Genomic DNA, 57,671 nt, shown 5'->3' with positions numbered 1-57,671 from the left:
AACCAATCTGCATAATTCTTAATCCTATCTGTTTCCACAGGCTTTTGAAAACCCCTTCTTATTTTCCAGCAGAGCAGTAAAGAATGGTGATGCTCTCTACTTAAAAACTGTAGGGATTTATCTCTCTTTATGGGTTTGTTAATTTCCATTTTGAAGGTTTAATGAACAAGTTGCTTTTCCATTTTAATGGCTTGTGGAAATAGAATATTATTTTCTAAATGAATATGCAGATGAAGGTCTTCCTCAAATTCTTTTAACAGTGCATAGGTTACTTTGAAAGTGCTGCAAGCATCAGATGGTGGTGTATAGTTATTAGAAAGTTTGGCTATTTTTACAAATCTCTCACCTTCGGTTTCATGTTCATGTTTCATCATATCAATAGGGTTTTCTACCGAACCAAAATTAGGTGCGTTCATTTCTTCTGAACCCTGCTTTTGTTGTACCATTTTCCTTACAAAAGGAAACAGGATAAACTCTTCTTTTTTCATATGGGCTGTTAACTCGCCGGCAGAGGCTACGAAGAGCTCTTTTATTTCTAAAAGCTCAGGGTGGTTTTGACCATGTACCTCACAGATTTTTTCAAGAAGAGGTTTTATTTCAAGTATCTTTTCTTCCACATATCTATGGTGTTTTTTCTCTATATAATCTGCCAATAAATCGGCCGGCCATGATTTATAGTCAATGTTTTGACTGGATGTTGTGTTTAGAGTGTTTTCTAATTTATCTATAAGGTCTGCCGCATTAAGGTCTTGCGTTTGACATACGTCTGCAATCGTTCTGTTGCCATTGCAGCAGTAGTCTATTTTGTGGTTTTTGAAAACGGATGCTGCTTTATAGTTTTCTGCCACTAAAGCTCCAATGTTTTGTTGTTCTGTAATTTTCATTGTACTAGTTTTTAATTTGTTTTTCGAATTGTGTAATGCCAAAAAATGCTAAGGAAAGAACCTTGCAGACCTCAAAGCCCACATAGTAAAAGTGTATGTTTGATGGTGGTATGTTACGATTATGAATATGCATTTCTGCCCTATGGTCTAATGCGGGAAGCAGCCAGTTGGTTTGAATAATTAAAAGAACCAAGGGTATAAAATAAGCGATAGTTGATAGCCTGAAGTTAAGTCGGGCTTGCATCAGGAGGTTCATTAAGATAGCCCGGCAAATACCCATTCTACCTTGTTTAGTGTATTAAAAACTAACCTCCCTATACCCAAACCCAGCGAAAGTGTTATTCCTGGTGCTTGAAATTTTAGCCAAGCCTCTAAAAAACTGATGGCACATATAAAACCTATCCAAAGGAAGGCGGACATCACAATAATAGGACTCTTAACCGTACTCATAAGATCGTTTGAGAAGTATGCTTTTTATAATATTCTATTTTAGAATGAAACATCTCAGCCATTCTTTCTCCCTGCCATTTAGCCCTTTCCGCTTTCTCACCTTGAAAAAGCGAATCAACGGTTTCGTAAAAGAGTTTTATCCATTGGTCAAAGTGTTCTTTATCCACCGGTAGTTTTGCATGTGGCACAAAAGGACTTCCATGATAGGTATGTTCTTCCAACAATATGGTTTGCCAAAAACGATACATTTTGTCTAAATGTTCTGGCCATTTATCTTTAATTCGGGCATTGAATATTGGTCCAAGTAAACCGTCCTGCCTTATCTTGTCATAAAATGTATCAACCAAAACTTTAATGTCTGGCAGGTTAAGAATGTCTTTTTCAATTGCTTTCATAATTAGTAGTGGATAAAAATATCCAATATTTGTTCAAATTTTTACCTTTTCAAAAACGTCAAACCCTCCGATAATTCAAAAGCCAAGGACTTTAAAGTGGTGGTTTCTAGCATTAGTCTAAGTTCGTCCCTTACTTTCTTAAATTGCTCATGTACCGGGCAGGGTTTTTTTTCATTGCAAAGCTCCAAACCTAATCCACAACCCGTATAAATTTGGTCACCATCTATGGAAGCCACTACATGGCTTAATGTTACGGTTTGAAGCGTATCTTGTGCTATTGAGAAACCACCATTTGGTCCCTTTTCAGAGATGAGAATTTTACTTCTAGTAAGCTGTTGTAATATTTTAGAAGTAAATGCTTCAGGCGAATTAATGGATTTAGCCACTTCTTTTAAACCTACTTTTCTGCTTAAATGAGATTGTTCAGCTATATAAATAGAGGCTTTGATACCGTATTCGCAAGATTTTGAAAACATCTATAATTCGTTTTTTTGTTGCACAAAGATAAGCATAAATTTTAATACTGGACATATATGTCCAGTATTATTTAGTCTGTTTCACTTCGTTTTTTATTTCTTTCCCTGAAGCAAAATCAGAGATGTTTTTTAGTGTGGTTATCGCTATCTGGTCTAAAGCTTCTTTCGTGAAGAAACCTTGATGAGCAGTAATCAAAACATTAGGGAAGCTAATAAGACGCTGAATTTCATCGTCCTGAATCACACTTTCCGACAGATCTTGGAAGAAAAGTTTATCCTCTTGTTCATATACATCAATTCCTAAATAACCCAAACGCCTATTTTTTAAGGCTTCAATGGCTGCTGAGGTGTCAATGACGCCTCCACGACTAGTGTTAATCAGCATGGCTCCTTTTTTCATGATACCAAAGGCTTTCTGGTCTAGCAAATGAAAGGTCTTGGGATTAAGTGGGCAGTGAAGTGATATAATGTCTGATTCGGATAAAATACTTTCAATAGGTTTAAAATTGACACCTGCAGCTTTTAATTCCTCAGATTCGTTAATGTCAAAAGCCAGTACTTTACAGCCAAAACCGAGCATGATTTTACAAAATATAGCTCCAATTTCGCCAGTGCCAACAACCCCTACGGTTTTATTAAAAAGGTCAAATCCCGTTAAATTTTGTAAAGAGAAATTCCCTTCTCTTACTCTATTATAAGCTTTGTGGGTTTTCCTGTTTAAGGTTAAAATAAGGGCAACGGCATGCTCTGCTATGGCATGTGGGGAGTAAGCAGGCACATTCATGATTTTTAGCTTATGCTTTTCGGCTGCCGCTAAGTCCACATTATTATAACCAGCACATCTCATAGCGATGGCTTTTACGCCATTTTGAGCAAGTATCTCAATGGTTGCTTTATCTAGCTTGTCGTTGACAAAGGCACAGACGATGTCGTATCCTTTGGTCAGAGAAACCGTGGAGGTATCTAAGGAAGCCTCAAAATAAGTCAAGTCAAGGCTTTCTTTAAACTTGTCTAAATATTCTTTGTCGTATGACTGTGTGCTAAAAACGGCTGTTTTCATGTATGGTGTTTATTGAAATAACTAGACGTGAATTTAGCTATTTGAAATTTTATTCGCCACGAAAATTGCTGAAAGTATGCTCAATATGAGGACAGTCATTTAAGGTTTTACAAGAATATGATAAGTTGCAGAATCTACTTTTTGATTTTGATAATAGCTCCAAAAACGATGTTGCCTTGGCCAAAAAAGAAATCTTGACTGGCTTTGTCTGCAGAAGACATGGTAGTGGTAATGTCTGGCATGTTAATATAACCACCCTTTAACTCCGACTGGATAAAGAAACCGTCAAAGAATGTGACGTTCAAGCCTACACTGCCATCTAGTCCAAATCCAGAAAGGTGAAATTCATCGTTTCTCGCTCTACTCAGTAAAGTGGTATTGGTTCGTGGATATAAAATACCTACACCAGCTCCCAAAACGCCGTTCACCGTGATTTTGTTGAAATCTAATAGCTCTTGAGAACGTCTTACAGCTGTATTGACGTAGTTAAGGCCATCCGTATGTTCAAATTTTAGAAAGTCATCCGTTAGTTTGATGTCATTATTATGATAGACTCCATCGTATGGCGTACCTGAATTGGCTATTTCTCCAGTGATTTTGACGGTCTGATTAGCCTCCATCACATATTTCATGTGATCTATTCCAAATGAAACATCCCAGTTTTTCTTTATAAAGTAGCCAATTCTAAAGTTATACTGCGGAATGGTCACATTTTTAGGATTGATATATTGATCTACACTAAAAGGTGTTTGCCTGTCTTTGGCCACCACTTTTTTCAATAAGAAGTCGTAATCTACTCCTGAAAAAGTGATATCAGATTTGGTGAATCTACCGCTGTTCCAGCCGCCATAAAAATAGAATCTGTGAAAATCTTGTTTCTGGTTAAGATGATGGGGTGTCTGGGCAATGCTGAGAAAAGAAATCGTACTTAAAAAAGCTAAAACTAATGTGAATCTCATGACTATTTAAACACGGTGACCTCTGTGAAAGACTATGAATTTATGCTACTACAAAATTAATGATTATGTAGTTTCCAATTGCACTTTTTTTATAAAACGACGTATGCTTCTCTAAAGGTATTTTTCAACCTTCAGGGGTTCAGAATTTGAAATTCGAGGATTATTAAAGTCTCTGTATAAACTAGTTATCCTTAGCATAAGATCATAGATTTAAAGACAAGCTTGATAGAGACTTATTTCTGCCTAGTAATAATCAATTTCTACACAAGCACATTTCTTAAAATTAATAAAGAGATAGCGAGCGTTATTTCAACTCACTTATTCTTACTTTTTTAGTTTTAAGTTTTGTATTATTCAAAGAGGCTATGAGTTTCTCAACTTTGTTACTCGGTACGGCCACAAAGGCACAATCTTGCTTTAGTTCTATATTGCCCAATTCTTCTTTTTGAAGTTCTCCCTGTTTGAAAAATAGACCAGCAATATCACCTTTTGAGATTTTATCTTTTCTTCCGCCAGAAATAAATAGCGTGGTCCACCCTATGCCTTCTACTTCGTTATCCGGCTCTCCTAAGTATATTTCTTCTGAGTCTTTAATGAACTCGGGTAGTTTTTCATCCTTACCTCTTATGATGTAAGCGGTTCCTTCGCTGTGCATTCTGGCTGTTCGCCCGTTTCTATGTGTAAATTCTTCTTTCTTAAATGGAAGTTGAAAATGAATAATGAAATCTATTTCTGGCACATCTATGCCTCTAGCAGCCAAATCTGTTGCTACTAATATTTTACTACTGCCATTTCTGAATTTTATCAATGCTCTTTCTCTGTCAAGCTGCTCCATACCTCCAAAAAAACATTCGTGTCCAATCTTTTTCCTCTCGAGAAAGCTTGTGACAACCTGGATGGTGTCTTTCAGATTACAGAAGATGATTCCGTTACCACTTCCTATATGAGCAATCAGATTGCCCAATGCATCCAGTTTGTTTTTGGTAGTGGCAACCACCGTTTTAAGCTTAAGCTTACTTTCGGATTCCGATAAGAAGTTGATAAACTTAGGAGATTTCAATCTTAAGAATTCTGGTATTTGGGCTTTTTGTGTAGCAGATGTTAATATTTTCCGGTCTAAAACAGGAAGAGACTCCACTATCTCCTTCATTTCTTTTTCAAAACCAGTTTCCAGAGATTTGTCAAACTCATCGAGCACCAATGTTTTGATAAACTGTGTAGCGATGTTTTCTCTTCTAATGTGGTCAGCTATTCTTCCTGGTGTACCTATTAGAATCGCCGGGGAATGCTTGAGCTCCATTTTGTCTTTTGAGCCTGAGCGACCTCCATAAACGGCATTGATTTTATAACCGCTTCCCATTTCTCTGGTTACTTGCTCTATTTGAATGGCAAGTTCTCTTGACGGGACCAAGATCAAGGCTTGTATCTCTTCAGATTCAGGGTCAAGGTTAGCAACTAATGGCAGTAAAAATGCCAAGGTTTTACCTGAACCAGTAGGGGAGAGCAGCACCACTTCATTATTATTGGCGATAGCCTTAATAGATTCTATCTGCATGGCATTGAGTTCTGCTATACCCAATTTGTCTAAGATTTCTTGCTGCTCTTTTTTCATGGTGCAAATCTATCCATTTTATACAGTCCTACCACCTTAATTTATCGGATGCTATAACAATCATTTTTGTTGTCGGAATTACTGATTTTGTAGAATCATGTGCCGTTCATTATGAAAAATTAACAATTATAAAAGACAGAAGTGGCTTGATTGTCTTCGTTATTTTCTAATTTGTCGCCTTCTAAAACAAACTAAAGGCAAGAATGAGAGGAGAAGGAGTGAAGTTTAACATCCGGAGTCAACCGGAATTTTTTAGAGAAGTGGTGAAAAGGGTCAATGCCCATTTTAAAAACAATAACATTTCTAAGCAAGGAAATGCCAGCATGGTTTTCAAAACTATTTTCATGTGTGGCCTTTATTTTATTCCTTATGGCTTTATACTTAGTGGCATGGTGAGCTCTGTGGCAGGAAATATGGGTCTTTGGGCATTGATGGGTTTTGGTATGTCAGGTATAGGATTGTCTGTGATGCATGATGCTAATCATGGTTCTTACTCAAAGAATAAAAACGTCAATAGTTTCGTAGGACTCATCATTAATTTTGTAGGTGGGTATCACATAAATTGGAGGATTCAGCATAATGTGCTTCATCATACTTTTACAAATATTCAGGGTTTAGATGATGATATCTCAAAAAACAACTCGTTGAGGCTTTCCCCTCATCAGGTGCAGAAATCGTTTCATAAATATCAAATATTTTATGCTCCGTTTTTATACAGCCTACTGTCACTCTACTGGTTTATAGGTAAAGATATTGAGCAAACTGTCAAATATGGGAAAGAAAACTTAGTGCAGGAGCAAGGTATTTCCATATTAAGAGCTTCTATTGAGATATTCTTCGCTAAGCTGCTTTATGTCATCATATTTATAGTTTTGCCACTCACGCTATCTAGTTTAGTTTGGTGGCAAACGCTTTTAGGCTTTTTATTAATGCACGCTATCTGCGGTCAAGCTTTAGCTTTGATTTTTCAATGTGCACATGTATTAGAAGAAACGGATTTCTTTATGCCTGATGAATCGGGTACTTTAGAAAATAGTTTTGCTATTCACCAAATGAGAACTACGTCAAATTTCGCCAACGGCAGCACTTTCTTTTCGTGGTTTATTGGAGGCCTTAATTATCAGATTGAACATCATTTGTTTCCAAACATTTGCCATGTGCATTATAAAGATATTTCCAAAATTGTAAAGGCTACGGCTTTAGAATATAATGTGCCTTATAACCATCATAAGACATTTTATGGTGCACTGAAAAGCCATTTTTCAGTCCTAAATAAGCTTGGTATGGGAGCCGCTTAGGTTCGTCTGAAATATTCGTATTATGCAAAAGGAGGCTGTCTCAAAAATAAGAGACAGCCTCTTTTTCCCAAGTTTGACAGCAAAAAGTAAAAATCACATGCAAATCGGCTTTCTAATTAAATCTGGGAGGTTTTTTTGTTCCTCAAGCCAAAAGTGTGGTGCGAAAACTTTAGGTTAACTTACTTGTTTTATGATGATTATGTGCTATAATTTTACATTATGGCACATTTAAGACTTGACAATAAAGGCGGCGAAAAATACTTACGGATCGTGAGGTCTGTTCGTAAAGATGGCAAGGTTGTCAAGGAAACACTTTATAGCCTTGGTAAGGTGAGCGATTATAGTGCTGAGCAGCTAAAGCGAATAGGTTCAAGGTTTTTTGAACTAGGTGGTGGCGACCCTCGTGAATTGTTTAATTCTAATGTTGAAGAGTTAGGTCGTTTTAACTACGGTTTTTATCAAGTATTCAGGAAAGTCATTGGCCATTATGGTCTTGAGAGGGTATTTCAATCTATTGGGCGTAAGCATAAACTTCAATATGATTTATATAACGCTGTGATGTTAATGACTTTGGAGCGTCTTCATGAACCTTCCAGTAAACGCAGTAATTATTATCATCAAGAGGACTATTTGGGCTTGCAGCCTGTTGAACTTCATCATCTATATCGTTCATTGGACTACCTGGCAGACAATCAATCACATATTCAAAAAGTGATTTACCAAAAAGGGCGTGATCTATTTAATCAATCGCTCGATGTCGTTTTCTATGATGTGACCACTTTTTACTTTGACAGTGAGGTAGAAAAGGAAGGTGAGTTACGTCAAAAAGGCTTCTCAAAAGATGGTAAAATAGGAAATACTCAGGTGCTATTCGGGATGTTAATAGACAAAGACAAACAACCCATTGCTTATCGAGTTTACAAAGGCGACACCTTCGAGGGGCATACTTTTAAAGAAGCATTACTTCAATTAAAGGAGGAATATTTAATAAAGGATATTATTGTGGTAGCTGACAGAGGCATGCTTAGCAAGGCAAATCTAGAGCTGACAACTGGACATGGCTATGATTTTATCATCGGTGAGCGATTGAAAGTTTTGCCAGAAAAGATAAAGACTTTTTTGACTAACCTTGAGAATTACGAAAAGCTCTGGGTTTATACCCAAGATGGGCAAGAGGTACAAATCAGGTACACGAGTATGGAGTATCAAGACCGAAAGATAATCTGTACTTACAGCGAAAAACGTGCTCAAAAAGACGCAAAAGACAGAGAAGAAAAACTTCAAACGGCCGAACAATTGCTTAAAAACCCAAGTTTACTCAAAAAGAAAGCACAGCATTATTACCTGAAAGAAACCGAGGCAAGCAAGTTTGAATTAAACCAACAAAAGATACTTGAAAGTAAACGATTCGATGGCTTTCTGGCCATTGCCACCAGTGCAAAAGAGCTAAATATTGAAGCCGCCTTAGATCATTATCGACACCTTTTTCAAATCGAGCATAGCTTTAGAACCTACAAGAGTTATCTGGAAACCAGACCGATGTTTCACTGGACAGACAAAAGAATAGAAGGGCATATCGGCCTCTGTTACCTCACCTACACTTTATTGACCTACATCCAAAATAAACTCAAAAAAGTAAATCAAAAACTAAGTGAAAATCAAATAAGAGAAGCTATAAGTCAAATGCAGATAAGTTTGATAAAAGCCCACGACACTCAGTTTTACCTAAGGTCTGCAAGCAAACCCCATGTCGACCAACTCTCCAACCTATTGGGCCTTAAAAAGCTCCCCAACATGCTACCAAAATCGGAAATTCATAACTATCTATAGTAGAGCATATTAAAAGAAAAGTGTGGTGCGAAGCCATTTTTGCATATACCTGTATATCAGATATTTAACTCATTTAGCTGTCAAACTCAGGACGGATTTCTTTATGCCTGATGAATCGGGTACTTTAGAAAATAGTTTTGCTATTCACCAAATGAGAACTACGTCAAATTTCGCCAACGGCAGCACTTTCTTTTCGTGGTTTATTGGAGGCCTTAATTATCAGATTGAACATCATTTGTTTCCAAACATTTGCCATGTGCATTATAAAGATATTTCCAAAATTGTAAAGGCTACGGCTTTAGAATATAATGTGCCTTATAACCATCATAAGACATTTTATGGTGCACTGAAAAGCCATTTTTCAGTCCTAAATAAGCTTGGTATGGGAGCCGCTTAGGTTCGTCTGAAATATTCGTATTATGCAAAAGGAGGCTGTCTCAAAAATAAGAGACAGCCTCTTTTTATGCGTAATTTGTCTAGTCTTTTATGATGTTTAACCCATCTCAATATATGCCTTCACCAAAGAAGATAAAACAAAATATGTGGATTGTTCCGAATAGCAGAGATGTCATTCAAATAAGGATTTATGACCATTTCTGGAGATAATCAATTTTTAGATAAACCAGATCTTATATAAGCATTGGAGGTTTATCTATGGTTTGTAAGACTTTTTAGGTAAGATTAATCTCTTAACCATGCCATTCTCTGTGCCCAATCGTCCAAAAATTGTTTCCGATATTTATTGACCGTTTTGGCTCCAGCTCTGTTTTTTTCATGAAGAGAATCTGCAGGGTTATCGGTCCAAAAATGAGCCCCATGCTTGGTAGGAACAAAGACACCACCCCAACTTTCGGCTTCGGGATTTTCTATATCGCCATTTAGAAAGTATAAGACACTAGGCGTATCACCCATTTTGATGTCTTTCTTTTTCTGGTAAAACAGGTTTCCTAAAGCTCCATGGTCTTTAATATGAGCTTCGGTAAAAGCGGTGTTTTCGTAGCTGTCTTCTTGATATCCTCCCATATACATGCCTCTAAAAGTGGTGTTGTTTTCTATCCACCATAAATCCGGATGTGTTTGGAAGATATAATTTCGTGAGCTGCTATCTTGAACGGTATTCCATGAGCCAATAGAATAAACCCTTAGGTTTTCTTTTATTTCCGGTTTCTGATGAAGAGCCTCAGCCACATCGGTCATAGAGCCCCAAACCAAGACATAGAGCGGTTTGGGTTTTATCTCATCTGCTTTTTGTATCATCCAGCTGGCTCCTTCACTTAGATGTTCTGGCTTTTCATGGGCTTGAGGTTCCGTAGCCCCTTGCTTGGTTATGCTCATCAGATATTCAGGCGTAGGGAAATCTGAACCATGTTTTTTTAGGTACTTATAATCTTTTTGGTACGCTTTAATTACCTCTTCTATATGTTCCTTTCGTCCTTGATGTGGCGGAGAACTAATGATGCCTTTTAGATTAAATCGGTCTGCATAAACCAATAAATGTACCATAGACTGATAATCGTCAGGGTCGCTGCCGCCAATATCCGTACTGATAATAATATTCGGTCTGTCTTCTGCCATTTTGCAGCCTAAAATGAAGAGCATAAAGAAAAGGCTATAGATACATTTCATGGTTCTGATATAAGCTTATGGATAGGTTTGAGCTATTTTTTCTAAGAACAGCATTTCTGCATAAAACTGCCAGTCGAAATTGACCGACTGATTGGCCAAATGTGAATGATGATCTTGATCTAAGATATAATTGGCTGGTTTATTCAAAACCCTGGTTTTACTATATACGGTCTCAAGTTTGCTTCTCTTTTTACTAAAATCATCACTTAAGGTTTTAATGCTTGCTAAGGCCGTTGCGGTTTCCGCTTCTGTTTTGGCTTTGTCCAGCCTTTCTAGACTTAAAAGAGCATTGGAGGTGAAACCAATCATTTCATTGACCTGCTCATAAACTTCCAGCGTATAAATATTTCTATTGGCTTTGGATTTCATATCTGCTATGATGGCCGCCGTTTTTTGATAGCTATCCAAAGCCGTTTTTGCTTTTGCCAGTCGCTCTTCGTTTTCTGCACTCCAAATTCCTTTTTTATCCAAAAGAGGTAAATCTATGACACCGTCGGTCAATGCATTCTCCATCTTCATAAGATAATTTCTTTTGTTTTCTTTCAAAAGAGCATTTTTCCAAAAAGCGACTTGTACTTCCAAGTCATCAATAAAACCGTATGCTGCTGGAGCCAATTCAGATGCGAATTCTCGCTGTCTGTGTGCTGCTTTAATTTCTTCTTTTGATCTTTGTTCTCCAGCCCAAGAATATTCCGCAAAAGCCAGAATACCACGCATGTAAAGCTCAAAATGAGGGGAGTCGTCATCCCAAAGTGTCAGAAATAACCTATTCAGTTTATTGTCAATAGAAGCTTTAACAAAAGACCTGATATTGTTCATGTTGCTTTCTTCTTGTGGCATTAATACCCATCTGGTTTGTCCTGCTGTGGCACCCATTACTTGCAAGTCGTTATCCAGAAACCATTTCATGGCTTTGCCATTTCCAAGGGCGTCGGAGTTGCTATAGTTCCATCGCATGTAAATACAGTTTTTAGGAAGCTGGTCAAGAAAGGCTAATAGTTTATGCTCATTCTCTTTCCATATTTTATCTACTTCTTCTTGACTCTGTTTAGAGTCAAACATCGATTCGTAAACGCCCGAATCTTTCAAAGGCATGTCGTCCCAGAAAATAGGTGTTCTTCCATGCTCTTCGGCAAATTTGCAGACTTTGTTGAGCCAAATCAATTGAAGTTCCAAAGAACTTTTACCACTGTTTCTTCCCGTGGTATGCACCTCATCTCCGCCAATATGCAGGTATTTGCCATCTGGAAGGGCCTCAATGGCGTCTTTGTATAGGTCAAATTGTACCTCATAAGTTTTAGGATTAAGTGGATTAAAGGCCCAGTCGCTTTCTGGATCGTCTCTAAGCACTTTGTATTTATCGTGCTTTAGAATAAAGGAAGCATGCCCAAGCCCCTGTACTAATGGACTAATTTCTATGTGTCTTTCTTTGGCATAATTATTCAGTTTTTGGAATTCTTCTTTACTGAGGGCATCTGCAGAAGCGACTTCTGGCTGTAGGCTAAATTGTAATTTGTCTTCTATTTCGATAATGATGCCATTGATTTTGTATAAGGCCAGTTTGTCAATCAGGTTGTAGTAGTAGTTCAATTGCTCCATATGATGTTTCATGTCCAAGTGAATGGAACGATAAGACAATAAAGGATAATCCTCTATATGGCATATAGGCAAGGTTACTTTTTGGTCGTAAGCATCAGTAAGGAGTTGTTCTAGCGTTTTAAAGGCATAAAATAAACCCGATTGGTCTTTGCCTATAATTTGAACTTTATCCTCAGAAATGTCCATAGAATAGCCTTCTGCTTCCACGTTTATGGTACTATCTATACTATAGATGATTTGAGCATCAGATTCCTTATCACTAGTTTGTAAGTTCTCAAATACTTGGCTTAATAATGGTAGCGAATCGCTTTTGGGAGAGAAAGCTGTTTTTAGACTGTTATGCTCCAAAGAACTCGCACCCGAAATTTCAAATTTTTGAGGCTGTGGTAAAACTTTGAATTCTCCTACTTTTTTGGAACCACAAGACAAGAATGTAAAGAAGGAAGCGAATAGAATAAGGGATTTTAGTTTGTTCATTTTAGTTAGGGTTGGTCATGATTGTAAATCTTTGTGTCTTTAAAAAATGCTGGTTTCTAACCATTTGAAAATAGAAGGCATCCATTCATTGGTGGGAATAGAAAGCACAAATCCATGATTCCCTTTTGGGTAAAGATGCATTTCTGCAGACACTTTGTTTTCGAGTAAAGTCTGATAAAACAAGATGCTATTTTCTACAGGAACCACGGTGTCGTCTCCGGTATGTGTTATCCACGTAGGAGGGGTGTTTGAGCTAACGTGCAGCTCATTAGAAAAAAGACTTTTCAGTTCTTCGTTTGGCTTTTCGCCTAAAAGGTTTCTTCTGGAGCCCGCATGAGCCAGTTCATCTTTCATGCTGATAACAGGATATACCAAAATCATAAAGTCTGGTCTGAGGTTGGCATTATTGGGGTTTGGAATATATGATTTGTCGAAATGAGTGCCTGCCGTACTCGCCAAATGTCCACCAGCAGAAAATCCCATTATGCCAACTAAATCAATATTGACATTCCATTCTTTGGCATTTTCTCTTACCAGCTTTAGAGCTTGCTGAGCATCTTGTAAAGGACCGATGGAAGTATTGGACATGATTTCATTACTCGGAAGCCTGTATTTGAGAAGAAATGCAGAGATGCCATTGGCATTGAATTCTTTCGCAATGGCGGTACCTTCTTTTATATAGCTTTCCATGGCATAACCACCTCCAGGACAAATCACGACTGCAGCACCGTTTGCCAAAGGTTTTTCGGATAAGAAAATTTCTAAGGTGGGTAGGGATATTTTATTGTAACCGAATAGAAGACCATCTTTTTCTAGTCTATTTTCTTTCATTTCATTCGGAATACTATTCGGTATTTCAGTATCGTAGAGTGGAATGATTTGTTGAGCATTCAGTCCTGTAGTTAGGAGAATAAAAGAGAATACGAGCGTAAATTTCATGAATAGGTTTTGTTTTATAATAGGGTTTTATTCATATATGGGTTGAACTCGCTTTATGCATTAGGCAATCTCCCGATAGCTATCGGGACCGTAGCTAAATTGCGTCCCATCGGCAAGCTCAGGGTAACACAAATCAGTATACTTCGTCTAGCTCAGCACAGGCTACACCCATTTAAACTCAATCAACATATCCCTTCGACATTAACTCAGGGAAAACGCTATGCTAATTTCCTTTTATTGTCTGATTTATTGCAACTTAATACGATTCCCCAAGGCATAATCCAGGTTGAACGAATAAGACCACTAAGATATCTACATAATTTGAATTAGCGTATTTGATACATCTGCTTTTTAAGGTGTAGTGACCCCAAAATCACTAAACCTATCAGAATGAAGATAATTGAAGCGGTCATGGTGGGCTCATTGTCATAAAAAGAAAAAGCTTCCGAAGATTCGGAAGCTCTTGTCTAACCCCTAAAATAAACCACTATTTTAAGCTTTTATAAGTATTGGTCTTATGACCCATGTATAATCTGTGTTTAGAATTATGCCTTTATAACGTAGGAGGGGTACTCGGAAATTGTCCAGTCTTCGAGAAATTTATTTAGAGGTAATTTCTCATTAACAATCGTTAACAACAGGCAAAATAAACCTTCATGATTCAGCCTGCATCTAAGAGGTATAATTCAACAAAAAGCCTTTGGAGAGTTATTCAAATTTCAATTCTTAAACATTTACAATTATGAAAAAGCTAATAGCACTATTGACCGTAATGACCATGATAGTAGGAACTTCCATGGCACAGTATTCAAATAATGGCCAGAATAAATCTTATGCCTATAATGGGAATTCGCATCACACACCATCTAAATCGAGGGCTTCCAGTATCAATTCTTATCAAAAACAGGCACGTGAAAGAATAGCAGATGGAATAGTTTCTGGAGCCATTACATCTCATGAAGCCAAGAGGTTATTAGAGTATGCAGAAAGAATAGAAATGAAGGAAAACAAATTCATGAGAAATGGTAGAATAACCGGAAGAGAAACTCAGGAATTGAAGGAAGATTTGAATGATTTGAACAGGATGATCATGAAAGAAACCAGAGACCGCGAACGCTCAAAGGTGGATGATTTCAAAAGGTATGATCGCAGTAAAAGACCTAATCATTAAGAGCGTGCTCCTATAAAAAATTGAGTAATAGTTTTGAGTAATGTTAAACGGGCAGCCTTCTGGGTTGCCTGTTTTTTATTTATATCGCCTAAGAAAATAGCTCTGGCAATCCCAAAAGAGAAGCAATTTTCACAGCTGCGATATTAAATTTTTCCTCCTCAAATTCTTCTTTGGCAGGAACCGCTACCACCAGAGCCCCAGAAGCAACAGCTCCTTTTACACCATTGCCCGAATCCTCTAAAATCAAGCAGTTTTCTATGGGAGTCTGAAGTCTCTTGGCTACGGTTAAATAAACCGCAGGGTCTGGTTTGTTGAACTTTTCCAATTCTGCAGAATGATAAAATTCAAATTTGTTGAAAAGGTTGAATTTCTCTAAAACCATTTCAATCATGGCCATGGGCGAAGCCGAAGCCAAACCTATACTGAAATTTTTATTTTGTGCCCATTCTAATGTTTCTAGTACACCAGGCATTAATGGTGCAGTTTCTTTGATGGCTCTTGTGGCCTCCGCAAAAAGCTCTGTTTCCATGCCTTCAAAATCTGGATTTGGCCAAGGTTGTTTTGCAAACCAAAATTGAATAACGTCTCTCACAGGCTTGCCAGTGGTTTCAATGCATTGAGCAGTGGTCAAGGTTATACCTACTTTACCAAAAACGACTTTCTCTGCGATATGCCAGCAGGGTTCTGAGTTTACCAGTAGGCCGTCCATATCAAATATTATGGCTTTAACTTTTGAAGTGTCTAGCGTTTTCATAGTCATAATTATAAGTCAGTATTTTTGAAGAAGGATTTCTTTAAAGTTTGATACTAGGCTTCTTCGGTACTCAGTTGTTTGTCGTACAGTTCTTTATAAACACCGTTTTTTTCCATTAAGCTTTCGTGTGTACCTTCTTCCACTATCAGTCCATCGTCGAGTACGATAATTTTCTGAGCCAATTTAGCAGAACTCACTCTGTGAGAGATGATTATACTCGTTCTGTCTTGCATGATACGCTCCAAGTTACCCAAAATTATATTTTCGGTATTGGTATCAACAGCAGAAAGACAATCGTCAAGAATAAGTACTTTAGGTTCTCTAACGATGGCCCTGGCTATGGACAAGCGTTGTTTTTGACCTCCAGATAAGGTCACGCCTCTTTCGCCTATTTGTGTATCAAAACCATATTCAAAATCGATAATGTTTTGATACAAATCTGCATCTCTTGTGGCCTGAATGACGGCCTCTTCTCCAATTTCTGGACTTCCAAATCTCACATTATTTCTGATACTATCAGAGAAAAGGAAGACGTCTTGGGGCACATAGCCCATTTGAGAGCGAAGCTTCTGAATGTTATAATCTTTGATGTTTCGGTGGTCTACGTCTATTTCACCCGTAGAGGTGTCATACATTCTTAAAAGTAGATTTGCTAAGGTACTTTTTCCAGAACCTGTAGTTCCTAAAATAGCCACAGATTCTCCAGGAGCTATTTCCAGACTAAAGTTTTTCAGGGCATGAATTCCTGAATCTGGATAGGTGAAATTGACATTTTTAAAAGAGATAGCCCCTTCAATATCGACCTCCAAGTTTTTCTCCGAAACGATATCGTTTTTAAGAGCTAGATATTCGTTAATTCTTTCCTGCGAAGCCGCAGCCTGCTGAATTTGACTGGTGGTCCAACCTAAGGCTATGAGTGGCCAAGTCAGCATGAAAACATACATGATAAACTCTGTGATATTTCCTGGCGTAAGATTGCCTGCAATAATCTCCTGTCCTCCTACAAACACGCATATCACGGTACTCAAACCTATCAAAAACATTACGATAGGAAAGAAAAGTGCATCTACCTTCGTAAGGTCTAATTGCTTATCTCTGTACATGTTACTTTCTACCTTAAACCTTTCGTAAGAGCTTTTTTCCATGGCAAAAGCCTTTAAAACTCTAATACCACTAAATGCCTCTTGCACATAATTTGATAGTTTAGATAAGCTCTTTTGAATCAAAGCGGAGCGTTTATTGACTCTACTGCTCACAAAAAAGATACTCAAAGAAAGGATAGGCATAGGCAGAAGCACCCACCATGTAAGACGTGCGTTGACAGAAAACATGTAAGTCAAAATGATGACTACCAGTGTAATCATGTTTAATAAATACATAATGGAAGGTCCAATATACATTCTTACTTTTCCGACATCTTCAGAAACTCTGGTCATTAAATCTCCTGTAGAATGCTGTCTGTAAAAGCTTAATGGGAGGGTTTGGTAGTGAGCGAATATCTCATTTTTCATGTCGAACTCTATATGACGAGACATCACTATGAGGGTTTGACGAACCAAGAAAAGGAAAAATCCTTTTAAAATGGCCATGGCTAAAATAAGCACGCCATAAACGCTAAGACTATATATAAATACATCGTACATGTTATTTTGTACTTGCGTACCATTATACATGAAATAGATGTCAATGTTTTCTTTGACCAGATCTAGAGCATGCCTTACGACCTGAGCTGGAACTACACCAAAAAGATTAGAAATTAGCGTAAAAATAGTTCCGGTAATGAGATACCATTTATATTTTAAGAGGTATTTATTTAAGTGGGCTAGGTTCTTCATGTAGCTTCTTCTGTACTGCTAAAAATGTTTTTTTTGCCAAATTTCATCATTGGCCTTATGATTAAACGGAGGGACTGGTCGTAGGTAACGTAGTTCCAAACCCAGTTTATGAATATCAATAATTTGTTTTTTACGCCTAGAATAGAAAATAGATGAACAACCATCCAGACATACCAGGCAAATGTACCTTGAAAACGCCAAAACGGTAAATCCACCACGGCTAAGTTTCTTCCTACTGTGGCCATAGAGCCAAGGTCTTTGTACTTAAAGGCCTTAGTTTTCTCTCCTCTCATTATCTTCTGAATGTTTTCGGAAAGGAGCTCTCCTTGCTGAATGGCTGGCTGAGCTACCATCGGGTGTCCGTAGGGTAGATTATCGGAAGTCATTTGGGCCAAATCTCCTATGGCGAAGATGTCCTCATAACCCTGAACAAGGTTAATGTCGCTGACTTCTAGTCTGCCATTTCTGGCATAAGATTCAGGATTTATGCCTTCTATTTTATTGCTTATAATACCAGCAGCCCAAACCACGTTATTCGTTCTGATTTTATCCCCTTTGTCGGTGGTGGCGTATCTGCCATCAAAATCTGAAATTCTTTCTCCAAGTCGGAGTTGAACTCCAAGGTCCTCTAAATAATCTTTTCCTTTTGCGGCAGCTTGATCAGACATACTCGGCAAAACACCCATAGAAGACTGGAACAAGTATATTTTCATGTTCTCGAAATCTAATTCGGGGTAATCTTTGGGCAGGATTATCTTTCTCATTTCTGCCAAAGTACCAGAGATTTCAACGCCTGTTGGGCCACCGCCAACAACGACCACAGACATCATTCCTTCTTTTTCTACCTCATCGGACTCGGAAAGAGCGTCTTCGAAATTTTGTAAGACTCTATTTCTGAGATATATGGCTTCCGAAATGCACTTCATAGGCATGGCATTTTTCATGATATTCTCCATGCCATAATAATTGGTGTCGGCTCCCATGGAGAGCACCAAATAATCGTAATTTACAACGCCTATCTCAGTTTTAAGTTGCTTAATATCTGTATCTACAGCCTTAACGGTTGTGATTCTGATATGTATATTTGGATGGTTTTGAAAAACCTTTCTAAGTGGAAAAGAAATGGAGCTGGGTTCTAAACCAGCCATAGCCACCTGATAGAAAAGGGGCTGAAATTGGTGATAATTGTTTTTGTCAATAAGTACGACCTGGACATCCTTCTTGCAGAGCTTTTGGGCTAAGGCCAAACCGCCAAAACCGGCCCCAACGATGACCACTCTTTTTTGATTAGTTTCAGGAATGTTTGCGAACATCTTATTGATCTAGAATTTCTAAAAATGTGAAAAAAGTAAAATCAATTTCAGGCAGCAACAAATCCTTCTGCCTTCACTTTGTCAATTATCTTTTGGTAGTAAGCCTCATATTGTGGCACCACATTCTTAACATCAAACTCTTTTGCTTTCAATAGAGCATTTGCTTTAAATGTCGGTAAATTTTCATCTTTTAATACAAAAAGAGCATTTTTGACCATGTCATCCACATCTCCGATATCACTCATAAAACCAGTAACACCCTGAATGTTAACCTCAGGTAGTCCACCTGTGTTGGTGGTAATAATAGGCACTTCACAGGCCATAGCCTCTAAGGCCGCCAAACCAAAACTTTCTTTTTCAGAAGGCATAAAAAATAAATCAGCCACAGACAGTACTTCTTCAATGGCATCAAGTTTTCCTATAAAACGGATGTCATCGCAGAGCTCCATGTCTCTACACATTTTCTCCATTTTTACTCGCTCTGGACCATCACCAATAAGTAAAAGTTTAGATGGCACCGTATCTTTGATTTTGCCAAAGGCTATAATAATATCCCCAATTCGCTTCACTTTTCTGAAGTTGGAAACATGCACCAGTAGCTTTTCTCCAGCCGGACAGATTATCTTTTTAAAGTGATCTTTTTGTTGTTTATGGAATCTTTCCATATCCACAAAGTTCGGTATCACCTCTATTTCATTGGTAATGTCAAACGTGTTATAGGTTTCCTGTTTTAGAGAATCAGAAACCGCCGTAACGCCGTCTGACCTATTAATACTGAAGGTTACCATGGGTTTATACGTTCTGTCTCTTCCCACCACTGTAATGTCTGTACCATGAAGGGTAGTCACTACTGGGATGTTTATACCATGCGTTTTTAAAATTTCCTTCGCTAAAAATGCGGAGGTAGCATGAGGTATAGCGTAATGGACATGGAGGATGTCGAGTTTCTCATATCTTACCACATCCACCATCTTGCTGGCCAAAGCCGACTCATAAGGAGGATACTGGAATAACGGATAATCTGAGATATTTACTTCATGATAAAATAGATTTTCATTGAAAAAATCTAATCTTATTGGCTGGGTATAGGTCATGAAATGTACCTGATGACCATTTTGAGCCAATTGTTTCCCCAGTTCTGTGGCTATTACACCGCTGCCCCCAAAAGTGGGATAACAAACTATTCCTATTTTCATTTTATTTTCTTAGTGCCATTAAAGTTTGGACGTACTCATAATTTCTTACCAAAGAATGATTGTAAAACAGATAACTATCGTTCAATCATTAAATTCTGATAAAGATTTAGGCATTCAATCATTTATCAGACGACTATTTCTGGTGTACTAACATCAGAGGACATTCAATTAATTCCAACAATTGCATGATACTAGCGTTAAATTATCAAATTCGCACTTTAAATTTGGGCTTAATCCTTTCATAAATGCTTCTAGTATTAAAGTTTATCAAACTTATTCGCTGGCAAAACCTCCTTATAATCGTTCTTACGCAATATACGGCAAGAGTATTTTTAGTAGGAGAGGATGATGCTATTTGGAGCTCTTTAATGGACCAAAAGCAGCTTTTGATCACACTAACCACGGTGCTGGTAGCAGCTTCGGGATACATCATTAACGATTATTTCGATGTTAAAATAGATCAAGTCAATAAGCCAGATGATGTGATTATTGGCAGATATATAAGAAGACGTCACGCCATGTTTGCTCATCAGGTTTTAAACGTTACTGCAGCCGTCATTTCCTTTACCATAAGTTTTAAGGTCTTTGTGATTAACGTCATAGCCATGACTTTGCTTTGGATTTATGCTAGCACTTTTAAGAAAAAGCCCTTTATCGGTAATTTTATGGTGGCGGGTCTTACGGCGGCTTCTTTGGTGGTGATGGCGGTGTATTACACGGAGAATGACTTGCTCATTAATATTTATGCTGTTTTTGCCTTTGGCATTACGTTAATCAGAGAAATCATAAAAGACATTGAAGATATTAGAGGAGATAAAAAATTTGGGAGTACTACATTGCCCATCATATGGGGTATTAGAAGAACCAAGTACTTTCTTTTTGTGATAATGATTAGTTTTATTTCTACCGTCTTTGCTATGGGACTGGCTCTGCAGAATCAAAAACTTCAAATTGCCTTTCTTCTTTTAGGTATTCCTTTCTTTTATTTAGCAAATCGCCTTTACTTTGCCGATAGGAAAAGACATTTTAGTCAACTCAGTTTTTGGTCCAAAATAGTCATGATTTTGGGAATCCTGAGTATGGTTTTTGTTTAATGAGTGCATTAAAGTAATCTAACATAAGGGTTTTTAATCAATGAGTAAAGTTAAGAAGATAGCTATTTTTGCCTCTGGTGGTGGTTCTAATGCTGAGGCTATTGTGAAGTACTTTAAAGGAAATGAAAATGTTTCTATTCCTTTTTTTTTAACCAATAATACGGAGGCTGGAATTATAAAACGAGGTAAACAGCTTGGTATTCCAACTTTCGTTTTCTCTAAACAGAATTTTGCTGAAAGTTCGTTTATCGTAGATTTTTTAAAGAGCCAAGACATCGAGCTTGTGGTATTGGCTGGTTTTTTATGGTTAATACCGTCTACCCTCATTAAGGCCTATCCCAATAGAATTGTCAATATTCACCCTGCTTTATTACCAAAGTATGGAGGTAAAGGCATGTGGGGACATCACGTACATGAGGCTGTGGTGGCTAATAAAGAAACCGAAAGCGGTATTACCATTCATTTTGTGAATGAAAATTATGATGAGGGCAAAGTTATCTTTCAGGCCAGCTGTGAAGTGGCTCCTTCCGATAACCCCGAAGAAGTGGCCGCCAAGGTATTGAAATTAGAACATAAACATTTTCCAGAGGTCATAGAACAGGTGCTAAACAAACTTTGATTTGGTGTTCTTAAAGGTTTTGAAATAGATAAGCGGAAGCTCCTTATAGTTTATTTGGTTGTGCTCTATCCATAGGGTAATGAGCCTTTCAGAAAGAAAGCCAAAAATTCTTTCCTGATAACCTGTATACTTAGAAAGGTCATACTCTTTTTCCAACTTAAAGAGAATATCAAAGAGCCACGTCATGAGTTCTTGAAAGCGTTCTTCTTTAAGAATGAACATGTTGTTGGCAAAAAGCCTGTTTGCTTTTAAAACCTTATCAAAACTAGAGATATATTCAGGGTAGTCTTTTAGAAGTATACTTTTGATGGTATCTAAATCTTGAATATTATGATATCTCCTATAATGCTCTTCTATGCTGTATTTAAACTTGCGTCTGGTAGGCATAATGGCATCATAATCTTCTAATATGCCGTTGATTTGGTCACGGTTTAGGATTTTGTCTTTCCAAAAATTGATATTTCGGGTATAAATAAGGCCGAATCTTTTTTTATAAAGTCCTATTGGGTAGTACGCCCACCTTTTTAATTTGTAAAGAAAAGGCTCAGGAATGCCAGAGAAATACCTTCTGTAGTGCGTACTGCCAATGATATCTGAACTTTCGTTTTTCCAAATCCAATAAAGGCCAGTGAGCTCACTGTAATACTTGTTTTTTTCTGAAATGTTATCACCCGTATCGTCAGAGATAAACCCTTCAATTTTATCTTTGTTTTGATGGCCTACCAAAAGTGGTATTTGATACACATCGTTGGTTATGATGGAGCCGGGTCGATAATAGAAGATAAATACTTTGATAAGCTTCGTTCTTTACTTTACGCAAAAATAAGCGAATTTACGCAAAAAATAATTTTTATAAAGCGGCTCTCCATTTCATAAAACGTTGTTTTAAAAGTGCACGTTTTAGTTTTTTTTTGGCTTTACGAGTGGCTTCTAGGTCTTGGATGATTAAATCTAGATCCCATGTTTTTTCTCCGTATTCTTGAATAACTCTTGCCCAAAATTTTCTAGATTTTAAGCTATTTTTTTTGGCCTTGAAAAACACTTTTCTCTTTAATAAAGGATAACCTTCTTTTATTAATTCCTCCGGAAGGCTGTGGGCAATGTTTTTGTGATTGCTGGAGTGAGCACTACTCTGAATTAATGCATAAGACTTTAAACCTTGCTTTAAGAGAAATTGAGTTAAGCCAATTTCCCAATCATTAATGACCAGTCGCCTTAAGGCTTTGTTGTCTGAAGTGTTAAAAATAGCCCTGGTATCGGTGTTTTGAAAAAACAAAGGAAGCTTTCCTATGGCTTTCTTATTGAGTACCAGAAAATAGCTCTGTATATGATAGTTTTCTTCATGAGAGGAAAACCAAGGCTTTTCTGTGGAATCAATCAATCCCCAAAAGTCAACTTCTTCTTTTCTGCCTTTTTGGAAGATATGGTCTAACTGATTTATTAGAATATTGCTGTCGTTAACAACGGCAATTTCGTCGTATTGGGAAAGGTCCTCTTGAAGGCAGAATTTATAAAACTTACCAAAATCATAACCTTCATTTTTCTCGAATTGTATTTGAACATTCGAGTTTAAGTTTGGGCTTGTTTGTAGTTCTCTTTCGTTGGTAACTAACCTTACGTGGTCAAAATGTTTTGAGAGTTCGTTGACATAGACTTCTACATAGTATGGGATACTTGGCTGCGTGTCGAAATGAATAAAAATACAAATGTTAGTGAGCACTTAAATAACTGTTTTCTTAAAGGATGTATACCCTGATGTTTGACGAAATGACTTTTCGAAATACGAAACTATTCACTTAGGATACTTTGTGAACGGTTAAAAAGCTTGACGGGTTGTATGTTCTTATAAGATTATTATAATTGGAACAGGAAATTCACATACTTTACTCAGCGACAAATGCCTAAAAGATTCAAGTCGATTTGTGGTCTTAACAATGTCTGATGGACAAATTAGCTAAAAGTGTTATTCTGGATGACGGGTTTCATAAGAATGGTCCACAATCTTTTTTATAACCTTATCCAAGTCTTTTGAGCTTTCCTCTAAATGTTTAAGTAATTCGTTTTTTTCATCTTCCGTTAAGGTCTTATCTGTTTTGAAAAGGTTGCAAATCCCCAAAATATTGGCAACGGGTTTTCGTACCTCATGGCTTTGCTGCCATGCGATCTCTTTTAAAGCTTGGTTTTGGCTTAGAATCCTTTCTTTAGACTTATGCAGAGAAAGTGCCTGAGGATAGTAAATGTATCTTACCTCCAGTGCAATCACAGAAATAGAAATCAGAGCTAAAATAATCTCAAGAATTATAATAACCCACAGCTTCTTTTCAGCGTAATCCTCCAAACTGTTCACAATACCATCCATTTGCTTCAAAATAGCATCCTGATTCTGGTTGACCTCTTCTAGGTTAATGGGCTCCTTAGTCTTTATATGGCGGATGTAATTTTCGGTTTTTTGATGGAATGGTGTAAGATCAGACAGCAACTTGTTTATCTCCTTGGATTTTATCTTTAGTAATCCCAAATCTTTACTGCCGTATAATAGCCCCAAATGAGCGTTTTTAGCTTCTTCGAAAGTTTCTTCTAGTTGATTTGGGCTAATGAGTTCATTGGTCAGTTGATAAAATTCTAGGTTTACCCGCTGACTTAGCATTCGCTGCCTTCCCGCAATATTAATCTGTTTGGCATCCTGTTTTAGCGTACCCAATGCCAATTGAATCACCAACTGGTTAAGAGAAATCAGAGCGATAGATATTGCGATACCAAGGATGTATTTCTTTGTCATAAGAAGAATTTAGTTCTGACTTAATCGTATAAGTGCGTACGAAATCTAGTAAGAATGCTTTACGTTTTCAGATATAGGACAATGAAATTAAGAAGCACTTATTGAATTGGTGCTAAAGGAAGAAGCTTTTATTGAATAATAAAGTAAACGAGAAAATGCTTTATGAAGTAGTACTTAAAAGAATATACCCAGATTAAGTCCAACGCCTCTAATTCCTAAGTAAGGAACCTTTTTGTAAGCATTTATTTCGGCTTTTTCGTCATTAACGGTTACGTCAAAATAGTTTCTACTGAGCTTAAATCGTTCTACAATTTTATCTTCAAGATAACGCTTATCTTCTTCACCTAATCTAGAAAGTATGGAGGTTTCTACTTTAGCGTAAACCGTTTTTGCTGCACCGAAATGGGGGCCGAAAAGGACAAAATCTAACACGAACCTATCGCCGAACTGGAATTGTTTGCCAATTAATAGTCCACCAGAAATTGTTTTGATGTCAAAGTTGATGGGTACTTTGTCTAAGGTATAAATATTCCCGTCGTATTGAGCTTCTAGTGAGGCTGGTACCAAGGCGTCGTAGTCTTCGTATTGACCGAAAATGCCTAAGAAAACTCGATTTCTTTTGCCTCCAAAATAATACTTTAGTTCGGGCGAATAGCCTTTAACTCCAACCTTGGCGAGATTGACATAAACATATTCAAAATCTACTCCTGTAATACCTAGGCTATGTTTTTTGGCAAGCTGGTCTAAAGGTTCACCAAAAGGTATGGTGGACTGCGATCTGTAAAAAAAAGTATTATTAAAGGTGAAATTTGATCCTAAAGCTCTTTCATACTGAACAGCTATTAATCCAAAGGGTAAACCAGCGGCATTTACTTTTAGGCTATTCTTAAAGTCAGTTTGAGCTGAAAGAGCCAAAGGGAAAGCACAAAGAAGAAAAAATATTTTACGCAAAGTTTAAAAGTTTAATTGAGCCAAAACCTGTTTGGTATAAGTGATTTGATTTTCACTCAAATCTAAGTGTGTCACAAAACGTACCAAGTGTTTCCCGAAGGTGACGCATTTTACATTTTGCTTTTCCAGCTCACTAACGAAGCTAGTGGCCAAAATACTATCTGGTAACTCAAAAATTACAATATTCGTTTTAACTGGGTAAACTTTTTTCACCCATGATTTATCTTTTAGGGCTTCGGCAATTTCCTTAGCTACCGCATGGTCTTCTTTAAGCCTTTCTAAATGATTATCAAGTGCAAAAATACCAGCTGCTGCCAGCATGCCAGCTTGTCGCCATCCTCCTCCCCAGGCTTTTCGCTGTCTCCTAGCTTTTAAAATAAGCTCTTTGGAACCGATTAAAACAGAACCTACAGGGCAGCCAAGACCTTTAGAAAGACAAATGGAAATGCTATCAAAAACTTTCCCATAATCTGCCGGTGTTTCATTTGTTTCTACCAGTGCATTAAATAGTCTGGCACCATCTAAATGAAGTTTTAGGTCGTTCTCTTCACAAACAACCTTTATTCTCTTGATTTCATTAAAGTCATAAAACACCCCGCCACCTTTGTTCATGGTGTTTTCCAAACAAACCAAAGCGGAGATTGGGAAGTGAATGTCGTTTTTAGGATTGATGGCTTCCGCCACCTGTGAGGCCGTTAAAAGTCCATTTTCAGTATCGATGGTTCTGGTAGTGGCCAATGAATTTGAAGCTATGCCACCACCTTCATAAAGATAAACGTGAGCATTCTTGTCACATATAACTTGGGTGCCAGGCATTGTTTGTGCTTTTATGGCCAGCTGATTGCTCATGGTGCCAGAAGTACAAAAAAGTGCTGAATCCATACCAAAAAGCTTGGCTACTTTGGATTCTAAGGCATTTATGGTCGGGTCGTCTCCGAAAACATCGTCTCCCAATTCGGCAGAATCCATAGCCATCCTCATGGCAGGTGTGGGTTGTGTAATGGTATCGCTTCTATAATCTGCAAACATATTGATAAATTTGAACGTAAAAGTAAGATTGCTCTTTAGAAAGTCTTAATTTTAAAAGAGACTTTCAATGGTTTGGAAATATTGCTTTTTAAAGTGCTAATATAACTTGGATTGATAGATCTTTTTATTGCAAATTTGCGACAAAAAACGCCTACAAATTGATAAAGGAATTTCTTCTTAAAATTCGGGAAAACGAATATTTCAAAAAGCTTACTGCGACACTCAGTAAATTCTTTAAACCCATTTTTAAATTTAGCGTGTTTAATAAGTCCGACTTTAAGGCTTCGTCGGTGGGTTCTAAGCTATTAAGGGTTCTATATACTTTGGCTATTCTGCTAGTGGCATTTATTTTTGCTCTGGAGAGTAATTTCCTGTGGCTGTTTGGAAACATGCCAACCATGAAAGAGGCAAGAGAAACAAAGTTAGCAACGCCATCTGAAATTTATTCATCAGATAATAAGCTACTAGGGCTTTTTTACGTGGAAAACAGAAGTCCGGTAGATTTTGTTGAAATAGACTCGCTTACCGTAAAGGCTCTTATTTCTACGGAAGATGTGAGGTTTTATCAGCATAATGGCTTGGATATTGTTTCTATTTCTGGTGCCATTTTTTCTACTTTAACAGGAGATAAAAGAGGAGGGAGTACCATTCATCAGCAGTTGGTGAAAAACATTTACAACACTCGTCATAAAAACTCAAGAGGACTTTTAGCCTACATTCCTGGACTATCTACCCTAATTGCCAAAATTAAAGAATGGGACACCGCTGTTAAACTGGATTGGTTTTTCGAGAAAAATGAGATTCTGGCTCTATATCTTAACGCCGTGGATTTTGGAGATAACACCTTTGGCATAAAACTGGCCTCTGAGCATTTTTTCTCTAAAGAACCGAAAGACCTGGAGTTACACGAAACGGCATTGCTTATTGGTATTTTGAAAGGAACCAACTATTATAGTCCCAAAAGAAGGCCAGAGAGAGCATTAGAAAGAAGAAATGTGGTTTTGGAGCAAATGCTGAAATACAACGATATTGATAGCCTAACTTTTGAAGAAGCCATTAAAAAACCTTTAGGTCTGAAGATTACAGAAATCAACAAGGAGGAGTCTAGTGCACCGTATTTTAGAACCATGCTTCGTCCTATTTTGGTGAAGTGGAGCCAAGAAAATGACTTTAACTTATTTTCTGATGGCTTAAAAATTCACACCACCATTAATTCCAAAATGCAAACCATGGCAGAAGAGGCGGTGGAAGAGCATCTTGCTGAGATTCAAAGAACGTTAGATAGCGAACAAGGGTCTCATAAATATTGGTTTAATAAAAAGATAGCCGAAGAGAAGGCGGCCTATAAAAAGGAAAACCCTAAAGTGAAGGATATTCCTAAAACCGCTACGGAGCTGGTTTTAGAGAAACTCGTGAAAGCTTCTAGTTCTTATAAAGACTTAAAAGCTGCGGGTCTTAGCGAAGAGGATATTATGGAAGCTATGTCCAAACCACATAGCACCGTAATGGCCACGCATAGCGGAGAAAAGAAGATGGCTATTTCTTCTTTGGACTCGGTAAAATATATGTCTCAGTTTTTACAGGCAGGCTTATTAAGTGTGGATCCTACCAATCTTTACGTCAAGGCTTATGTGGGTGGAAGTAATTACGATTATTTCAAGTATGACCATGTGGTTCAGGCTGGAAGGCAGCCAGGTAGTGCTTTTAAGCCCATTATTTATGCTGCGGCTTTAGAAAATGGCTATCCGGCTTGTACCAGTATTGTAGATCAGCCATTTAGTATGGAAACCACTATTGGTGGTAAAGAAGCTACTTGGGCTCCTAAAAACTCTAATGGAACTTATACCTACGCACCCGTCCATTTAAGAAGAGCTTTAGGAAACAGCATCAACTCCATAGCCATAAGGATTCTTCAGGATGTGAAAACAGATAAGGTCATTGCCATGGCGAAAACCCTAGGTATTCAATCCAAACTGGATAATAACCTCTCTTTGGCTCTTGGAACAAGTAATGTTACCTTAATGGAGCTTACCAGGGCCTATGTGCCTTTTAGCAACCAAGGCAAAAGTGGGGATTTTGTGATGATTGAAAGGATAGAGGATAAGAATGGAGAAGTAGTCTTTCAGCATGAGTCCAAAATGAAACAGGTCATGGATCCAGATAAGGCCTATGAAATGTCTTATCTTTTAAGAGGTTCTGTAGAAGAAGGGGGCGGTACGGCCAGGAGATTGTACAATTATGGACTTCCAGAAGGAAATGAAATAGGAGGTAAAACAGGTACCACCAATGACTACGTGGACGCCTGGTTTATGGGTGTTACGGCCAATTTGGTCACTGGTGTTTGGGTAGGATGCGATGATAGCAGAATTCATTTTGCATCAGGAAATGGGGCAGGAGGAAGAGCCGCTTTACCTATTTTTGGCAAGTTTATGCAGGCCGCCTATGCGGATAAAGAAGTGGCATTGGCAAAGACTAAATTTGAAAAACCAGGAAATTACGAAATCGTACTGAACTGTCATTATGTGGCTCCTATAGTAGATTCCACAGCTGTAGACAGTTTGGGTGTGGTACTAGATTCTCTGCGAATTATTGGAAATGAAGAGTTTAGGTCATTGGATATAAAAGAACTAGAAGTCAAAAGGCCAGCTATAGAATTATAATCTTAATAATTTTAGAAATTCAACAAAGGCCGTTTACGACGGTCTTTGTTGTTAGAGCTTAATCGGTTTATACCCATTTTTTAGCTGCTTGTTCATTGAATACGAACTAATTGCCCAAAAAAAACTATATTTGAATACCTATCAATTACAATTATGGCAAAGTACAACTTAACAGTAAATAACACCTCTTACAAAATAGAGGCGGAAGAAGATATGCCTCTGCTTTGGGCTATCAGAGACCTAGTGGGCCTTAAAGGCACTAAATATGGCTGCGGAATAGCTCAATGTGGAGCTTGCACGGTTCATTTGGATGGCTCGCCTGTAAGAAGCTGCCAAATGCCCGTAGGTTCTATTTCTAAGAAACAAAAAATTACAACCATAGAAGGAATAGGTTCAGAAGAAACCCTTCATGCCGTGCAAGAAGCCTGGGTAGAAGAGCAAGTACCGCAATGCGGCTATTGTCAGTCTGGTCAGATAATGTCTGCTGTAGCCCTTTTGGAGCAAACGCCGAAGCCATCAGAAGACGATATTACGAGCTACATGAACGGAAATTTATGTAGATGTGGAACGTATGATAGAATCAAAAAAGCTATCAATAGAGCATCTGGTCAATTGTCAACTGAAAAACATTAAAATCATGAGCAATAAAAATACAAGAAGAGACTTTCTGAAAGTTTCATCCATCGGTAGTTTGGGATTGGTTTTGGGTGTTAATTCATTGGCAAATGCTGCTCCAGTTAAGAAATTGACAGCTAAAGTGCTGGATTTAGAAATAAATCCATTTATCATTATTTCTACAGATAACACCATTACGCTGGTAAATAGTCGCCCAGATATGGGTCAGGGATCTACTCAAGCTGTACCGTCTATTTTGGCAGAAGAGCTAGAAGTAGATTTGGCGAAGGTTAGAATCATTCAGTCTGACGGAAGAGCCAAATACGGCTCACAGCAGTCTGGGGGAAGTAGTACCGTGAGAGGTTTATGGAATAATCTCCGTAAAACAGGTGCTGCCGCCAAAGAGATGTTGATAGAAACTGCCGCCAAAAGGTGGAAAGTGCCAACAGACCAGTGCTATGCAGAAATGGGCAAAGTGCATTTGAAAGGTTCAGACAAAGTATTTACCTATGGTGAATTAGCTGAGGAAGCAAACTTGCTAGAAGTACCTAAAAATCCAAAACTGAAAGATGCTAAAGATTTCAAATATTTAGGTAAGTATCACAAACGTCTTGACGTGCCTAGTCGCGTTACAGGAAAAGCCGTTTTTGGAATTGATGTGGTGGTGCCGGGTATGCTTTATGCAGCCAGTGTGCATGCACCGTCTATAGAAGGCAAAATAGTGAGTATTGATGATGCTGCGGCACTCAAGATTTCAGGCGTTAAGAAAGTTGTCAGAAGTAAAAGCTTTTATCCTGGTGGAGAAAACGAGTCTGTGGCCGTAGTGGCGACCAATTATTGGTCGGCTCTGAAAGCCAGCAGATTATTAGACATAAAATGGTCAAATGGCGATTTAGAGAAAACGCTTAACTCAGACAAATATGTGGCTGATATGTACAAAGCCGCTGAGTCTGAAGGAGTGCGTTATGAAGAAGATGGTGACTTTAACGCCTATTATAAGGCATCGGAGAATACTTTAGAAGGTATTTACGAAACACCATTTTTATCTCACTCGGCCATAGAGCCTGTGAATGCTACGGCTCATGTGAAGCCAGATGGTTCTGTGGAGGTTTGGGCACCTATTCAGGGGCCAGACGGAGCCATTGGTGATGCTGCAGGAGTTTTAGGTATTTCTCCTGACAAAGTGAAGATTAATGCCACACTTTTGGGAGGTTCTTTTGGGCGTAAGGCTTTTATGAACTTTATGAAGGAAGCCATTGACATATCTAGACAAGTTCAAGCTCCGGTGAAACTGATTTGGGCAAGAGAAGAAGATATGGCTCAGGGACCTTACAGACCTGCCATGCTGAGTAAAATGCAAGGTGTGATAGGCAGTGGAAATACCTTAGATGCTTTGAGTCACCAAGCCATTGGTGAGTCTATTCAAGGGCAGCATTGGAACGCACTTTTACCTTATAAAGCAGATGGCTGGTTAGGTGGAGAGCTTGCTCAAGAGAACCATAAATACAATTTTGGAACGCATAAAGTAACTTATAGCCGCGTAGAAACGCCAATTCCTATTCTTTGGTGGAGGTCGGTATATGCGTCTAACTTTGGTTGGGGACAAGAATGTTTTATAGACGAGATGGCTCATAAAGCAGGAAAAGACCCATTAACGGCCAGAAAGGAACTACTAAAAGGCAGCGAGAGAGACTTAAAGGTTATCCAGAAACTGGAGGATGTTTTAGCCACTTACGGTGCATTACCAGCAGGACATAAAAGAGGCGTGGCCATGTTCCGTTCTTTTGAGACCATGAGTGCCGCTGCTGTGGAGGTGAAGAAAGGAGAAAACGGCATAGAGATAGTTAAAGTGACGTCTGTGATAGACTGCGGTCAATACGTAAACCCTGACCATGTTAAAGCACAAACAGAAGGAAATATAGTGATGGGGATATCTGCAGCGGTAAAAGGTGGAATAACCTTTTCAAATGGCAAATGCGACCAAAGTAATTTCCATGATTATCAGTTTATGCGAATGGCCGAAATGCCAAAAGTGGATGTGCATATCATAGAAAACAAAGAAGCTCCAGGTGGGGTAGGAGAGCCAGGCTTACCGCCAATAGCCCCTGCTCTAGGAAATGCCATTTTCAATCTTACAGGCGAAAGACACAGGAAATTACCTTTGGATTTGAATGTGGTTTAGAGCATTGAAATTTTGTTAATATTTTGAATCTGCATGCCAACTGGTGTGCGGATTTATTAGACCTTGAACTACCAATTTTAATTTATTCCTTACAAATTAATATAAGTTCTATCCCGAATACATTAAGAAATCCAGCAGTATTCGAAAGTAAAATACTTATGTCAGTTGTAATTTCATTTGCAATTAATCCTGGCTGCACTACATAAGCGTTATATGTGATATCCATCATTTTCATTCTACGATACAAATCATCCAATACTTGATCATTACCTTTGACAATTCGTGATTCACCCGTCTTTCTTTTCTTATCGCTGTACCTTTTTTTGAGTTGTTTAAAAACTGAATCACTTCGTGAAATCTTACGAACCATTTTTTGAGCTTGACCTACAACTTCGTAAAAGTTTTTTATCTGAGTGGTGGATATTCCTTTGTAAGCAAATTTTAAATGATAAAAATCAATTTGCATTTTGGTGCCGTTTTGTTTGATGCAAACTAAGTCTGCTATTTCATTACTGTCATCATCATTAAATATAAAATCATAATCTTTATCCACCTTATCCACAATGTACTTCTGAATAGAATCTGGTCTAAAGTTTTTACCAAACTTTTGTGACTCTTTTCCTAAATCCACACCTGTAAAATCATACGTGATTATTTTATTCCTTGGGAATTTGTGTTCTGAAATCTGAGAATATGCTTGAAAGTGATAACGGTGCTCTAGGTACTCATAGTTGTCAAACCAAACTCTCAAACCTAAACTCTCGCTTTGGTCATTTAAAATATTTAATAAAGGAGTTTCATTTATGCTAATGTCAGAGCCATTTAATTTAGAAATGGAATATTTCTCTTTAGAAATGATGTAATTATACTCACCAACTTTACTACCGTCGAAGTTGATGCTAAAAGTTAAACCATTTTTATTTGAAAAACCTTCAATATTAAAGTAGACAAGGTAAATTGGGATTTTATCTCCTAGAATAGTCAGTTCTTTATGGAGTTCATCATGGGCGTAAAAATCTCCAGACCAATCTATAAATGTTGGATTTATGTTATCGGGGAATTTTTCCAATTCAATTGGAACTAGAAAGCCTTTTAAATAATCTGCTTCCGTTATTGCACTGTCTAAAACCTTTTTTCCTTGACTATCGCACCATTCTTTAAATTCATTTAGTGTACCAGAACTCATTGACCAAAACCTCCCTTTTCGAGAGCACCCAATTGTTACTTTATTTCCGTGCTCAAATCCATGGCAAGAAAAGTTTCCTTTTGTGGAAACACTTTTCTTAAAGTCATCCATTGACCTATTAAGATACCTTCCCATTTTTTGTTCATAGGATGTCCCCATTTGAGTTGCTGGATATGAACCGGCGTTCGTTAGAATTGCTCTTTGTATTCCAGACAAAACTCGGAAGACGTCTTCGCCCTCAATTTGCGAATAATCTTTTCCTATTAGTTTATCTATAGCCAACTTTTTTATCTTCTTATCTCCCCCACCAGCAGCATATAGAATTCCTTCCTTCTTTGCGTAATAAAAGACATAGAGATTATACTTTTTTCTATAAATGTTGTCTCCATCAATCCATTTTACCAATTCAAGCTGTTCCTTTATACAAACATGAACCATTTCTTCCATTGATGTATTTGAGTAATATGTTTTGCCTGGTAGTTCATTATCTACCTCTTTTGGTTTCCAAATTATTGAACCATTAACTTTATACGCAATTACACTTAAGGTTGGTTTCAGTGATTGTAATGGAAGTTCCGAATTACTATCAATGAAAGTATTTATGAATTTTTGTAATCCTACTTTTTTCTCTATTTCCATATCAGCAACATAGGAAATGACATCATTCCAGTCTTTACTATGCCATATTTCGTCCATGGAGTCATTAACCTTGTCGCTATCTATATTTGCAATGACATATGCTTCTCCAAGGTCGTCTCTATTACGAGCGAACCTCCCAATAAATTGCAAAAAAACAGGCAAGGATTTATGGTTGTCATGGAGTGCAGCAATTTTAAGTTCTGGTAAATCAAAGCCCTCAGCCAACATTGATACAGCTATAACAATCTTGTGTTTTTTATTCTTAATTGAATCTTTAACCTTCTCTAGATTCAATAATTCGCTGTGAATGATTATTGGGTTGAATTCTTTTTCACCCTTATAATATTGTAAGATTTCCTCCGCCCTTAGTATTGATTCAGTCCTCGCTAACAAGATATGATCATACTTTTTATGATCGGCTTTCAAACGTGCAATTGCTTTCTCGGCTATTATTTTATCTGCCGACTCCGTGTCAAAGTCACAAATAGATTCAAAATTTATTTTTGCAAAAAAACCTAATTCCTGTGCTCTTTTTAATGGAAAATGATAACGAATTTCTCCGGACAATTCTTTATTGTCATTCCTATATGGGGTAGCGGTGAACTGAAGTGTTTTAGCCTCTTTGAACATTTCGGAAACGATTCTCCAATGCTCGGCCGCTTCGTGATGAGCTTCATCAAAAATCAGAAGCTCTGTCTTAGGAACTAAATAATCTTTCTCTTCTTGCGATAATTTACTGATTAGAGTTACAGTTGAAACAATAACGTTGGATGTATCCCAAATACTTTTTATTTCCTGAATGTCTTTGGGTTTGTTTTTCAAAATGCAGATAACCGGATTTGTTGAGCTATTTTCAAGCACTTCAAGCCACCTTAATATTCCGAGGTTTCTAAATTTGTCTCCTATTTGATCTCTTAGGGCATCGGAAGGAACAATAACTAAAGTTTTACCTACTCCTAGCGATGTAACTGTAACTAGCATTGTTTCTGTTTTCCCAGTACCAGTTGGTAAAACTACTGTTTGAGTTTTCACCTTTGGATCGGGCCAGTAAGTAAGTATTGAATGCAACGCACATTGTTGAGGCTCTCTTAAACCTAAAGAATCATCAGTTGATGATTTTAATATATTTGTTTGTGATGACCAAGCCTTATAGCCTGAGTGTGAAATTAGTTTGAAGTCACCTAGGGTATGTTGAGGTTTTCTTATCCACTGATAGTCTTTTGCCAATTTCTCGGAGTTGTCTAACGTTTCCAAAGATTTCACCTTAAGAACAAACGGAATCAAAGGGTCAATGTCATCTGCATTTGTTACTATTTGTATTTCTGCTCCTTCAACGGTTATTCTTACCCCAGTTGATTCTTCAATATATTCTTTTGGATTTAGCTTATACTTATTACCAAAATATTGGTAGTAGATTTTATTATCTCTATCGTTTGTACGCATTATAAACCTTACAGGAGGAATATAGAGATATTTAATCATGACTTCAGGCTTGTTTAAAATTGTGTGTCAACATACTATACCAAAAATACTAATTTACTTTTCCTTAGCTATAGATTCTTGGATTCATTTATTATATAGTATCTGTCAGCCTTTTATAGTTGGAAGTAATAGTCGCTTTTTGTAAAATATAAGGGTCAATTTATGATTATAATTTCTATATCGAATTTGCCTTTTTACAATTAGAGCGGTCCGAGCGAAGACGAGGTCTAGTTATGGTACATGGAGTTAGGATATGTAAGTCTGTTCTTCTCCCCGTCTGCTGGTCGGGCAGGAAACTGACACAGGTCGTTATATTTATTTAAACAGAAATATTAAAGCCAGCATCATAAAGCAATTACTGCATCACTAAATTTTCATTTACTATCTCCTATCACAGGCAAACTGGCGTTAGGCCTAAGGTTTTCAGGGCTAAGCACATTCGTTTTGAAATCTAAAATTCGCATTTCATGTAATAAGCCAACAGGCACTAAATTAGACTCCACTGGCATGATGGCTGGTAAAAGGATGCCTTCATGGATTTCATAATCCTTAAAGTTTATAGCCCCTGTTAAGAATCTAAACTGCTCTCTTACGGTATATTCTAAGCGAACCAATCTGTGCGTGCTTTTATCTATCCAAAGCAAATACTGGTCAATATCACTCTGTGGTTCCGTGCTGTTCCATGAAGCCATCACACCTTCGCATAATGTTCCTTCAATTTTCTTTTCACCTGCGTAATTAAAAGCTGTGGCCTTTTGTATTCTCAAAGGAAACTCCATGAAATATTGATAAGTGGGTAGCCAAAAAGTGATATTGGCATCATCCTTAAAATTTATTATGCCATCTCCTTTCTTTATATACGTTTCCCAAGATTGAATGCCCCAAGATTCTCCTTTCAGTGGGTTTGAGGTGAAATCTATTCTACCATCAAATGTATCTGGAATATAATTTAAGGTCATATTCACTTTATCAGCACCATAAGCATGACTTTTAGAACCAAGAAATCCAAAAAACTCATCTTCAAAGTTCACTGAATATGTCTTGACATTTTGCCAATTTTCAATACCATGAGCTTTACCCATATCAGAAATGAGTTGCTTGGCTTTGGTCTCATTGATTGCATTTTTTGCGGTATCAGTTCTGAGGTCTGCTACGGCAAATATTTTATACAAAATCATCAATAGCAGTATTGGAATAAGAATGTAGAGGAGAATTCTAAATGGTTTTGATTTTAGTAATTGCATAGTGAGTTCGTGATTATAAAGAGATAAGCCTTTTCTTGAATGGTATCTTACACTAAAAGTCCATCTACAATGTTAATACTTTAAGTCTGATTATTCTTCAACAATTTCCACCCTTTCATCAAAACATTTATCTATTTAAACGATTTGTGTTTTTTGAAATTAGTTTTTATATGCTTTGAGTCGCTCTTGAATAAATTCATCTTTTGACTTTATTTGGACTAAAAAATGATAAGCTTTTTTTGATATAAAGGGGTTTTCATTGTCTAGAATACTCGCTACAGCCCTACAAGTTTCAAGGTCATAGATGCTATGTTGGGCGTATAATGCTAGAATATCCTCTAATTGCTGTCCATTTAATTGCTTCAGCAGCTCTTTTGAGGAGCCTAGAAGTTTAGGGCTGAGCACAAGAGCCTGCATCAATGTTTTAAGTAACTCTTTTTGAATACTGTGATTGGCATTCTTATAAAGTGAAAACAAACGCTCTTGAAATTCAAAACTATTGAGATGGACAGCCTCGATGGCTTGGATGGCAGTATAAGATAAATAAAAATCGTCGGAAGAAATGATTTCCAATAATGCGTTTTCTAAATCTGGCGTAAGAGGCACAGAGCTATTTATTTTATGCAGTGCCCAAACCCTATCAAAGCTTTCTGGGCTTTGTAAGATTAGATGAATCAAATGGGTGGTTAACTGCTTTTCTGTATTTTTAGAAAGGAAATCCATCGTTGGACCATTGACAATATTCCATAATTTATAAGTAGTATAGGCTGCACCTTTTACCACCATTTCCGCCAAACTTTTTGAAGTAGCACCTGAAACGGCATCTAAATCTTGATGCTTAAGGCTTGGTTTTTCTATGAGTTCTTCAAACGAAACTGCATCCAAGGGAATTGACGAATCTGCCAATAAAGCATGTAGTCTTTGGTATTCGCTTTCCACAAACGGTTCATGGTCTAGCTTACTTAAAAATTCCCCTTCAGGCAATTCAAAACCTAAATAGCGACCTGTTATATTCCAATAAATAACGATATCGAGCTTTCTACATTCTTTATCAAAGCATACATCGTCCCTTATGATTTTGCGGTAGTATAGCGGAATGCCCTCCTTAGATTTTTGAATATAAACAAGTTCATTTGTGATGCTGTCCTTTATCGTTTCTTGGAACGAACCTTCGGTGACAAAACTCTCGTTTATGGTAGAAGCTTTCATATACTTCAAAGGTGGGTCCGCTTGTAAAAAGGAGCTTAGAAGGACACCTATAAATATGTATTTTAAAATGGGCGAAAAAGCTATCTTCATTATTAATAATCGCTAAGATTTTGATGGAACAATGGCCCCATGCTTTTCTAACAATTTTTTGATTTCATTAAAATCAACTTCCTGAGGAGAGATTCCTTGTCTACTTGCCAGCACTGCTGCTACAGCAGCTGCTTGCCCCATTCCCATGCACGATGCTTGAACTCGTAAAGCCGAATTCGCCAACCTATCACTACTGACACAGCGGCCTGCCACCAAAAAGTTTTGACTTCCTTTGGGTATCAACGACCGCAGTGGAATACTGGCCACCACACCTGGTTTAAGAAATTCCTGATAGATAGATTTACCATCTCGATGTAAATCTACAGGATAAAAAGAATGTGAAACGGCGTCATCAAACACTTTTCCTGAAGTATAGTCTGTTTGATTTATTTTGTATAAACCATCTATTCTATAGGTTTCACGTACGGCCGTTTCCGTTTTTAAATCTACTATTTTCAAATGCTCACAACCTGGTAGGGTTTTAAGGGTTCTTACCACATTTAGTAAGGTTTTTCTCCCCATATTATTCGCATGCGTATGACTTTCTGAAGTGGTAGAGTCAGCTCCTTTGACATATACATAGCTATAGGGTACGTATGTATGTTCGCGGCTTTCTCTTTCCGAATTTTCTAGCATATTCTGCCGTAAAACTTGTTGGTATTCTTTTGGTATTTTATTTAGGTCAAGCGAATTGTAATCGTATCCTCCCAGTCGAAAAATCAAGGAACCTGGCTGGGTGTCCTCTTCTTTAAGTACATCATAACCAGCCATCGAAGCTATCAGGGCATTTCCGGTACAATCAATAATTTGGTTGCAAGTTATGGTTGTTTTGGTTCCCTTTCCAATAGTCTCCACAATCCATTTTCCGTTCTGAAATTCAATTTGCGTTGGCGACTCGTAATAGCGAATTTTTACGCCAGCGTCCAAGCACTTCTCTTCAGCAAGTAAAGTATATAGAGAAGCGTTTATGGTCACCTGATGTTTCCAGTGCCGGTCTGGGATTTTTGAAAAATTTGGCAATTTGTCTCCATTCAACGTTACACAGTCCATCACCAATTCCCATCCAATGCCTCCGATAATTTGTTTTCCCCATGCATGAAAAATGCCAGGAAATGCCACTCCACCTGTAGTGGTAGTGCCACCCAATTGACTGCCACTTTCTATCAGAGTGGTTTTTGCCCCAGTCCTGCCAGCCTGTATTGCGGCTATGGTACCGGCAGTGCCACCACCTACTATTAAAATCTCTGTTGACAAACTTTGTTCTTTTATGGTATGTGTCGGAACTAAGGATTCTTTTTTTGCGAAAACTGGTGTAACTACTCCAAGCGAGGCTACTCCCATGGACTTTAATATTGCTCTTCTTTTCATGATGGAATAGGGTTGATTTGGGCTTAGAGGAAATGTTAAAAGTAGCCTATTCAAACTGATTAATCAAATGGTATAGCACAGTAGAGCACTTTATCAAACCTTCGGATTTATCTGGCATTTGGAGGTCAGCTAACCTTTGGTTAGCTTATTAAAGTTTTGATCAATTAAAAACGATTTCTTCAGCCATTTCATGCATTTTGAAAGTTTCACAGAGCGTTTTTACTGATTAGGGTTTAGAAGAATACTTTAATAATAAAAAAATCTTTGCCGCCATAAGGTCAAAAGGTAGTCAGGGTAGCGGCTGTAAATGGAAAGTTTAGATTCCAATGTTGCGATAGAATTTATACTTTAAAGAATAACTATTTTCGGAAATCTTTTGTCAGTTCATTTCAAAATCTAGTTATTGATGAGGTAATTCCAAAAGAAAGGAATTTGTTTCAAAACGATTAGATTGTAGCCCTTGGAATTATTAATAAACAAAGCCCAAAAATCAAGAAAAATGACAAACAAAAACATATATCTATCCATTCTGTTCGCCTTATTTTTAGGGGTTCATTCTAGTTACGCTCAACAGGTGAAAATAATATTTGACACCGATATGGAATCAGATGTGGATGATGTGGGTGCACTGGCATTATTGCATGGACTCGCTGCTAATGGCGAAGCTGAAATACTGGCAACCATGGTTTGTAGTTTAAATCCTTGGGCCGTGCCTACGGTAGACGCCATTAATACCTATTTCAAGCAACCCAACATTCCTATTGGTGCTGTTAAAACATATGGGGTTTATAGAAACTCTAAGTACGCAAAAATCATATCGGAGGAGTTTCCACAAGACATTGGCTTAGGAGAAAATGCACCTGACGCCGTAACACTTTATCGACAAATTTTGAGTAGTCAATCAGACACCAGTGTGGTGATTGTAACGGTAGGGTATTTGTCGAATTTATCAAATCTTCTTAACAGTCCACCTGACAATATTAGTCCACTAAATGGTGTAGAACTGGTGAGACAAAAGGTAAAACATCTGGTGTGTATGGGTGGTAGATATCCTTATTCTCAGGACATTGGCAGATGGGGGAATTTTAAACCCGATCCTGATGCCATTGTAAAAGTGAGCAAGAACTGGCCAACACTTATTACGTTTACTGGAGGTGGTGACTTTGCCGACCTTATTAAAACGGGAAGTCCCTCTTTTAATCACAAGTCCAAAACTGATCTAGTGGCTAGGTCTTATAACATTTTTCTGGAAGGTTGGAACAGAGACTGGCACCATAGTGCTGATTTAATAGCCGTATATGTTGCTGTGAGAGGCTATAATGAATTCTTTAAGCTGCATACTCAAGGTTATAATCACATTTTTGATGACGGCACACTGATGTGGCGTTTACAGCCCAACGACCCTAGACATCAGCTTGTTAATGAATTTAAAGAAGGTGTATCCCCTTCTGCGGTAGCGGATGAATTTAATCATCTCATGAATCTCGCAAATAAAGAAATGAAATAAGAGTTTGAGGGTGATTTTGTAAAACGCAGACGCATAATTGCAGGTCTATTCTTCAACCGATACTGGCTTTTCATCAAAACGCTTATCTAAAAGATTCAATCTTTTAAGATTGTTCCCACATACAAAGTAAACGTCTTTAGTGAAGGATATTTCTGTTCCTTCGGGGTTAATGGAAGCAACTTCAGTAAATACTTGGTCTGACCCCTCCCATGCAATTTGTAATTTGTTCATGGATTTATCAAAACTCCAATTACCCTTTATGTAAGTCTGGTTGTTTTCTGCTAATACTGTGGCAGTTCCATCTTTTCTAAATAAAATTTCAACACTACAAACATGGCTATTTTTACTTTGCCAAAAGTAACCCTCCGCAGTTAACTGGTTTTCAAGATTATCCAATTGTTCTAGAGTGATACTAGAAGAAGCTTCCTTGTTGCTTGTCTTACTGTTATTGCAGCCCAGTGCTACAATGATTGTCAATAAGAGGGTAAAGAGTTTAACGTTTTTCATTTTTTTAGTTTGTTACTTTCCATATTCCGTTTTCAGGATTTGTTTTCCTGTGTAAGGCCCTCAGGCCGGTAGTTAGGTGAATGACCTATTTAATTTTACTTCGACGTTTTGGTAAGCTTTCTTTCTTTAGCCCAATATGAGTCTAAAGGCATATTGACGAATATACGAGGTTAAACCCGAATTATATATTGAAGAATGGTAATGAAAGCTTAAATGGCAATAAATCAAGTAGTTAAATTCGGGTAAATGTGAATAAAGCTAGATGCTGAAAGCGGCATAAAAGCAAAGGACAATACTCGGTATTACTGAGCATTGTCCTTTTTAGTATAAAACTTAAATATCTCTTTATTTAAGCTTCTGTTAGTTTTTCGTCATGTTGGCTAATATCTAGGCCAATTAATTCATCATGTGCATCTACACGAAGAGGGACAATTAAATCTGTTATTTTTAAAAGTATGAAAGACATGATAGCTACAAATGCAGAAACGCCTACCAATGCGATCAAGTGTTTAATAAACAAGCTGCTTTCTCCAAAGAACAAACCTTGCTCTGTAACCGCACCATTTATGGCTGTTGAAGCAAATACTCCGGTGAAAACCATACCTACCATTCCGCCAACACCATGGCAAGGAAACACATCTAAAGTGTCGTCAAGTGGTGTTTTAGTCTTATAATGAGCTAAAAAGTTTGAAATTATAGATGAAACAACACCAATAACCAATGCATGTGGAATGGTCACAAAACCCGCAGCAGGCGTAATGGCCACAAGACCTACCACAACACCAATACAGAAACCAATGGCAGATACTTTTTTCCCTCTGGCGGCATCATATAACACCCAAGCAATACCAGCAGCACCAGCAGCAGTATTCGTGGTCGCAAAAGCCGATGCAGCAAGGGCATTGGCTCCTAAAGCAGAACCCGCATTAAACCCAAACCATCCAAACCATAGAAGACCAGTACCTAAAAGTACATATGGTACGTTTGCTGGTGGCAGAAAGCTACCTTCAGAATGAGATCTTCTTCTTTTTAAATAAAGGGCACCTGCCAATGCAGCCCAACCAGCCGACATGTGTACCACCGTTCCGCCTGCAAAGTCTAACACCCCATATTGAAATAACAAGCCGTTTGGAGACCAGGTCATGTGTGCTAGGGGAGCATAAATCAATAAACTGAATAGAATCATGAAAACAACGTACGATCTGAAATTAATACGCTCAGCCATAGAACCCGTAACTAGGGCTGGAGCGATTACCGCAAATTTTAATTGGAAAAAGGCAAATACAACTGCGGGAATAGTGCCTACCAAAGGCCCGTCTAAAACGCCTTTAAACATAAAGTGAGTCATAGGATTGCCAATAATCCCACCCATGGACTCACCGAATGCAAGACTATATCCCACAACGACCCACAGAATAGAAATGACACCCATGGCGATAAAGCTCTGGAGCATGGTAGAAATAACATTTTTAGAATTCACCATTCCGCCATAAAAATATGCGAGCCCCGGCGTCATTAGTAGCACCATTGCCGAGGCAACAATCATCCAGGCCGTATCACCTGAATCTACGCCATCGGTGATGATTTTTGTAGGAACACTTGGGTTAAAAATAGCGAAAACAGTAATTATTAGTAAAATAATTAAAGGTGTTACTGCACCTTTCCAACTTGAATTTGACATAACTGTACAATTTTTTTTATGGTTATTAAACGGGTTGTACTTTTTTAGAACAAGAAAGAAAATTAAATCTTACTCCCGATCAAAAGTTTTCGGACAAAAAGGTATTTATAATTCTTTAGAATCACAGAATTATTATTGTTTTTCAGCTGTAGAAGAAAATGTACCTCCTGCATTTTTGTTTGTCATAGGGGAAATAAGAGTAGCTGCCTCTAAAAGTCAGTAGTTTACTTCTTCTTTTCTTGATAATCTAGGCTCTATGCTTTCATAAATTACATAATATAAATTTTTCTGTTAACATAACTTCTAATTAGTTTCTAAAGCCGTTGCGAGAAGGAGTGATATTTTTATCGCTAAAATTCAGGAATAAGGTTTTGTTCAATTGAGCAATGAGAGGGAGAGGCCGTTCTGTTAAAGAAGATTGAATGATATACCATTATTAAAGAGGTATTTCTTCACATCCTTATGGATCTTAACTTTGAATTGAATCGTATTTTATTTGGCAGGATAATGATGGCAATGAAGCTTTATGCAACAAAAAAACTAATCAGCGATTCTTGATAAGGCAAGTTAAGCAATTAATTATAATCATATTATAACCTGCTGAAGATCATAAATATTTGTTAAATTTCTTATCAACTTCGAACCGAACAAAAGGATAAACTATGAAAAAGATAATACTTGCAACAGACTTTTCGAAAGGTGCTTCTAAAGCGGAAGAAATGGCTATCTCCCTAGCTAAAAAACATATGTCTGAAATTATTATTCTCCATTGTTCCTCTCCAACTTATGTTGACCCTACCATACCTGGTGGGATGGTAGTGGTACTCGACGTAGAATTAGAAAAGCAGTTTGAGGAGAGACTTGCCGCTAAAGCTCGAAGCTTCCAAGAAAAAGGCGTTCGTACAACTTATAAGTTTAGCACAAGAAGTGTTATCCAAGGCATTAAAAGTTTAGTAGAAGAACATGAAGCGGATTTTGTAATTATGGGAAAAACAGGTTCCACAGGATTTATAGATAAATTGATTGGCAGTACTGCAGAATATGTTATTAATAATATCACAATTCCCCTGCTGGTTGTTCCTGAAAAGGCAAAATCCATCACTATTGACAGGCTTCAGTACGCCACAGAGTTGGAATATGATGAAAAGGAAATATTAGGGGAGGTATTCGCGATAGCTCGAAAACTAAAAGCAGAAGTGGATCTGGTTAATATTTCGTCTGATAAGCAACTGGATCTCATGGACAATGGTGAACTCATTAAAGACATGAAAACCGCCTTTCCTAATGAGAACTTTAAGATAAAATCGGTAAGGTCAAATAGCGTAGAAAAAGCAATTCTGGAGCTTTCAGAAGTGCATGAAAATACTGCTTTAGTGGTTGCTTCACACCACAGAGGTTTCTTAGATGGTATTCTCAAACCAAGTGTGAGTAAAAGTCTTATTTCAAGAACGACCGTACCTACTTTTGTGTACCATTTTGAGTAAAACGTCCTTTGAACTGAATTCACGCCGTGCAAGGTCTATTTGATCTTGCACTTGTGTTATACGGCCTTTGGACCTTGGATAAATTTCATGTCTAAGGGCATGGAAAACCTCTAAAAGTATCTTGTTTTCGATTCATTCACAGCCTCCGGCCAAGTTTGTAATAAAAACACTCGACCATTCGGTAGAAAATCCAGGTAATAGTTCAATGAAATCGCCAGCTTGGTAAGTGATGTTTTTGCCAGCAGGTATGGTATTTATTTGATAAGATCTTAAACCCAAATTGGCAGATATATCCAAGGTGATGGCTCCCGTTACGAACAAATAATCATAACAATCGGAGCCAGAAAACTCATAGGCTCCTATATCTGGCATAGTATCTCGAGGGTTTTTCAAAATGTCATATTGCGTTGCAGAGGAAGGCTCCGCTACATCTACGGCTCCGCCAGATAAAGATATCATAAGGCCGTCGTCTGCAGTAAGGTATATGCTATCTAAACCTGCTGGAGAATTTTCGTTCGAAAAGTAGGGGTCGGCATCGCCGTTTACACTTGGGCATTGATAGCATCCTATAAAACCATCTTTAACAATCGAGAAACTGACGGCTACGCTGGCATAATCTGCAATTTGAGTAGCTTGTAAATCTTCGTCCCAAACAATGGAATTATAAAGGTCTATACTGCTTCCGTCATTTGATCTAATCGCCCGGCCATTACTACCAGTGTTATTATAAAACGTACAGTTATTGACAAAGGCTTCGTAGTCATAATCCAAATCAATGGCCCCACCATTTTCGGCATTGTTTTGATAAAGTATACAGTTTTCGATGGTTATTTCTCCATGGTCATAGACACTTATGGCACCGCCATCACCGGTGGCCTCATTGAACTCAAAAACACTATTTGTAACCGAGTTGTAGCTGAGTTCCGTATAAATGGCTCCTCCATAATAAGATGTGTTAGCTTTAAATATGCACGAATCTACATCAAAGTTGGAGTCTTGAGAAGCATATATGGCTCCTCCCAAACTTCGAGATTCATTGGCTCTAAAAGTACAACCCGTAATTGATGGACTGCTATCATATATGTTTGCAATTGCTCCACCCTGAATGGCTTTAAAATTCTCTCTGAACAAACAATCTTTAATCACCGCATTGGATTCTGTACTATTGCATATTGCCCCACCATAATCTCCAAATACAGAATTTTGGTAGAAATCACAGTTTTGAATCAAGGCATCAGATCTGTAATTAAATATAGCTCCACCTTCGCTGTTGGACTTATTAAGTTCAAAATAGCAATCCATAACCTGTGCTTTGGAGTTTCTGTTATTATAAATAGCTCCTCCTTTTCTACTGTAGTTGTTGATGAAATCACAGTTTGAAATAATGGGATTACAATCATAATCGCTATAAATTGTTCCTCCACCATTGGAAAAACTCAATGAATAATTATCTAAAAAAGTACAATTGCTTATGATAGGTGAGGACGCTATGTAATTGGAAATTGCTGAACCTTTACCAGGTGATGAATTACTGATAAATTGACAATTATCTATGACAGGGCTGGCTTCTTCATTAAAAATACCACTGGCCAAATTGGCATAATTGTTTCTTAGTGTACAGGATTTTATGACCGGTATATTTCCGTAATTATTCATGACAGCCCCTTTGAAAGCCTTGTTATTTTCAAAAATGCAGTTTCTCACTATAATGTTACAATCTATGCCATTATCAATACATCCACCGAAAGAGGCATAATTATACCGAAAAGTGCAGTTGAGTATTTTGACCGATGAGGCATTCATATTTAACATTGCCCCTCCATAACCTTCAGGAAATAGGCTGGTATGATTTGCATTTCCACTTTCAATAATAAAACCGTCAATGATGGCTGTAGAATCTTGACCAGTAGAATCTATGATCACATGATAGGAGTTATCCAAGGAGTCTGAAGGGTTTCCAATATTGCCGCTTAAAATAGAAAGGTTGACGGCGTAATCTCTTTGAGAAGCACTATTTTCTGTACCATTAAAGCCTCCTAAGACTGATACGCCACTTTTTAACATAAAGGAGATATAACGATCTGTTCCTGTAGTAGGTTTATAAACACCTGCCGACACCCAAACCTCATCAACCCCAGCGTCATCTATCATTGCTTGTAAATTGGCACTGGCATTTCCCCAAGATAAACCATCGCCGTTTCCACTTTGGCTGCTTGCTACATACCTGATATTTTGTGCTAAGACGAAATTGGAAAAAAGTACAACGGCGATGGATAGAGAAAATTTCATCAGACTTTGTATTTGGTTGCAAAGCAAATTTACCCTTGAACAAAATCGCATGAAATACCCATTTACCTGTATATTCATACCCATTTACATGTAGATTGAGTTTTTACACCGGTAGTATAAACTGACTTATACCCACATGATACATTAGGAAACCTATGAAATAAGAAGTGAATTTTAGTGCCAATTGGAGCGATATAAAATGGTGAGAGTTTAAATACCTCGCTCACATTATCTCTTAATAAGTATCTGATTTGTTGCGTTTAAAAGCTCATTACGATTTTAACACTACTTAATTATGGCTTAAGCGGAAAGGTTGGTCATTTGGTGAAACGTATGCTATCAGAAAATCAGTTAATGGGCAGACGCTGCTGGCTTTTAAAGATTATTTCGCAAATAAACCTGGTAAGAATAAGGATAGTTGCGGTATTAATGTAACTAATATCAGAACCAAGAAACTCACAAAAAGAAATGGTAGTGCGGCTTTACTGACCGTCCCGATAGAGGTTTTGCCGATACTTGAGGCTACAAATAGACATACACCAACAGGTGGCGTTGTAAGTCCAATGATCAAATTCAGAACAGCAATAACAGCAAAATGAATAGGGTCTACGCCAACCGTCATAGCTACTTTTAATAAGATGGGAAATAGAATAAGTAAAGCGGCTATGGTCTCCATAAATGTGCCGACAAAAATTAATAATAGATTTATCAAAAGCAGCACCATGTATTTATTGGTACTAAAGTCTAGTATTTGATTTGATACGTATTGGGGCATCCGTTCAGTGATGAGAATCCATCCAAATAAATTGGCAAAACCCACAAGAACCATTAAGGAAGCGGAGGTTTTCATGGAATCTAATATGATGACTTGTACCTTTTTAAAGCTTAGGTTCTTATAAACATATCGCCCGATTATGTATGCGTAAAGAACTGCGATAATAGAGGCTTCTGTGGGTGTAAAAACACCGCCAATAATCCCAAAGAGAATGATGATGGTCATCAGCAGTGCCCAAAAAGTATCAATTAAGCTTGTACCTATTTGTTTTAAGGTACTTTTAGCATGCTTAGGATAGTTTCTTTTTACGGAAATAAAATAGGCCACCAGCATAAGACCTATGCCAAGAAGAAATCCTGGAATAGCTCCTGCCAAAAAAAGTTTTCCTACGGATAAGCCACTCAATGTGGCTGCAATAATCATGGGCACACTAGGAGGAATTATGGGGCCAACCGTAGATGAAGAGGCGGTAACGGCACAAGAAAAACCGTCGTCATATCCTTCTTTCTTCATGGCCGGAATGAGTACAGACCCAATACTGGCAGTATCTGAGACCGCTGTGCCAGAAATGCCGGCGAACAACATGGATGCACCTATATTGGCTAAAGAAAGTCCTCCTCTGATATGACCTAGAAGACTATTACAAAAAGCAATGATTTTGGTGGTTAATCCACCATGATTCATAAGGTTACCGGCTAAAATAAATCCTGGAATGCTTAAAAGCACAAAGACATCTATGCCAGAGAACATTTTCATAGGAATGATAATTAAAGGGATGCCCTTACCAAGAATATATACCAAACATGAAAGCCCCAAGGCAAGAGCAATAGGGAATCTTAATATCAAAGTCAAAAGAAAAACAACAAATACCAGCCAGATCATTTATATCTTTTTAAAAGTTCAAGAAACGAGTAATAGGCCATAGCCGCCGACATGATGACCATAGAAAAAAAAGTGAGGCTCATGGATATGCCCAGGGTTGCGGAGATCTCAGGAAGTCCTAGTTTTACAAATAGGACGGAATGGTATAACATCAACCCAAATAAGCCAAAAGTAACAAGATAGATAAACGATAAAAGCCTTTCTTGTAAGCTAGGTTTTAATCGCTCAAAAAGTATATCCAGGTAAACAAAATAATTGTCTTTTAAGGCCAATCCTGATGCAAAAGAGATGGTATAAAGAAAGAACAAACGAGATGCTTCTTCCGTCCAAGCGGGAGTATTCGACATGAAAAACCGAGCATAAATCTGTAGTATCACGCTGCCAATAAGACCATAGGTGCTAATTAATGTTCCGTATTTAAGGAATCTTCCGATGGCGATTTTTATCATATTATTCCTTTCTTGATTCAATTATTTGCTGATACACTACCTGCATTTCAGGCGATAGACTTTCATAAATGGCCTTTTCACATTTTTTTGCAAACGCGGCTTTGTCTACTTCTATAAATTCCATACCTTTTTTCTTTAATTCGTCTTTTACCTTGAGCTCACTTTCAATGAATAGCTTATGTTCAAAAGTTTGCATATCCTTAGCGGCTTCAAGAAATATTACTTTTAAATCTTCAGGCATTTTTTGAAACTGTTTTTCACCTATTAACGGATAGCCCCAACTCATGACGTGCTCTGTTTCATTGACATATTTCTGAACCTCCGGAAAGCCAGCACTCAAGATAAGTGAATAGGGATTTTCAAGAGCCTCAATGGTACCCTGTTGTAAAGATGTAAACACTTCAGATAAGGCCATTGGAGTAGGTTTAGCTCCCATCGCACTCCAGGCAGTAACAAAAGAAGGAACACTAGGTACTCTAAGAATTAGACCATTTAGATCGTCTGGGTGCCTGATAGGCCTGTTAGAGGTCAGTTGACGTGGGCCGCGTATAAAATATGTTATGGGTCTAAGGCCTGTCCCCTCAATTATTTCTCTCTCAATTCGCTTTCCAATGGGTCCATTAATGAATTTTTCCTGCTCCTCGTAACTTTGTAAGAGAAAAGGCAATTCACAGAAGGCGGCTATTTCAACCCAATTACTCAGTAAAGACCCAGAAATAGTCATTTCAATGACCTCTGCCTGAATCAATCTGATAGATTCCATTTCTTTGGCTAATTGTTCAGCGTCATATACTTCTAATTTTATTCTACCGTTTGAACGCTCCTCCAGTATTTCGCCGAAATAAATGAATGCTTTATTCCAAGTATGATCTTCATTGAAAACAAGACTCGCACGCAATAAAATCTCGGGTTCATTTTTAGACTTACATTGGATACTACAAAAAATTAAGAAAATGAAACTTGAAAAGAGTAGGAGATTTCTCCATTTAGGAAGATTATATAAAGAAGTAGTTCTCTTAATTTTCATGTAATAATATATTCCACGAATGTAATCATGAATATGATACTATTGAATGAAACAATTGAATTTTAACTAGACAAGAACTGGATTGAGGCTTATAATGTACTTAAAAAGGCTTTGCTAGGCTTTCAAAAGAACAATAGGCTTATTTGTTGGGACAGTTGAATAGTTCGTCAAAGAAAGCAAAGCTCAAAGCCCACACTACCCATGAATACTTTCCGACTTACCATAATTGGCAATAATCTCCGACTCAAAAGCCAACCATTCTCTCCAGCGAGTTTCTACGTCAATTCCTACCCCATATTTACGAGCATAAGTAATGAAGGTGGTATAATGTCCGGCCTCACTTTCCATGAGTTCTCTATAAAATTTGGACAACTCCTCATCTTCAATGTTTTCTGAAAGCACCTTGAAACGCTCACAGCTACGGGCTTCTATCATCGCAGAAAATAGCAATCTTTCTACTAAACCAGATACACGTGTGCCGTCATTATTCCTTTTCATATATTGAACCAATTCGCCTACGTAGTGGTCTTTGCGTTCTCTTGCCAGTTTCAATCCTCTTTTCTTGATGATTTCATGCACCATCTGAAAGTGCTCAATTTCCTCTTTGGCAAGAGCCAGCAAGTCGGTCACTAAATCCGGATGTTCAGAGTTGTTAGCTACAATGGTTATGGCGTTTGTAGCAGCCTTTTGCTCACACCAAGCATGGTCAGAGAGAATCTCCTCTATGTTTTTCTCAACAATATTCACCCATCTAGGGTCAGTAGGTAATGTTAAACGTAATACAGACATGCAATTTTTTTTAAATATGATTGGTGGTTTCAATCTAAATTGTCATTCAAAACCATCATTAAATACAAAGTAAAAGATTTGTTATAGAATGCTCCGCATGTTTTTAGGTTTATGTCTTTTCTGTTTCAGCATACGCCCCAGCCGATATATGTACCCGCTAAGTAAATAGATAGTTTACTGAAATTTAGAAATGCTGATTTTCATTTGTACGGAACAATGTTGTTTTCAGGAAGTATATGACAGATATGAAGACTAGTATTGCTCTGAAAATAAAATAGACGATTTAAATTTATTCGTCTACACATTACTTGTAAAATCTACTTTTTTTATAGTTTGGTCGCCGAAGAAATCTTTTTAAATTAATTTCAATCGAGTTTCGATACTTTTCTGACCAAAACGTCTTGAGATATGTGGGTATTGTATAATTAATTCATAAAATTATACTGTAAAAATTATTGTTCAACCCAAAATATGTGACGTCATATGATGAAAATCTACCCCCCACAAAACGGATTTTATCGCCGTATTAGTTTTTTTATGTTAAGCTTTGTACTCTCCATTTCTTCCATCATCGCTCAGGATGGTGCAAGAAAAGTGTCTGGTGTTGTTACTGACAATACTGGAGATGAAATTGTGGGAGCAACCGTACAAATCAAAGGAACTTTTAAAGGAACATCTACCGATGATCAAGGAAAGTTTTCTTTAGAAGTGCCTAATGCTCAGTCTGTTCTAGTATTTACTTTTGTGGGTTTTAGCCCACAAGAGGTTATTGTCGGAAATCAATCATCCCTAAAAGTTGAATTGGTATTGGATAGCAAAACCTTTGACGAGGTGGTTGTAGTTGGTTATGGTACTCAGAAAAAAGTTAACCTAACTGGTGCCGTAGGTGTGGCTAGTTCAGAGCGTATCGAAAAAAGAGCCATTGCCTCTACAGGTGAGGGTTTACAAGGTGTCATTCCAAATTTAAATGTTAATGTGCGTAATGGAGATCCATCTGCACCTATCACTTTTAACATTCGAGGGTATGAGTCTATCAACGGTGGTTCGCCGCTTATTTTGGTAGATAACGTACCAATGGATTTAAACAGAATAAATCCGAATGATATTAAAAGTGTGAGTGTATTGAAGGATGCCTCCGCTGCTGCAGTTTATGGTGCTAGAGCGGCTTTTGGTGTAGTTTTAATTGAAACTAAAAAAGGAAGTGAAGGAAAGGTAAGAGTAAGTCTTAACTCTCAGTTTTCTTTGGCAAAGCCCATTTTTAATATGGACGTGGTAACAGACCCTTACACTTTTGTAACGGCTAGAAATGATGCCAATATCAGAACAAATGGTACACCTAGTTATAATCCTGATTTCGTGGCAGCAGTAAAGAAATATTCAGACAATCCTACGTTTGAAAATTCTTGGGGCGTAGTTAATGGTGATCTTCAATTCTACGGTTTTAATGATTACCAAAATCAGATTATGACAGATTATGCTCCAACAAATCAGCATGATTTATCCATTTCTGGTGGTACTTCAAATACAAGTTATTATGTATCATTTGGCCATTTCTCTAAGGATGGATACTTAAAACCAGGAAATAATGAGACGTTTAACCGAAATAACGTACTCATGAAAGCTGATTTTAAAGTAAACGATTGGCTTACCTTAAATGAAAAAGTGGTATTTAATCAACAAAACTCTGATAAACCACATTTTTATAACTGGGATGTAAACATTAACTCCCTGGCTAGAGTAAATCCGATCACTGCGATTCAGTTTCCTGATCTACCTTTCTATGTGACACAAGGTGACAGAGAGAAATATGAGCCTTTAATTGGTAAATATTTCGGTGGTACTAACTTCTTTCCATATTTATTGGATGGTGGTAGAGAAACCTTTACCAATAACGATACATGGTTAACCCAAGGAGTAACTATTACGCCTTTGAAAGGCTTGAAAATAATAGGAAACTATTCTTATAATATTTTCGGAAGAGAATATAAGGATGTCCAAAGTAAAATTGAAATAGTGTCAAGTGATCTGCTTGATCCAAATCCAATTTCAAATGGATTTAGTGGAGACGATTGGATAAGGAATACCAACCAAAATAATAGGTATTCTGTTCTAAATATTTTTGGAGAATATGAGTTTCCAATGTTACCTACCAATCATAGTTTAAAAGTAATGATGGGTTTCAATCAGGAATCTGGAAACTATAGGGTAGTAAGTGCAAGGGCAAGAAAGTTGATCACACCTTTAATTACCAATATCAATGCCACTACGGGTGTGCAAGAAACAACCGGTGGAGAAGAGGAATTTGCTTTAAGAGGAGCTTTTTATCGTCTTAACTATATATTTAAAGACAAGTACCTGTTGGAATTTAATGGTAGATATGACGGTTCTTCAAGGTTTCCATCAGAAAGTAGATTTGGATTTTTCCCTTCAGTTTCGGCAGGTTGGAGAATTAGTGGAGAAGACTTTATGGAAGGAACTGCTGATTGGTTAGAGAATTTAAAGCTTCGAGCTTCTTATGGTACTTTGGGTAATCAAATTCTAAAGAACGGCGACAATCAAGTCTATTATCCTTATATCCCGTCTTTAGGTTCTGGTTTTTCTCCATATATGTTCCAGGGTTCCACCATACCTTATGTGGCGGCTGCGGGATTGGTGAGTCCTTCTCTTACTTGGGAAAGCGTGGTTTCTCAAAATATTGGACTGGATATGACGCTGCTTAAAGGCAGAATGGACGCTTCATTTGATATTTATACTAGAGATACTAAAAACATGCTAATGAATGTATCTTATCCAGATATCTTAGGAACAGCGGCCCCAAAAGAAAATGCAGCGGATCTAAGAACCAAAGGTTGGGAAATGTCGCTGACTTGGAGAGATAAAATCAAGAGTAACTGGAAATATGACGTTACCCTAGCACTTGCCGATTCCAAAGCAGAGATTACGAAGTTTGAAAATCCTACAGGTGCAATCAATGGTACTTACAGAGTAGGGCAACAACTCGGTGAGATTTGGGGATTCAAAACGGTAGGCATTTTCCAGACAGAAGAAGCCATTAAAAATGCTCCAGACCAATCTAGGATAGGTAATAACTGGCGACCAGGCGATGTACAGTATGCCGATTTAAATGGTGACGGTGTCATCAGTTTTGGCAGCAACACGGTTGAAGATCCAGGAGATAGGACTATCATTGGTAATTCTTCGCCAAGATATTCCTTCGGTATTAATGGTGGACTAAGCTATAAAAACTTTAAAGTGACAGCTTTCTTCCAAGGAATTGGTAGTATTGATCATTGGCCTACTTCCGGAAACTGGACTTGGTTCTTCCCTTATAATGCAGGTCATGTTGAAAATTACTACATCACAGAAACATGGACAGAAACCAATCGAGAAGCTTATTTTCCGGCGGCACATATATCTACTAATGACAAGAAAAACGTACAACAACAGTCTAGATACCTTCAAAACGCGGGCTATATAAGATTGAAAAATCTTATGTTTTCATATGACATGGCTCAAAATATAGTGAGTAAAGTAGGACTTCAAAATGCTCAGATTTTTGTCAGTGGTATGAATCTTTGGGAATTCACCAAATTGAGAAAACCTCTTGATCCAGAGACTATTCAATCGGGAGCCATTGAATATCCAATGCAGCGTATTTTCACTTTAGGTTTAAGCGTTTCTTTATAATTAAAATTGAATGAATAAGATGAGATATATAAAAATTAAATTATTGCTTTTTCTTATGGTCTCTTTTATAATGGGCTGTAATGACGAGTATCTTGAAAGAGTACCATTAGATCAAATTACAAATGATACTTTTTGGAATTCTGAAAACGACCTGGCAGTCTATAATAATAGCATTTACGATTTAGCTCGTAATGATGATAATGTTCCTATTTTAATGGGTCATTTTGACGGCTTTAACAGTCACCTTATAAGCTTATGGTATCTTGATGAATTGTCGGATAATGCTACCTCGCGTCATGCTAGGCACACTTATCATATGCAAATCAGATCGGGTAAGCATAACACACCCGTAAACCCTGATTTGATGGGTTATAAAGGGTGGAATTTCGTGAGGGCTATTAATGTGGGTATGGCTAATTACAAAAAAGCTAAAGTAACAGAAGCCGTTCGTAATAAATATATAGCAGAAGCAAGGCTTTTTAGAGGCTGGTTTTATGCAGATAAAGTAAGCAAATATGGTGATGTTCCTTACATTGAAACCGAATTGAATACAGAATCTGAAGAGCTTTTTGCAGAAAGAATGCCAAGAGAGCAAGCGATGGATAAAATATTAGAAGATCTGACATTCGCCGCGGCTAATCTTCCAGAAAATTGGGGAGATGGTGGTGCTCCTGGAAGATTAAATAAATGGGCGGCCCTTTTAGTAAAGGCACGTGTTTGTTTATTTGAAGGTACTTGGAGAAAGTATCATGGTGGTTCAAATGCAGATAAATGGTTGCAAGAAGCCGCCGCTGCTACAAAACAGATAATGGATAATGGTCCATATAGATTGTTTAGCACAGGAAATCCAAATACAGATTATAATAGCTATATGCGTATTATAGATGTAACAGGTAATCCTGAAGTGATGTATTGGAGAAAGTATAAATTGGGCGTTTTCAATAATCACGTACAAAGCTATTTTGAGTATCATGGTGGAGCGACAAGAGATTTTGTAGAAGATTATCTTTGCACTGACGGTTTGCCAGCGAGTTTGTCGCCCTTGTATAAAGGTGATGCATCTATAGAGAATGTTTTTGAGAATAGAGATCCTAGATTGCGTCAAACCATACTTCATCCAGCAGATTCTAAAGTTTATAAGTTTCATAATGCGGATGGTAGAGATTATCCTAGAATAACAGGAATGGCCGGTGGACGTGTGACAAATACAGGATATCATGTGATTAAAAATTATAATGCAGATGATATGATCGGTAAAGCATATAATACCGCTGAGTCTCCGGCAATTATTCTTCGATTTGCCGAAGTACTCCTTATTTATGCCGAAGCCAAGGCAGAACTTGGTACTATTTCTCAGTCGGATTTAGATTTATCTATCAATAAATTAAGAGCTAGAGTAGGTATGCCTTCTATGACATTAGGTAATATACCTGTAGATCCTAAGTTTACTGCTGATGGCATTAGCCCACTTCTTGCTGAAATCAGAAGAGAGCGTAGAATTGAACTATTCAATGAAGGCTTTAGATATGATGATTTAAGAAGATGGAAGCAAGGGAAGAAATTGACCAAGAAATCTTTGGGCTTAGCTATGGACGCTACGCAAAAAGCACGATATGCGGGTTTCAATGTGAGGCTTTATAAAGATGCTAATGGCAAAGAGTATTTAGATCCTTATGCGGGTTCAGACTTTGCAGAACCAGTGTTTGATGAAAGCAAGCATTATTTATGGCCTATACCTTTAAATGTGTTGGCTCAAAATCCGAATATTGGGCAAAACCCTGGTTGGCAATAAAAACGACCTATTTTAATTTAAGAAATCCCTTCTTTCTAATAAGAGAAGGGATTTTTTTGTGAGGTTTTTTTATTCCATTGAACCTGCTTAATGCATTAGAAATCCTTTCGTACCCGAAGCTAAATTGCTTCCCTTCGGCCAGCTTATGCTAACACAAATCAATACAGTTCGACAAGCTCAGTACAGTCTTAAACCCATTTAATCTCAATCACCCAAACCCTTCGACATTAGCACAGTGAAAACCGCTAAGCTAATCTTGTTTAAATGTCTGGTTTTAAAACTCATTACGATTCTCCAATGCATAAACCGGGATAAATATCACGGCAAACGGTGATGTAACAGCAATAGCGAAAATGGAATTTTGTATCTAAAAATTAACGCTATGAAAAAAAAATATCGTTTAATCTTAGTATTGATGCTTGGCTTTGGATTATTAAATTCGAAAGCTCAAAATGTAAAAGTAGTAGACAGTCCCAAAGGAAATGTTATCAGTAACATGGGCGGGTCAGACAATCCCGAAAACTCCTCAATTCTTGAAATAAGAAGTAAAGATAAAGGTATGCTTATACCTAGGATGTCAGGGGCACAGCGAACAGGGATTTCTCGTCCTGACACGGGATTAATGGTTTTTCAGACACTTCCTGATATCAGTACAAGAAGTTTTCCAGGGCTTTATATTTATTCTTCTGACAAGATATGGGAGCGATTAGCTACTTCTTCGGAAGCCAGTTGGACAAAACTAGGAGATGACCAATACCATAAATTAAGCGGTAATGTAGGAATAGGTACAACCGCTCCAAACGAAAAACTTGAAGTAAAAGGTAAATTAAAATTATCAAACAGTACCAGCAATAGTCTGATAATGAATGCTGACCCTTTGTTTGGTAATTATATTGAGTTTAAAGACGGAACCACTAATAATGCCAAAATAACCGAATCAGCTGGGACGCTTTCTTTTTCTTCGCTTGGTCATGTAGGTCATCTTAAATTATATCCAAACGGTAATATTAATACTGGTTTAGGTACGGCTTTCAGTATAAATGGAGCAGGAAATTCTGAACCCACACTCGAGCTCCAGGATGATTCACCAGAAATTCATTTTAAAGTTGGAGCCAGTAGCAAAGGCAGATTTTACGTTGCTTCGAATCACTTTTATATGGGGACAAGTCAGGGCAACAGTACTGGAAGTTTGAGATTTATGACTAACAATACGACTAGAGTAGTGGTGGACCCTGATGGTAATTTCGGAATCAACACCACTAGCCCAACTGAAAAATTACATGTCAATGGTAATGGCGTATGGAATGCTACCGATGCTATTTTGAAGTTACAGACAGTTGGTGTAGACAAGGGATTTATACAGCTTTCAGGTGACAATCTGAGGATGGGTACTTTTTCTGGAAATAGTGGCGGTCATTTTATTGTGAGAGTAGCGGGAGGTGATAGGGTAGATATTAGCCCATCGGGGAAGGTCAATATCACGAACGAGCTAGTGGTAAATCAAAAACTTACAGTTAATGAAGGTTTGGAGGCCATAAAAATAAATGGGGATAATCCGGCTATTAATTTCTTTGAGTCTGGTACGCAAAGAGCTTATGTGTGGGCGGTAGACAATGACCTTAATATTGGGGTTTCAAATGGAAGTGGTAAAATAAATATGATCGCCAGTCAATTTCAAATTGGAACCTCGGTGAATGTACCCAATGGTTACAAAATGGGTGTAGGTGGTAAAATTATCTGTGAAGAACTAAAAGTAAGGCTACAATCTGCAGGTTGGCCTG

At 37.6% G+C, this 57,671-nt stretch carries 45 protein-coding genes (2 of these 45 only partly in view); 14 read left to right on the top strand and 31 right to left on the bottom strand.

What is annotated here, in order from left to right:
- The 8 genes from ACSBFT_RS09350 to ACSBFT_RS09315 all read right to left on the bottom strand — a co-directional run.
- Window positions 1-149, bottom strand: partial view of a hemerythrin domain-containing protein gene (locus tag ACSBFT_RS09350; protein ID WP_489604398.1) — the start only. Its footprint begins 319 nt before the window's first position; only the first 149 of its 468 coding nucleotides appear in the window; its start codon is at window positions 147-149; the stop codon falls past the left edge of the window.
- A gap of 9 nt (window positions 150-158) precedes the next feature.
- Window positions 159-884: an iron-sulfur cluster repair di-iron protein gene (gene ric / locus ACSBFT_RS09345; RefSeq protein WP_489604397.1), complete on the bottom strand. Its 726-nt coding sequence runs from the start codon at window positions 882-884 to the stop codon at window positions 159-161.
- Window positions 885-1,139: 255 nt separating this feature from the next.
- Window positions 1,140-1,334: a hypothetical protein gene (locus ACSBFT_RS09340; RefSeq protein ID WP_489604396.1), complete on the bottom strand. Its 195-nt coding sequence runs from the start codon at window positions 1,332-1,334 to the stop codon at window positions 1,140-1,142.
- A complete protein-coding gene (locus ACSBFT_RS09335) occupies window positions 1,331-1,729 on the bottom strand; it encodes a group III truncated hemoglobin (RefSeq protein ID WP_489604395.1) in 399 nt (132 codons plus the stop codon). The genes ACSBFT_RS09340 and ACSBFT_RS09335 overlap by 4 nt, the downstream gene beginning before the upstream one ends.
- 41 nt (window positions 1,730-1,770) lie before the next feature.
- Entirely contained in the window at window positions 1,771-2,205 is a 435-nt protein-coding gene (locus ACSBFT_RS09330) for an RrF2 family transcriptional regulator (protein ID WP_463048684.1), read from the bottom strand.
- 67 nt (window positions 2,206-2,272) lie between these two features.
- Window positions 2,273-3,265: a 2-hydroxyacid dehydrogenase gene (locus tag ACSBFT_RS09325; protein WP_489604394.1), complete on the bottom strand. Its 993-nt coding sequence runs from the start codon at window positions 3,263-3,265 to the stop codon at window positions 2,273-2,275.
- A 134-nt stretch (window positions 3,266-3,399) separates the two neighbouring features.
- The gene (locus ACSBFT_RS09320; protein ID WP_489604393.1) at window positions 3,400-4,224 is read right to left on the bottom strand and encodes a hypothetical protein; all 825 of its coding nucleotides are present in this window, start codon (window positions 4,222-4,224) and stop codon (window positions 3,400-3,402) included.
- Between the two features lie 304 nt (window positions 4,225-4,528).
- The gene (locus tag ACSBFT_RS09315; RefSeq protein ID WP_489604392.1) at window positions 4,529-5,836 is read right to left on the bottom strand and encodes a DEAD/DEAH box helicase; all 1,308 of its coding nucleotides are present in this window, start codon (window positions 5,834-5,836) and stop codon (window positions 4,529-4,531) included.
- Window positions 5,837-6,039: 203 nt separating this feature from the next.
- Between ACSBFT_RS09315 and ACSBFT_RS09310 the strand changes: the two genes are divergently transcribed.
- The 3 genes from ACSBFT_RS09310 (at window position 6,040) to ACSBFT_RS09300 (ending at window position 9,361) form a co-directional block, all read left to right on the top strand.
- Window positions 6,040-7,134: a fatty acid desaturase family protein gene (locus tag ACSBFT_RS09310; protein WP_463048680.1), complete on the top strand. Its 1,095-nt coding sequence runs from the start codon at window positions 6,040-6,042 to the stop codon at window positions 7,132-7,134.
- A 219-nt stretch (window positions 7,135-7,353) separates the two neighbouring features.
- Complete coding sequence (locus tag ACSBFT_RS09305; protein ID WP_489603736.1) at window positions 7,354-8,964, top strand: IS1634 family transposase; 1,611 nt, start codon at window positions 7,354-7,356, stop codon at window positions 8,962-8,964.
- Between the two features lie 22 nt (window positions 8,965-8,986).
- Window positions 8,987-9,361 (top strand): fatty acid desaturase family protein, encoded by a 375-nt coding sequence (locus ACSBFT_RS09300; protein ID WP_489604391.1) that lies wholly within the window; start codon window positions 8,987-8,989, stop codon window positions 9,359-9,361.
- A 284-nt stretch (window positions 9,362-9,645) separates the two neighbouring features.
- Here ACSBFT_RS09300 and ACSBFT_RS09295 read toward each other — a convergent pair whose 3' ends face one another.
- The 3 genes from ACSBFT_RS09295 to ACSBFT_RS09285 are packed head-to-tail and all read right to left on the bottom strand — an operon-like array spanning window position 9,646 to window position 13,605.
- Window positions 9,646-10,590 carry a DUF1593 domain-containing protein gene (locus ACSBFT_RS09295; RefSeq protein WP_489604390.1) on the bottom strand — a complete coding sequence of 315 codons (945 nt, stop codon included), beginning with the start codon at window positions 10,588-10,590 and terminating at the stop codon, window positions 9,646-9,648.
- Window positions 10,591-10,605: 15 nt separating this feature from the next.
- Window positions 10,606-12,666: a family 20 glycosylhydrolase gene (locus ACSBFT_RS09290; RefSeq protein ID WP_489604389.1), complete on the bottom strand. Its 2,061-nt coding sequence runs from the start codon at window positions 12,664-12,666 to the stop codon at window positions 10,606-10,608.
- Between the two features lie 39 nt (window positions 12,667-12,705).
- Window positions 12,706-13,605, bottom strand: coding sequence for an alpha/beta hydrolase (locus ACSBFT_RS09285; protein ID WP_463048676.1), 900 nt, complete (start codon window positions 13,603-13,605; stop codon window positions 12,706-12,708).
- Between the two features lie 742 nt (window positions 13,606-14,347).
- Here ACSBFT_RS09285 and ACSBFT_RS09280 point away from each other — a divergent pair.
- A complete protein-coding gene (locus tag ACSBFT_RS09280; protein ID WP_489604388.1) occupies window positions 14,348-14,776 on the top strand; it encodes a hypothetical protein in 429 nt (142 codons plus the stop codon).
- Between the two features lie 88 nt (window positions 14,777-14,864).
- On the opposite strand, the gene hxpB is transcribed toward ACSBFT_RS09280, so the two are convergent.
- The 4 genes from hxpB to bshA are packed head-to-tail and all read right to left on the bottom strand — an operon-like array spanning window position 14,865 to window position 19,874.
- A complete protein-coding gene (gene hxpB, locus ACSBFT_RS09275) occupies window positions 14,865-15,530 on the bottom strand; it encodes a hexitol phosphatase HxpB (protein WP_489604387.1) in 666 nt (221 codons plus the stop codon).
- A 53-nt stretch (window positions 15,531-15,583) separates the two neighbouring features.
- Window positions 15,584-17,365 (bottom strand): ABC transporter ATP-binding protein, encoded by a 1,782-nt coding sequence (locus ACSBFT_RS09270; RefSeq protein ID WP_489604386.1) that lies wholly within the window; start codon window positions 17,363-17,365, stop codon window positions 15,584-15,586.
- A complete protein-coding gene (locus ACSBFT_RS09265; protein ID WP_489604385.1) occupies window positions 17,362-18,678 on the bottom strand; it encodes an NAD(P)/FAD-dependent oxidoreductase in 1,317 nt (438 codons plus the stop codon). Before ACSBFT_RS09265 ends, ACSBFT_RS09270 begins: the two co-directional genes overlap by 4 nt.
- Before the next feature lie 47 nt (window positions 18,679-18,725).
- Window positions 18,726-19,874, bottom strand: coding sequence for an N-acetyl-alpha-D-glucosaminyl L-malate synthase BshA (gene bshA / locus ACSBFT_RS09260; RefSeq protein ID WP_489604384.1), 1,149 nt, complete (start codon window positions 19,872-19,874; stop codon window positions 18,726-18,728).
- A gap of 245 nt (window positions 19,875-20,119) precedes the next feature.
- On the opposite strand from bshA, the gene ACSBFT_RS09255 reads away from it, so the two are divergent.
- Complete coding sequence (locus ACSBFT_RS09255; protein WP_489604383.1) at window positions 20,120-20,968, top strand: geranylgeranylglycerol-phosphate geranylgeranyltransferase; 849 nt, start codon at window positions 20,120-20,122, stop codon at window positions 20,966-20,968.
- Between the two features lie 40 nt (window positions 20,969-21,008).
- Window positions 21,009-21,587: a phosphoribosylglycinamide formyltransferase gene (purN, locus tag ACSBFT_RS09250; RefSeq protein WP_489604382.1), complete on the top strand. Its 579-nt coding sequence runs from the start codon at window positions 21,009-21,011 to the stop codon at window positions 21,585-21,587.
- Here purN and ACSBFT_RS09245 read toward each other — a convergent pair.
- The 5 genes from ACSBFT_RS09245 to ACSBFT_RS09225 form a co-directional block, all read right to left on the bottom strand.
- Window positions 21,573-22,370 (bottom strand): DUF4422 domain-containing protein, encoded by a 798-nt coding sequence (locus ACSBFT_RS09245; protein ID WP_489604828.1) that lies wholly within the window; start codon window positions 22,368-22,370, stop codon window positions 21,573-21,575. The two genes, purN and ACSBFT_RS09245, sit on opposite strands and share 15 nt — an antisense overlap.
- 67 nt (window positions 22,371-22,437) lie before the next feature.
- Window positions 22,438-23,307: a rhamnan synthesis F family protein gene (locus tag ACSBFT_RS09240; protein WP_489604381.1), complete on the bottom strand. Its 870-nt coding sequence runs from the start codon at window positions 23,305-23,307 to the stop codon at window positions 22,438-22,440.
- Between the two features lie 243 nt (window positions 23,308-23,550).
- Window positions 23,551-24,366, bottom strand: a complete 816-nt coding sequence (locus ACSBFT_RS09235) for a type IV pili methyl-accepting chemotaxis transducer N-terminal domain-containing protein (RefSeq protein ID WP_489604380.1) — start codon at window positions 24,364-24,366, stop codon at window positions 23,551-23,553.
- A gap of 174 nt (window positions 24,367-24,540) precedes the next feature.
- Entirely contained in the window at window positions 24,541-25,317 is a 777-nt protein-coding gene (locus tag ACSBFT_RS09230) for a DUF3575 domain-containing protein (RefSeq protein WP_463044292.1), read from the bottom strand.
- Between the two features lie 3 nt (window positions 25,318-25,320).
- Complete coding sequence (locus ACSBFT_RS09225; protein ID WP_489604379.1) at window positions 25,321-26,346, bottom strand: threonine aldolase family protein; 1,026 nt, start codon at window positions 26,344-26,346, stop codon at window positions 25,321-25,323.
- Between the two features lie 158 nt (window positions 26,347-26,504).
- Between ACSBFT_RS09225 and ACSBFT_RS09220 the strand changes: the two genes are divergently transcribed.
- The 3 genes from ACSBFT_RS09220 to ACSBFT_RS09210 all read left to right on the top strand — a co-directional run bounded on the left by ACSBFT_RS09220 (window position 26,505) and on the right by ACSBFT_RS09210 (window position 31,803).
- Window positions 26,505-29,006 (top strand): penicillin-binding protein 1A, encoded by a 2,502-nt coding sequence (locus ACSBFT_RS09220; RefSeq protein WP_489604378.1) that lies wholly within the window; start codon window positions 26,505-26,507, stop codon window positions 29,004-29,006.
- 153 nt (window positions 29,007-29,159) lie between these two features.
- The gene (locus tag ACSBFT_RS09215; RefSeq protein WP_489604377.1) at window positions 29,160-29,639 is read left to right on the top strand and encodes a (2Fe-2S)-binding protein; all 480 of its coding nucleotides are present in this window, start codon (window positions 29,160-29,162) and stop codon (window positions 29,637-29,639) included.
- Window positions 29,640-29,643: 4 nt separating this feature from the next.
- Window positions 29,644-31,803 (top strand): xanthine dehydrogenase family protein molybdopterin-binding subunit, encoded by a 2,160-nt coding sequence (locus tag ACSBFT_RS09210; protein WP_489604376.1) that lies wholly within the window; start codon window positions 29,644-29,646, stop codon window positions 31,801-31,803.
- A gap of 82 nt (window positions 31,804-31,885) precedes the next feature.
- Here ACSBFT_RS09210 and ACSBFT_RS09205 read toward each other — a convergent pair whose 3' ends face one another.
- The 4 genes from ACSBFT_RS09205 to ACSBFT_RS09190 form a co-directional block, all read right to left on the bottom strand.
- On the bottom strand, window positions 31,886-35,110 hold the full coding sequence (locus ACSBFT_RS09205; protein WP_489604375.1) for a DEAD/DEAH box helicase: 3,225 nt from the start codon (window positions 35,108-35,110) through the stop codon (window positions 31,886-31,888).
- A 374-nt stretch (window positions 35,111-35,484) separates the two neighbouring features.
- Entirely contained in the window at window positions 35,485-36,354 is an 870-nt protein-coding gene (locus ACSBFT_RS09200) for a hypothetical protein (protein ID WP_489604374.1), read from the bottom strand.
- A gap of 159 nt (window positions 36,355-36,513) precedes the next feature.
- A complete protein-coding gene (locus ACSBFT_RS09195) occupies window positions 36,514-37,653 on the bottom strand; it encodes a hypothetical protein (RefSeq protein ID WP_489604373.1) in 1,140 nt (379 codons plus the stop codon).
- 12 nt (window positions 37,654-37,665) lie between these two features.
- Entirely contained in the window at window positions 37,666-39,021 is a 1,356-nt protein-coding gene (locus ACSBFT_RS09190; protein ID WP_489604372.1) for an FAD-dependent oxidoreductase, read from the bottom strand.
- 499 nt (window positions 39,022-39,520) lie between these two features.
- Between ACSBFT_RS09190 and ACSBFT_RS09185 the strand changes: the two genes are divergently transcribed.
- Complete coding sequence (locus ACSBFT_RS09185) at window positions 39,521-40,528, top strand: nucleoside hydrolase (RefSeq protein WP_489604371.1); 1,008 nt, start codon at window positions 39,521-39,523, stop codon at window positions 40,526-40,528.
- A gap of 45 nt (window positions 40,529-40,573) precedes the next feature.
- On the opposite strand, the gene ACSBFT_RS09180 is transcribed toward ACSBFT_RS09185, so the two are convergent.
- The gene (locus ACSBFT_RS09180) at window positions 40,574-41,035 is read right to left on the bottom strand and encodes a hypothetical protein (RefSeq protein ID WP_489604370.1); all 462 of its coding nucleotides are present in this window, start codon (window positions 41,033-41,035) and stop codon (window positions 40,574-40,576) included.
- Window positions 41,036-41,384: 349 nt separating this feature from the next.
- Window positions 41,385-42,716, bottom strand: coding sequence for an ammonium transporter (locus ACSBFT_RS09175; RefSeq protein WP_489604369.1), 1,332 nt, complete (start codon window positions 42,714-42,716; stop codon window positions 41,385-41,387).
- Between the two features lie 662 nt (window positions 42,717-43,378).
- Between ACSBFT_RS09175 and ACSBFT_RS09170 the strand changes: the two genes are divergently transcribed.
- Entirely contained in the window at window positions 43,379-44,200 is an 822-nt protein-coding gene (locus ACSBFT_RS09170) for a universal stress protein (RefSeq protein WP_463047434.1), read from the top strand.
- Window positions 44,201-44,332: 132 nt separating this feature from the next.
- Here the strand turns inward: ACSBFT_RS09170 and ACSBFT_RS09165 are convergent, their stop codons facing one another.
- From ACSBFT_RS09165 to ACSBFT_RS09145, 5 genes are all read right to left on the bottom strand, one after another.
- Window positions 44,333-46,489, bottom strand: a complete 2,157-nt coding sequence (locus ACSBFT_RS09165) for a right-handed parallel beta-helix repeat-containing protein (protein WP_489604368.1) — start codon at window positions 46,487-46,489, stop codon at window positions 44,333-44,335.
- A gap of 382 nt (window positions 46,490-46,871) precedes the next feature.
- On the bottom strand, window positions 46,872-48,146 hold the full coding sequence (locus ACSBFT_RS09160; RefSeq protein ID WP_489604367.1) for a TRAP transporter large permease: 1,275 nt from the start codon (window positions 48,144-48,146) through the stop codon (window positions 46,872-46,874).
- Window positions 48,143-48,595, bottom strand: coding sequence for a TRAP transporter small permease (locus ACSBFT_RS09155; protein WP_463047436.1), 453 nt, complete (start codon window positions 48,593-48,595; stop codon window positions 48,143-48,145). Before ACSBFT_RS09155 ends, ACSBFT_RS09160 begins: the two co-directional genes overlap by 4 nt.
- Window position 48,596: 1 nt before the next feature.
- Window positions 48,597-49,622 carry a TRAP transporter substrate-binding protein gene (locus ACSBFT_RS09150; protein WP_489604366.1) on the bottom strand — a complete coding sequence of 342 codons (1,026 nt, stop codon included), beginning with the start codon at window positions 49,620-49,622 and terminating at the stop codon, window positions 48,597-48,599.
- 195 nt (window positions 49,623-49,817) lie between these two features.
- Window positions 49,818-50,411, bottom strand: a complete 594-nt coding sequence (locus ACSBFT_RS09145) for a MiaE family protein (RefSeq protein ID WP_463047438.1) — start codon at window positions 50,409-50,411, stop codon at window positions 49,818-49,820.
- Window positions 50,412-50,894: 483 nt separating this feature from the next.
- On the opposite strand from ACSBFT_RS09145, the gene ACSBFT_RS09140 reads away from it, so the two are divergent.
- The 3 genes from ACSBFT_RS09140 to ACSBFT_RS09130 all read left to right on the top strand — a co-directional run.
- Window positions 50,895-54,098 carry a SusC/RagA family TonB-linked outer membrane protein gene (locus ACSBFT_RS09140; RefSeq protein WP_489604365.1) on the top strand — a complete coding sequence of 1,068 codons (3,204 nt, stop codon included), beginning with the start codon at window positions 50,895-50,897 and terminating at the stop codon, window positions 54,096-54,098.
- 19 nt (window positions 54,099-54,117) lie between these two features.
- A complete protein-coding gene (locus tag ACSBFT_RS09135) occupies window positions 54,118-55,890 on the top strand; it encodes a RagB/SusD family nutrient uptake outer membrane protein (protein ID WP_489604364.1) in 1,773 nt (590 codons plus the stop codon).
- A gap of 382 nt (window positions 55,891-56,272) precedes the next feature.
- Window positions 56,273-57,671: the 5' portion of a hypothetical protein gene (locus tag ACSBFT_RS09130; RefSeq protein WP_489604363.1), read on the top strand. The gene runs 227 nt beyond the window's last position; only the first 1,399 of its 1,626 coding nucleotides appear in the window; its start codon is at window positions 56,273-56,275; the stop codon falls past the right edge of the window.

The organism is Arcticibacterium sp. SM2516 (genome assembly GCF_057914865.1).
Note: the sequence above shows the minus strand (reverse complement) of the source record. Positions and strands in the feature narration are given on the sequence as shown.

What these genes read in the sequence shown, in the direction of transcription:
- ric (WP_489604397.1), bottom strand. Translation starts at nt 884, where the DNA reads ATGAAAATTACAGAACAACAAAACATTGGAGCTTTAGTGGCAGAAAAC.
- ACSBFT_RS09340 (WP_489604396.1), bottom strand. Translation starts at nt 1,334, where the DNA reads ATGAGTACGGTTAAGAGTCCTATTATTGTGATGTCCGCCTTCCTTTGG.
- ACSBFT_RS09335 (WP_489604395.1), bottom strand. Translation starts at nt 1,729, where the DNA reads ATGAAAGCAATTGAAAAAGACATTCTTAACCTGCCAGACATTAAAGTT.
- ACSBFT_RS09330 (WP_463048684.1), bottom strand. Translation starts at nt 2,205, where the DNA reads ATGTTTTCAAAATCTTGCGAATACGGTATCAAAGCCTCTATTTATATA.
- ACSBFT_RS09325 (WP_489604394.1), bottom strand. Translation starts at nt 3,265, where the DNA reads ATGAAAACAGCCGTTTTTAGCACACAGTCATACGACAAAGAATATTTA.
- ACSBFT_RS09320 (WP_489604393.1), bottom strand. Translation starts at nt 4,224, where the DNA reads ATGAGATTCACATTAGTTTTAGCTTTTTTAAGTACGATTTCTTTTCTC.
- ACSBFT_RS09315 (WP_489604392.1), bottom strand. Translation starts at nt 5,836, where the DNA reads ATGAAAAAAGAGCAGCAAGAAATCTTAGACAAATTGGGTATAGCAGAA.
- ACSBFT_RS09310 (WP_463048680.1), top strand. Translation starts at nt 6,040, where the DNA reads ATGAGAGGAGAAGGAGTGAAGTTTAACATCCGGAGTCAACCGGAATTT.
- ACSBFT_RS09305 (WP_489603736.1), top strand. Translation starts at nt 7,354, where the DNA reads ATGGCACATTTAAGACTTGACAATAAAGGCGGCGAAAAATACTTACGG.
- ACSBFT_RS09295 (WP_489604390.1), bottom strand. Translation starts at nt 10,590, where the DNA reads ATGAAATGTATCTATAGCCTTTTCTTTATGCTCTTCATTTTAGGCTGC.
- ACSBFT_RS09290 (WP_489604389.1), bottom strand. Translation starts at nt 12,666, where the DNA reads ATGAACAAACTAAAATCCCTTATTCTATTCGCTTCCTTCTTTACATTC.
- ACSBFT_RS09285 (WP_463048676.1), bottom strand. Translation starts at nt 13,605, where the DNA reads ATGAAATTTACGCTCGTATTCTCTTTTATTCTCCTAACTACAGGACTG.
- ACSBFT_RS09280 (WP_489604388.1), top strand. Translation starts at nt 14,348, where the DNA reads ATGAAAAAGCTAATAGCACTATTGACCGTAATGACCATGATAGTAGGA.
- hxpB (WP_489604387.1), bottom strand. Translation starts at nt 15,530, where the DNA reads ATGAAAACGCTAGACACTTCAAAAGTTAAAGCCATAATATTTGATATG.
- ACSBFT_RS09270 (WP_489604386.1), bottom strand. Translation starts at nt 17,365, where the DNA reads ATGAAGAACCTAGCCCACTTAAATAAATACCTCTTAAAATATAAATGG.
- ACSBFT_RS09265 (WP_489604385.1), bottom strand. Translation starts at nt 18,678, where the DNA reads ATGTTCGCAAACATTCCTGAAACTAATCAAAAAAGAGTGGTCATCGTT.
- bshA (WP_489604384.1), bottom strand. Translation starts at nt 19,874, where the DNA reads ATGAAAATAGGAATAGTTTGTTATCCCACTTTTGGGGGCAGCGGTGTA.
- ACSBFT_RS09255 (WP_489604383.1), top strand. Translation starts at nt 20,120, where the DNA reads ATGCTTCTAGTATTAAAGTTTATCAAACTTATTCGCTGGCAAAACCTC.
- purN (WP_489604382.1), top strand. Translation starts at nt 21,009, where the DNA reads ATGAGTAAAGTTAAGAAGATAGCTATTTTTGCCTCTGGTGGTGGTTCT.
- ACSBFT_RS09235 (WP_489604380.1), bottom strand. Translation starts at nt 24,366, where the DNA reads ATGACAAAGAAATACATCCTTGGTATCGCAATATCTATCGCTCTGATT.
- ACSBFT_RS09225 (WP_489604379.1), bottom strand. Translation starts at nt 26,346, where the DNA reads ATGTTTGCAGATTATAGAAGCGATACCATTACACAACCCACACCTGCC.
- ACSBFT_RS09215 (WP_489604377.1), top strand. Translation starts at nt 29,160, where the DNA reads ATGGCAAAGTACAACTTAACAGTAAATAACACCTCTTACAAAATAGAG.
- ACSBFT_RS09210 (WP_489604376.1), top strand. Translation starts at nt 29,644, where the DNA reads ATGAGCAATAAAAATACAAGAAGAGACTTTCTGAAAGTTTCATCCATC.
- ACSBFT_RS09205 (WP_489604375.1), bottom strand. Translation starts at nt 35,110, where the DNA reads ATGATTAAATATCTCTATATTCCTCCTGTAAGGTTTATAATGCGTACA.
- ACSBFT_RS09200 (WP_489604374.1), bottom strand. Translation starts at nt 36,354, where the DNA reads ATGCAATTACTAAAATCAAAACCATTTAGAATTCTCCTCTACATTCTT.
- ACSBFT_RS09195 (WP_489604373.1), bottom strand. Translation starts at nt 37,653, where the DNA reads ATGAAGATAGCTTTTTCGCCCATTTTAAAATACATATTTATAGGTGTC.
- ACSBFT_RS09190 (WP_489604372.1), bottom strand. Translation starts at nt 39,021, where the DNA reads ATGAAAAGAAGAGCAATATTAAAGTCCATGGGAGTAGCCTCGCTTGGA.
- ACSBFT_RS09185 (WP_489604371.1), top strand. Translation starts at nt 39,521, where the DNA reads ATGACAAACAAAAACATATATCTATCCATTCTGTTCGCCTTATTTTTA.
- ACSBFT_RS09180 (WP_489604370.1), bottom strand. Translation starts at nt 41,035, where the DNA reads ATGAAAAACGTTAAACTCTTTACCCTCTTATTGACAATCATTGTAGCA.
- ACSBFT_RS09175 (WP_489604369.1), bottom strand. Translation starts at nt 42,716, where the DNA reads ATGTCAAATTCAAGTTGGAAAGGTGCAGTAACACCTTTAATTATTTTA.
- ACSBFT_RS09170 (WP_463047434.1), top strand. Translation starts at nt 43,379, where the DNA reads ATGAAAAAGATAATACTTGCAACAGACTTTTCGAAAGGTGCTTCTAAA.
- ACSBFT_RS09165 (WP_489604368.1), bottom strand. Translation starts at nt 46,489, where the DNA reads ATGAAATTTTCTCTATCCATCGCCGTTGTACTTTTTTCCAATTTCGTC.
- ACSBFT_RS09160 (WP_489604367.1), bottom strand. Translation starts at nt 48,146, where the DNA reads ATGATCTGGCTGGTATTTGTTGTTTTTCTTTTGACTTTGATATTAAGA.
- ACSBFT_RS09155 (WP_463047436.1), bottom strand. Translation starts at nt 48,595, where the DNA reads ATGATAAAAATCGCCATCGGAAGATTCCTTAAATACGGAACATTAATT.
- ACSBFT_RS09150 (WP_489604366.1), bottom strand. Translation starts at nt 49,622, where the DNA reads ATGAAAATTAAGAGAACTACTTCTTTATATAATCTTCCTAAATGGAGA.
- ACSBFT_RS09145 (WP_463047438.1), bottom strand. Translation starts at nt 50,411, where the DNA reads ATGTCTGTATTACGTTTAACATTACCTACTGACCCTAGATGGGTGAAT.
- ACSBFT_RS09140 (WP_489604365.1), top strand. Translation starts at nt 50,895, where the DNA reads ATGATGAAAATCTACCCCCCACAAAACGGATTTTATCGCCGTATTAGT.
- ACSBFT_RS09135 (WP_489604364.1), top strand. Translation starts at nt 54,118, where the DNA reads ATGAGATATATAAAAATTAAATTATTGCTTTTTCTTATGGTCTCTTTT.